This window comes from Sporosarcina sp. G11-34 (assembly GCF_026931025.1).
In genome coordinates this window covers 1-45690 of the sequence record NZ_JAHNZW010000020.1, presented here as the reverse complement: position 1 = coordinate 45690, position 45690 = coordinate 1, and the positions used below count along the sequence as shown (strand labels likewise).

At 35.9% G+C, this 45690-nt stretch carries 62 protein-coding genes and 3 pseudogenes; 52 read left to right on the top strand and 13 right to left on the bottom strand.

The annotated features are described in order from the left end of the window. The 17 genes from KSU66_RS19605 to KSU66_RS19525 all read left to right on the top strand — a co-directional run. Positions 1-296 (top strand): M23 family metallopeptidase (locus tag KSU66_RS19605; protein WP_269053149.1); only part of this gene is annotated, 296 nt, incomplete at its 5' end. Positions 297-571: 275 nt separating this feature from the next. Further along, positions 572-1282, top strand: coding sequence for a hypothetical protein (locus KSU66_RS19600; RefSeq protein WP_269053148.1), 711 nt, complete (start codon positions 572-574; stop codon positions 1280-1282). 269 nt (positions 1283-1551) lie between these two features. Further along, positions 1552-2607 carry a replication-relaxation family protein gene (locus KSU66_RS19595; RefSeq protein WP_269053147.1) on the top strand — a complete coding sequence of 352 codons (1056 nt, stop codon included), beginning with the start codon at positions 1552-1554 and terminating at the stop codon, positions 2605-2607. 73 nt (positions 2608-2680) lie between these two features. Next, entirely contained in the window at positions 2681-2887 is a 207-nt protein-coding gene (locus KSU66_RS19590; RefSeq protein WP_269053146.1) for a hypothetical protein, read from the top strand. A 5-nt stretch (positions 2888-2892) separates the two neighbouring features. Further along, the gene (locus KSU66_RS19585; RefSeq protein WP_269053145.1) at positions 2893-3387 is read left to right on the top strand and encodes a hypothetical protein; all 495 of its coding nucleotides are present in this window, start codon (positions 2893-2895) and stop codon (positions 3385-3387) included. A gap of 334 nt (positions 3388-3721) precedes the next feature. Further along, positions 3722-6790 (top strand): hypothetical protein, encoded by a 3069-nt coding sequence (locus tag KSU66_RS19580; protein WP_269053144.1) that lies wholly within the window; start codon positions 3722-3724, stop codon positions 6788-6790. Positions 6791-6989: 199 nt separating this feature from the next. Further along, the gene (locus KSU66_RS19575; RefSeq protein WP_269053143.1) at positions 6990-7862 is read left to right on the top strand and encodes a GIY-YIG nuclease family protein; all 873 of its coding nucleotides are present in this window, start codon (positions 6990-6992) and stop codon (positions 7860-7862) included. A 182-nt stretch (positions 7863-8044) separates the two neighbouring features. After that, the gene (locus KSU66_RS19570) at positions 8045-8311 is read left to right on the top strand and encodes a hypothetical protein (protein ID WP_269053142.1); all 267 of its coding nucleotides are present in this window, start codon (positions 8045-8047) and stop codon (positions 8309-8311) included. Positions 8312-8483: 172 nt separating this feature from the next. Continuing rightward, the gene (locus KSU66_RS19565) at positions 8484-10211 is read left to right on the top strand and encodes a type IV secretory system conjugative DNA transfer family protein (protein ID WP_269053141.1); all 1728 of its coding nucleotides are present in this window, start codon (positions 8484-8486) and stop codon (positions 10209-10211) included. Between the two features lie 107 nt (positions 10212-10318). After that, positions 10319-11140 carry a S1 RNA-binding domain-containing protein gene (locus tag KSU66_RS19560; RefSeq protein WP_269053140.1) on the top strand — a complete coding sequence of 274 codons (822 nt, stop codon included), beginning with the start codon at positions 10319-10321 and terminating at the stop codon, positions 11138-11140. A gap of 61 nt (positions 11141-11201) precedes the next feature. Beyond that, positions 11202-11939 carry a hypothetical protein gene (locus tag KSU66_RS19555; protein ID WP_269053139.1) on the top strand — a complete coding sequence of 246 codons (738 nt, stop codon included), beginning with the start codon at positions 11202-11204 and terminating at the stop codon, positions 11937-11939. A gap of 380 nt (positions 11940-12319) precedes the next feature. Further along, complete coding sequence (locus tag KSU66_RS19550) at positions 12320-12799, top strand: hypothetical protein (protein ID WP_269053138.1); 480 nt, start codon at positions 12320-12322, stop codon at positions 12797-12799. Beyond that, entirely contained in the window at positions 12796-13119 is a 324-nt protein-coding gene (locus KSU66_RS19545) for a type II toxin-antitoxin system RelE/ParE family toxin (RefSeq protein ID WP_269053137.1), read from the top strand. The genes KSU66_RS19550 and KSU66_RS19545 overlap by 4 nt, the downstream gene beginning before the upstream one ends. Before the next feature lie 507 nt (positions 13120-13626). Continuing rightward, a complete protein-coding gene (locus tag KSU66_RS19540) occupies positions 13627-14907 on the top strand; it encodes a RecT family recombinase (RefSeq protein ID WP_269053136.1) in 1281 nt (426 codons plus the stop codon). Between the two features lie 2 nt (positions 14908-14909). After that, positions 14910-15695, top strand: a complete 786-nt coding sequence (locus KSU66_RS19535; RefSeq protein WP_269053135.1) for a hypothetical protein — start codon at positions 14910-14912, stop codon at positions 15693-15695. Between the two features lie 69 nt (positions 15696-15764). Then, positions 15765-16241, top strand: a complete 477-nt coding sequence (gene ssb / locus KSU66_RS19530; protein WP_269053151.1) for a single-stranded DNA-binding protein — start codon at positions 15765-15767, stop codon at positions 16239-16241. An 84-nt stretch (positions 16242-16325) separates the two neighbouring features. Then, positions 16326-17030 carry a PD-(D/E)XK nuclease family protein gene (locus KSU66_RS19525; RefSeq protein WP_269053134.1) on the top strand — a complete coding sequence of 235 codons (705 nt, stop codon included), beginning with the start codon at positions 16326-16328 and terminating at the stop codon, positions 17028-17030. Between the two features lie 298 nt (positions 17031-17328). On the opposite strand, the gene KSU66_RS19520 is transcribed toward KSU66_RS19525, so the two are convergent. Next, a complete protein-coding gene (locus tag KSU66_RS19520; protein WP_269053133.1) occupies positions 17329-19179 on the bottom strand; it encodes a DUF262 domain-containing protein in 1851 nt (616 codons plus the stop codon). A gap of 512 nt (positions 19180-19691) precedes the next feature. Here KSU66_RS19520 and KSU66_RS19515 point away from each other — a divergent pair. From KSU66_RS19515 to KSU66_RS19495, 5 genes are all read left to right on the top strand, one after another. Beyond that, the gene (locus KSU66_RS19515) at positions 19692-19907 is read left to right on the top strand and encodes a hypothetical protein (RefSeq protein ID WP_269053132.1); all 216 of its coding nucleotides are present in this window, start codon (positions 19692-19694) and stop codon (positions 19905-19907) included. A gap of 15 nt (positions 19908-19922) precedes the next feature. Further along, on the top strand, positions 19923-20285 hold the full coding sequence (locus KSU66_RS19510) for a hypothetical protein (RefSeq protein ID WP_269053131.1): 363 nt from the start codon (positions 19923-19925) through the stop codon (positions 20283-20285). 120 nt (positions 20286-20405) lie between these two features. Beyond that, positions 20406-21068: a RadC family protein gene (radC, locus tag KSU66_RS19505; RefSeq protein WP_269053130.1), complete on the top strand. Its 663-nt coding sequence runs from the start codon at positions 20406-20408 to the stop codon at positions 21066-21068. A gap of 680 nt (positions 21069-21748) precedes the next feature. Next, the gene (locus tag KSU66_RS19500; RefSeq protein ID WP_269053129.1) at positions 21749-22015 is read left to right on the top strand and encodes a hypothetical protein; all 267 of its coding nucleotides are present in this window, start codon (positions 21749-21751) and stop codon (positions 22013-22015) included. 145 nt (positions 22016-22160) lie between these two features. After that, on the top strand, positions 22161-22679 hold the full coding sequence (locus tag KSU66_RS19495) for a hypothetical protein (RefSeq protein ID WP_269053128.1): 519 nt from the start codon (positions 22161-22163) through the stop codon (positions 22677-22679). 146 nt (positions 22680-22825) lie between these two features. On the opposite strand, the gene KSU66_RS19490 is transcribed toward KSU66_RS19495, so the two are convergent. From KSU66_RS19490 to KSU66_RS19470, 5 genes are all read right to left on the bottom strand, one after another. Then, positions 22826-23596 carry a DUF1829 domain-containing protein gene (locus tag KSU66_RS19490; protein ID WP_269053127.1) on the bottom strand — a complete coding sequence of 257 codons (771 nt, stop codon included), beginning with the start codon at positions 23594-23596 and terminating at the stop codon, positions 22826-22828. A gap of 20 nt (positions 23597-23616) precedes the next feature. Beyond that, positions 23617-24099, bottom strand: coding sequence for a DUF6978 family protein (locus KSU66_RS19485; protein ID WP_269053126.1), 483 nt, complete (start codon positions 24097-24099; stop codon positions 23617-23619). 454 nt (positions 24100-24553) lie between these two features. Beyond that, positions 24554-24799 (bottom strand): hypothetical protein, encoded by a 246-nt coding sequence (locus KSU66_RS19480; RefSeq protein ID WP_269053125.1) that lies wholly within the window; start codon positions 24797-24799, stop codon positions 24554-24556. A 77-nt stretch (positions 24800-24876) separates the two neighbouring features. Further along, positions 24877-25539, bottom strand: coding sequence for a hypothetical protein (locus KSU66_RS19475; protein WP_269053124.1), 663 nt, complete (start codon positions 25537-25539; stop codon positions 24877-24879). 220 nt (positions 25540-25759) lie between these two features. Then, entirely contained in the window at positions 25760-25936 is a 177-nt protein-coding gene (locus KSU66_RS19470) for a hypothetical protein (RefSeq protein WP_269053123.1), read from the bottom strand. Between the two features lie 89 nt (positions 25937-26025). On the opposite strand from KSU66_RS19470, the gene KSU66_RS19465 reads away from it, so the two are divergent. The 19 genes from KSU66_RS19465 to KSU66_RS19375 all read left to right on the top strand — a co-directional run bounded on the left by KSU66_RS19465 (position 26026) and on the right by KSU66_RS19375 (position 33593). Continuing rightward, positions 26026-26172 (top strand): Rha family transcriptional regulator, encoded by a 147-nt coding sequence (locus KSU66_RS19465; protein WP_269053122.1) that lies wholly within the window; start codon positions 26026-26028, stop codon positions 26170-26172. Positions 26173-26405: 233 nt separating this feature from the next. Continuing rightward, positions 26406-26561, top strand: a complete 156-nt coding sequence (locus KSU66_RS19460; RefSeq protein WP_269053121.1) for a hypothetical protein — start codon at positions 26406-26408, stop codon at positions 26559-26561. 82 nt (positions 26562-26643) lie between these two features. Beyond that, positions 26644-26841: an XtrA/YqaO family protein gene (locus tag KSU66_RS19455; protein WP_329958864.1), complete on the top strand. Its 198-nt coding sequence runs from the start codon at positions 26644-26646 to the stop codon at positions 26839-26841. Beyond that, on the top strand, positions 26838-27149 hold the full coding sequence (locus KSU66_RS19450; protein ID WP_269053120.1) for a hypothetical protein: 312 nt from the start codon (positions 26838-26840) through the stop codon (positions 27147-27149). Before KSU66_RS19455 ends, KSU66_RS19450 begins: the two co-directional genes overlap by 4 nt. A 119-nt stretch (positions 27150-27268) precedes the next feature. After that, positions 27269-27478 (top strand): hypothetical protein, encoded by a 210-nt coding sequence (locus tag KSU66_RS19445; protein WP_269053119.1) that lies wholly within the window; start codon positions 27269-27271, stop codon positions 27476-27478. After that, positions 27459-27689, top strand: a complete 231-nt coding sequence (locus tag KSU66_RS19440) for a hypothetical protein (protein WP_269053118.1) — start codon at positions 27459-27461, stop codon at positions 27687-27689. Before KSU66_RS19445 ends, KSU66_RS19440 begins: the two co-directional genes overlap by 20 nt. Positions 27690-28000: 311 nt before the next feature. Continuing rightward, positions 28001-28510 (top strand): hypothetical protein, encoded by a 510-nt coding sequence (locus KSU66_RS19435; RefSeq protein WP_269053117.1) that lies wholly within the window; start codon positions 28001-28003, stop codon positions 28508-28510. A gap of 279 nt (positions 28511-28789) precedes the next feature. Further along, the gene (locus KSU66_RS19430; RefSeq protein WP_269053116.1) at positions 28790-29098 is read left to right on the top strand and encodes a hypothetical protein; all 309 of its coding nucleotides are present in this window, start codon (positions 28790-28792) and stop codon (positions 29096-29098) included. A gap of 61 nt (positions 29099-29159) precedes the next feature. Next, complete coding sequence (locus KSU66_RS21365) at positions 29160-29387, top strand: hypothetical protein (protein ID WP_329958863.1); 228 nt, start codon at positions 29160-29162, stop codon at positions 29385-29387. A 361-nt stretch (positions 29388-29748) separates the two neighbouring features. Further along, the gene (locus KSU66_RS19420) at positions 29749-30309 is read left to right on the top strand and encodes a DUF5067 domain-containing protein (RefSeq protein ID WP_269053115.1); all 561 of its coding nucleotides are present in this window, start codon (positions 29749-29751) and stop codon (positions 30307-30309) included. Positions 30310-30411: 102 nt separating this feature from the next. Beyond that, positions 30412-30633, top strand: coding sequence for a hypothetical protein (locus KSU66_RS19415; protein ID WP_269053114.1), 222 nt, complete (start codon positions 30412-30414; stop codon positions 30631-30633). Between the two features lie 579 nt (positions 30634-31212). Further along, a complete protein-coding gene (locus tag KSU66_RS19410) occupies positions 31213-31413 on the top strand; it encodes a hypothetical protein (RefSeq protein ID WP_269053113.1) in 201 nt (66 codons plus the stop codon). A gap of 239 nt (positions 31414-31652) precedes the next feature. Beyond that, positions 31653-31823, top strand: a complete 171-nt coding sequence (locus KSU66_RS19405; RefSeq protein WP_269053112.1) for a hypothetical protein — start codon at positions 31653-31655, stop codon at positions 31821-31823. Beyond that, a complete protein-coding gene (locus tag KSU66_RS19400) occupies positions 31807-32013 on the top strand; it encodes a hypothetical protein (RefSeq protein ID WP_269053111.1) in 207 nt (68 codons plus the stop codon). The genes KSU66_RS19405 and KSU66_RS19400 overlap by 17 nt, the downstream gene beginning before the upstream one ends. 57 nt (positions 32014-32070) lie before the next feature. Then, positions 32071-32370 (top strand): hypothetical protein, encoded by a 300-nt coding sequence (locus tag KSU66_RS19395; RefSeq protein WP_269053110.1) that lies wholly within the window; start codon positions 32071-32073, stop codon positions 32368-32370. Positions 32371-32435: 65 nt separating this feature from the next. After that, entirely contained in the window at positions 32436-32885 is a 450-nt protein-coding gene (locus KSU66_RS19390) for a hypothetical protein (protein ID WP_269053109.1), read from the top strand. 15 nt (positions 32886-32900) lie between these two features. Next, the gene (locus tag KSU66_RS19385) at positions 32901-33161 is read left to right on the top strand and encodes a phage holin (protein ID WP_269053108.1); all 261 of its coding nucleotides are present in this window, start codon (positions 32901-32903) and stop codon (positions 33159-33161) included. Between the two features lie 63 nt (positions 33162-33224). Further along, positions 33225-33434 carry a hypothetical protein gene (locus KSU66_RS19380; RefSeq protein ID WP_269053107.1) on the top strand — a complete coding sequence of 70 codons (210 nt, stop codon included), beginning with the start codon at positions 33225-33227 and terminating at the stop codon, positions 33432-33434. Further along, positions 33435-33593 (top strand): hypothetical protein, encoded by a 159-nt coding sequence (locus KSU66_RS19375; protein WP_443029011.1) that lies wholly within the window; start codon positions 33435-33437, stop codon positions 33591-33593. A 133-nt stretch (positions 33594-33726) separates the two neighbouring features. On the opposite strand, the gene KSU66_RS19370 is transcribed toward KSU66_RS19375, so the two are convergent. Continuing rightward, positions 33727-33891, bottom strand: coding sequence for a hypothetical protein (locus tag KSU66_RS19370; protein WP_269053106.1), 165 nt, complete (start codon positions 33889-33891; stop codon positions 33727-33729). An 85-nt stretch (positions 33892-33976) separates the two neighbouring features. Continuing rightward, entirely contained in the window at positions 33977-34156 is a 180-nt protein-coding gene (locus KSU66_RS19365) for a hypothetical protein (RefSeq protein ID WP_269053105.1), read from the bottom strand. A gap of 510 nt (positions 34157-34666) precedes the next feature. On the opposite strand from KSU66_RS19365, the gene KSU66_RS21490 reads away from it, so the two are divergent. The 9 genes and pseudogenes from KSU66_RS21490 (at position 34667) to KSU66_RS19325 (ending at position 39841) form a co-directional block, all read left to right on the top strand. After that, complete coding sequence (locus tag KSU66_RS21490) at positions 34667-34966, top strand: hypothetical protein (RefSeq protein WP_443029010.1); 300 nt, start codon at positions 34667-34669, stop codon at positions 34964-34966. A 1-nt stretch (position 34967) separates the two neighbouring features. Beyond that, positions 34968-35348, top strand: a pseudogene (gene radC / locus KSU66_RS21485) (RadC family protein); the annotation flags it as partial. A gap of 260 nt (positions 35349-35608) precedes the next feature. Continuing rightward, positions 35609-35767, top strand: coding sequence for a hypothetical protein (locus tag KSU66_RS19355; protein ID WP_269053104.1), 159 nt, complete (start codon positions 35609-35611; stop codon positions 35765-35767). A gap of 360 nt (positions 35768-36127) precedes the next feature. Continuing rightward, positions 36128-37204 carry a dCTP deaminase domain-containing protein gene (locus KSU66_RS19350; protein ID WP_269053103.1) on the top strand — a complete coding sequence of 359 codons (1077 nt, stop codon included), beginning with the start codon at positions 36128-36130 and terminating at the stop codon, positions 37202-37204. Continuing rightward, positions 37201-37638 (top strand): dUTP diphosphatase, encoded by a 438-nt coding sequence (gene dut, locus KSU66_RS19345; RefSeq protein ID WP_269053102.1) that lies wholly within the window; start codon positions 37201-37203, stop codon positions 37636-37638. Before KSU66_RS19350 ends, dut begins: the two co-directional genes overlap by 4 nt. 104 nt (positions 37639-37742) lie before the next feature. Then, on the top strand, positions 37743-38177 hold the full coding sequence (locus tag KSU66_RS19340) for a type I restriction endonuclease subunit R, EcoR124 family (protein ID WP_269053101.1): 435 nt from the start codon (positions 37743-37745) through the stop codon (positions 38175-38177). 147 nt (positions 38178-38324) lie between these two features. After that, positions 38325-38474 (top strand): hypothetical protein, encoded by a 150-nt coding sequence (locus tag KSU66_RS19335; RefSeq protein ID WP_269053100.1) that lies wholly within the window; start codon positions 38325-38327, stop codon positions 38472-38474. Positions 38475-38492: 18 nt separating this feature from the next. Continuing rightward, on the top strand, positions 38493-38714 hold the full coding sequence (locus tag KSU66_RS19330; protein ID WP_269053099.1) for a hypothetical protein: 222 nt from the start codon (positions 38493-38495) through the stop codon (positions 38712-38714). 272 nt (positions 38715-38986) lie between these two features. After that, the gene (locus KSU66_RS19325; RefSeq protein WP_269053098.1) at positions 38987-39841 is read left to right on the top strand and encodes a tyrosine-type recombinase/integrase; all 855 of its coding nucleotides are present in this window, start codon (positions 38987-38989) and stop codon (positions 39839-39841) included. A 258-nt stretch (positions 39842-40099) separates the two neighbouring features. Here the strand turns inward: KSU66_RS19325 and KSU66_RS19320 are convergent, their stop codons facing one another. From KSU66_RS19320 to KSU66_RS19310, 3 genes are all read right to left on the bottom strand, one after another. After that, a complete protein-coding gene (locus KSU66_RS19320; protein ID WP_269053097.1) occupies positions 40100-40852 on the bottom strand; it encodes a Cthe_2314 family HEPN domain-containing protein in 753 nt (250 codons plus the stop codon). Positions 40853-41109: 257 nt separating this feature from the next. Next, a complete protein-coding gene (locus tag KSU66_RS19315; RefSeq protein ID WP_269053096.1) occupies positions 41110-41745 on the bottom strand; it encodes a DUF2971 domain-containing protein in 636 nt (211 codons plus the stop codon). Between the two features lie 70 nt (positions 41746-41815). Next, positions 41816-42217 (bottom strand): hypothetical protein, encoded by a 402-nt coding sequence (locus KSU66_RS19310; RefSeq protein WP_269053095.1) that lies wholly within the window; start codon positions 42215-42217, stop codon positions 41816-41818. A gap of 445 nt (positions 42218-42662) precedes the next feature. Between KSU66_RS19310 and KSU66_RS21480 the strand changes: the two are divergent. After that, positions 42663-42746, top strand: a pseudogene (locus KSU66_RS21480) (IS6 family transposase); the annotation flags it as partial. A gap of 378 nt (positions 42747-43124) precedes the next feature. Here the strand turns inward: KSU66_RS21480 and KSU66_RS19305 are convergent. Next, positions 43125-43484, bottom strand: a complete 360-nt coding sequence (locus tag KSU66_RS19305) for a hypothetical protein (protein ID WP_269053094.1) — start codon at positions 43482-43484, stop codon at positions 43125-43127. A gap of 461 nt (positions 43485-43945) precedes the next feature. Here KSU66_RS19305 and KSU66_RS19300 point away from each other — a divergent pair, with 461 nt between their 5' ends. After that, positions 43946-44644: a hypothetical protein gene (locus tag KSU66_RS19300; protein ID WP_269053093.1), complete on the top strand. Its 699-nt coding sequence runs from the start codon at positions 43946-43948 to the stop codon at positions 44642-44644. A gap of 813 nt (positions 44645-45457) precedes the next feature. On the opposite strand, the pseudogene KSU66_RS19295 reads toward KSU66_RS19300, so the two are convergent. Next, positions 45458-45690 (bottom strand): annotated as a pseudogene (locus KSU66_RS19295) (sodium:calcium antiporter); the annotation flags it as partial.

Below are 45690 nucleotides of genomic sequence, written 5' to 3'. Positions count from 1 at the left end.
ATAATGACCCTATCCTTTCAGCCCAAAGCGGTAATGTTATTTTTGCCTCTGGAACAGGTTGGTCAAACGGATACGGGCTACATGTAATCGTCAATCACGGTGAAGTCACTACTTTGTATGCCCATCTAAATTCTACGCAAGTAAAAATTAATGATGTGGTTTCTCAAGGGGACGTACTCGGCACATGCGGTTCAACGGGAACATCAACCGGAAATCATCTACATTTTGAAATAATTCGTGCCGGTGGTAAAGAAGATCCGATGCCGTATTTAACGGAATATACGGCCGTTGATTAGCAGTAAATATACGGTGTTGATTTGTCCGACGTTAATCGGTGGTGTAAACATTGATAGAACAGCGTTTCGGATAAGCAACGTCGGACGTTGAAGAAGATGAACGTCCGACGTGAAAGTGCTCTACAAACGTTGCTGTTATAAGGTTCTGAAATCCTAACGTCAGACGTTGGGTTATTCGTGTTGAAATAACTTTATAAACGTCCGACGTTGAGTTACAAGAATGCTTCTGTATTAAGCGTTTAAGATGTGAATTTACGTCCCCAAACAAGAAAGGAATGGATTTAGTGGAAGCTGAAAAGAAGCTGCTGTTTGAGCAGTTGAAAAACATTGAAGAAATGAAGGTTTACCTAATGTTACAAATAAATAAGTTAGGCGGAAATGATACTGCTATTAAAAGAACGTCGGTATATCCAATGGCGAAGGTAAAACCAATGGTTATCAATGGTTATCCAATATTTCAATTTTCTTATGAAGGTGCTCTTCCGCTCTATAAAGAAGCTGATAGGGACTACCTGGCAATGGTTAGGCATTATTATTTTCGTGCAACCCAAGATTCATATGACTTTACGAAGATTAATTATCGGTTTGATGATTCTGTAATTATCATCGCTCAATATTATGAAAATAAGATAATTCGTGATTTGGACAATCGAAACCGAAAGCTTATTCAAGATGCAATACGGCATACAGGACTAATCGGGGACGATTGCTGGTGGCGGGTATGGAACGTTGATATAGGGTTACTGGATCCAAGGGGAAATCATGTGCAAGTCTTTGTAGTTTCGCAGGACAATTTCGAGGAATTTATGAGCTATTTGAAAGAAGAGTATTTTCATTTGGCACACATACCCGAATCAACATTGCAGGAAGAAATATTTGAAGAATATAGAACCGAAGTGGAGAGGGAAAAGAGAACAAAAGAAAGAAAGGAGAAAGAACGGTTGAAGCGTTCATCAAATACTAAACCAGGAGATTTCTGGGGTTAACCATTCGTTAAAGTTTGACTATTGTACCCCAGTTAAAGTCCCGAATTTTAGGTGCAATATAAAGGTTTTTTTAGAACCCCTATATTGTACCCAACAGGGACGAAATATTGTACCCGGTATAAATGGTTAAACGCAAGTGGTTATTGGCTTTAGTGAATTCTACCCGAATTGGACAAAACGGAGAGGTTTAGTTGAATCAATTCGTAGCGCAGTGTAGAAGTGACCGAAAATAAACAGCCGGGGCGAACAATCAAAAAGGAGGGAAACGCATGTCGAAGACGCGCAATAAACAGGTGGTGAAGGTTCTGCAAGCTCGTGATATTGAGATACTAACTGGCCTCTACGAACATCGTGTGTTGAGTACGGAGCAGATCATGCGACGCTACGAAATGTCACGGTGGTATACGTATAAGAAATTACGAATCTTGCGTAATTCAAGATTTATCAGCACCCACCCGATAAGTGGGTACCTTGCGAATCAAAATAGACAAGGCTCTTATCATCGAATTAGTGAAATAGGCATCTCCTGCTTAAGAGAGCAGGGGGTGCCAGTTGAACGAAGGGCCGATGAATTACGAGTGAATATCCGGCGTCTACCGTTTCTACTATCCACCAATGATGTGATGATTGATTTAGAAAGATACGGTTGGAAGATGAAGGACAGCAGGGGTGTAAAGGAGAAATTCGAATTAAACCGTGGTGCAAACGTACAAGGCATGTTAACAAGTCCTGGCGGCACAGAGTACTTGTTCTACATGTTTCTACACGGCGTGGGAATGAAGAATTTGATGAAGATAACAAAGGAAATACGAGATTTCGGGCATCCAAACTATATCCTATTTGCTAAAAGTGCAACCAGCTACAGCACAATTGTTCAGCATCTATCAACAAATAATTCTATCATCGTTAAGTGTCAAAGCCTGAAAATCTTCCCATATACATTCGCGAAATACTATTTACGCTTATTTGAAGATGAAAATAATGTCATGAAGTTTCTCGAAGACTATGACATCTATGACCTGTCTTTTAAAACATCTTCTGTTAGCAATAGCAATAAACAATACGATGGTTTGGAGCGAATAGTTAGACACAGTGGGGAGGAAAAGTATCTTGTGAATCTGCTAGATACGGACTTGGTCAAAGTTTATAACATTAAACAATACCGAAAAGAATTATTTAAATTAGACGGACGGAAAGTGCTAGTAATAACTACTCCAAATACACGAGATATGCATGAGCAGTTATTAGAAGAGATTCATCACGTAGATTACCTTGAAATTGATTCCGGGGATCTCGTCGACTATCTCTCAGCAATCCAATTGTAGAGCTCCATAAACACTGTTCTTTAAAATACGTTTAGAATGCACGTTATTAAAAAATACGAAAGGGGAAAATAATATGCAAAATACAAATCAAGTTATACCTGAACTACTGGAGATGACAAAACTGACCGCACACGAAAAGGGGCTAAACAACGAAATAGCGGTCCATCTAGGTGAACAAGAGCAAAGAAGAATGTACCGAACTATGCGCGAGCTACTAGCTGATGAACTTGTATTTGTGTTGAATCTGGAAGTGTCGAGTGCCCGAAGTAGAGAGGGGTGATCTAGTTGCAAGTAATTATAGTGGTGATTAGCTTTCTATCGGCAGCGTTGGGTGTCACAATCATGTACAACGCTGTCTATATCCCTTCGGCAAAATTGATCTTGATTTATGGACTGATAGCTCTGGTCACCTACTTCATCATCAAACAGGTACAGCAGTCGAAACATAAGAAGTTGGATAAACTCATGTCAATCAGTATGACGTTGTTCGGATCCATGTTCCTTGCTAGTCTCGTCTATTCAATCTGGGACATGGAAAAGTTTCTATCTCGATTAACAATGATGAAATTAACATTAGTGTTGATTGGCATAACCGGAGTCTATCTGAATATCGTCTTCATACGTGCCGAAATCTCCTACAAGAAAAAGCGAGGGAATCAGCGAATTGAGGAACAGCCGAACAAAAGTTATTTTGAAAAACGTAAAGAAGAAAAAGAAAGAATTGAACGTGGAGATGTAAGAATAATGCTAGGAGAATCTACTGATAATAACGATAATTGACAATCACTTATTAATGAGTGACAATTCATTTAATAACGTATGAATTTAATTATTACTTTTTTCTAATTCAATAATGAGGGCCAAGCTAATTGTGAAATCCTAATGCGAAGTTTTTCAGGGATAAAGAGGTTGATTGACAATGAGATTAGGATGATTTATTGGAATTAATAGAGATTCCTTTTAGTCATGAAGACCCTGAGGACAGAAGTTAATAATTCGGTACTACTGTGGGATAAGTAATAAACTTATCTTTTTTTATGAAGCCATTTCAAAATCAATTATTATCCATGTGATTGCTATACGAGTAAAGGCACTTAAAATAGGGGGGAGAAAATTGAAGTGGTATGAATATATAATCTCTCGTACATTTTTAAAGATAACAGATGAAAAAGAAAGAAGAGAACAAGATTCCTATACTAGTGATATGAAAGAAAAAGAGCGATTTTCAGATAAGGGATCTTTACGCTATAATAAGACGATGGGTTTTTTTGACTTTATCGAGCCTAAGAAAAATGTCCATTTTGTTACCACAGAAATTAGTATTACTGAAGAAAAATGTAGGATGATTATTAGTAAAACTGCTAAATCTATTAGATCGGAACCATTCGATTACCCTTGGGATGCAGAGTCTGATTGTTCATTTACGTTAGATTATTATAGGGATTTAGGTTTCACAACTGAAGTGAAAAGGGAAGTACCGATACTTATAGCTGATTCAGATATTTGTTGTCCATTTTGTTTAAATTCAAGTTCAATTAAAACTTGGGCTATTAACAGCTATAAACAGGAAATGATTGACTTACCAAATATAATTATGATAGCAAAAGATCTAGATGGATATAAGACTGATTTAACCATTAAAGATATTGAAACAAATAAATACTGGTGTCCAATTTGTAATAACGGGATAGATAATGCCAATTTATTAATACTGAAAAATTTTGAATGGAAAGCTAAGTTTCTGAAAGAAGAAAACTTGGCCCACCATACTTCTCCACACATTGAAGCAATATCCCAAAAGGAAGAACGGAAACCAATGAAAAAGAAGGCTGTATCATTCACAGACCCTAGAGAAATCATTCAAAAACCACTAACAAAAATTTTAAAAGACCAGTATCAAGGATTAGTTGCAAAAGGGACTCAAACAGTTCGAACAAAAAGTGGATTAATTGAAGTTTCGAAATGGGTTTCATTGAAAAATGAGTTACCCATGAACTTCAAACTTAATTCGGAGCCATTTACAACATATAAAGTAAATGAAAATCACTATATAAGAAATAAAAGAGACAAAAATGAGTACCCTATCATTTATGTACCTATAGATGAATTATTAGTAAACTCTTATGACGAGCGAGATGAAGAAAAAGTAAGTGAAGTTAAAAAGATGTTCCATAAAGGAGAATTGCTAGAACCAATTCCATTAACTGTGGATAAAAGAGTTATAAGATTTGTACATTTGGCTATCTTTTCATTTGAAATGGGTCTAACACATGTGCCTGTAATTATAAGTGGAGAATTTACAGCAAAACGAATACTTGAAAAAACGTACAAAGAACAAGTCAAAACTATTCAAGCCGGGGAGGCGCCGATGATTAAACAAGTTGCCGATCAACAACCGCATGCTTATGGAACATTTGTAAAAAAGAAAAACAAACTATACAGAACAGAGGCATATATTGAATGGGGAAATAGTGAGGAAATTTTAGGTACTGTAATTATGCTTAACCCGGGCAGTGCCTCATTAAAAATTAATACATTTAATGATGAAGTACCGGTCCACAATGAGTTGAAAATAGACCCAACAATGAAATCACTTATTCAGATGTTGGAAGCATTTCATAATGAAACAGGAAGAATTAAAGGAAGGTTATATATTTATAATTTATTTCCTTTACAGAATCCTAAAATGAGTAAAGCCATGAACGAACTTGAAGAATTATGGTTAGAAAATGAGCCACTCGTAAAATTCTTACCTAAATCAAAAGATCAATTAGTCAAACAAGTAGACCAGTCTCCCTGGGTGTTATTAGGATGGGGTTGTGGGCCCAAAACACCTAATTTAACTGCTTTAATAGACCAGTGGTTGGACATTATCAACCAAACCAAAACACCAGTCCTGGGGAAAAAGGGGAAATCACCTTTGGATTACCACCACCCAAGACCTCAACTTCAAACGAAACAAATTGAATATCAACTTGAACTCAAGCGGCAATTCGACCAATTAACTAAGGATAAAAGAAAACAAAACTATATAGGAATTCAAGATGTATCTTGGAAGCGTCATTTAGAAAATTTTCAACCGGCTGAAGATTTTTATATCGGCCCGTATAGATTATTATTATTTAACATTGATATTAATGAAAAAGGATATTATTTACAATACAATTATCGGTTGATTTGCTTTGTTGAAGGGCTAAATGTACCTATACTAGCATTAAATCATGAATCATCACATTCAAAAACAAGTTATTTTGGTGCTTCGTTTGATAAGAAACTTCTAAATCTAGGTCCGGCATCCAAATCGATGACACTTATTGAATTTAGAAAATGGGCTTTGCAAAACATTTCATATTTCATTGAAGATATAGATACTAAAGAGGTTTATGAAAAAATGAATCAAAATTTACCTCCAACGAATTTATTTAAAAAGCCATACGATGAACTTATGGAAAAGCGAATTGAGCAATTTGCAAAGCAAATCATAGAATTCCAAGACCGTTATGAATATTGTTTTATCCCGTCCTATGCGGAAAAGTATGGTGATTTTAATATTCATGGTGTACCAATAGATGGTGTGAATACAATTATTGTGGAATTAAAGGATGAACTAAAACTGTTATCGGTTGAATTTGATAAAGAACATTTCACGATTGAACAAATCATTATCTGGCTACAACAGATGGGTGTATATATTGGAAACAAATACAAAGCTAACCACTTTATAGAAGACGGCTATCGTATTATTAATGCTTTCAAATTCACAGGTCATATAATGGCACTTTATATCAAAGGTAAGGAAATTCTTGAATTAGATACTGAAGAACTGGAAGAAATAACTGAGGATTACGGGTTGAAATATGTGAAAGTTGATCCAAAAAAGTCGAAAGGATTAAATTTAGAGCTGACGATACTATTAAATTATGAACGAGTTCTAGAGATACCTAGACTTGAATTTGACCGTGAAAATGACAGGGTTATTTCGAATGGAAATTTACTAAGAATAGATTATATTGATGCATACAATAATGGTATTGGTTTTTATCGATATGATGACCTGGAACCAATTGTTGTAATTTTGGACCAGAAAACGACTGTCGAAATTAATATATTTAAAACAGAGAATAACCATAAAATTTGTAATATTGAGCACCATTATATTATTGATCTTGATGTAATTGAGTAAAGTATTTGTAACGTGTTAATATTGATGGATTTATATTGCTTTATTAAGCGTTTTGACAAGAACTAATATTATGTTTATCCATTTATAAATCGGTTTATACAGCTAGGGAATTAAATCTGAATGCGGTAAAAATATTTGGTGGTTTATTTCTGATTAATTTTAATGAGGTAAAGTAGCAATATAATTTGGAGGGGATAGCTTGTCGGGAAGTTTAATAAGACTATTTCTAGTAGATGGTAATCCAAATGGACTTAGAACAGTAGAAATATCGAATATGACAATATATACAACAGTATTTCCAAGGACAAAATTAAAGGATTTCTTAACAAGGAACGAATCCAAAAAGCCTGGTTGTTATATATTACTAGGTAACGATATCGAAAATCTAGATAAAAAAATTGCTTATGTTGGTGAAGGTGAATCTGTTGAGACAAGATTGAAAAGCCATTCGCATGGAATAAATCAGAAAGATTTTTGGGATGAAGCTATTGTATTCACTTCAAAAGATGATTATATAACTAAAACTCAAATTCAATATCTTGAATCTAAAATTCATAATTTAATTGATCAGGCAAAGACGGCAGAACTTGAAAATAGTCAAAAACCTTCTAGTCCTAATCTCTCTGAAGTGGATACAGCAGAAATGGAACATTTCTTAGGTGCTATTAGAAAAATATTATCATCTGTAGGGATCAATATACTAGAACCGAAGAGAATTGAATCAAGTGTAAAAGTAGCAAAGGAAGTAAATATTTATGAATTTAGTGTAAATAATGCAAAAGCTAAAATGAAAATTGAAGAAGATAAGTATATAGTTCTTCAAGGATCAACGGCTGTTATCGAAAATAGGCCTTCTGCACAACTTGCAATTAAAAAGATGAGAGCCTCTTTGATTAGTAGTGGAGTGTTAGAAGAAGATAATGACAAGAATTACTATGTATTTACGGATGATTATATATTTAATAGCCCAAGTTATGCAGCAGCAGCTGTAGCTGGCGGATCAGTAAATGGCAGGAGAAATTGGAAGTATAAAGGAAGAAGTTTGAATGATATTGAGTTGGAAGAGTTGTGAAAAATTACTATATAGATGGAGTTTGTAACTAATAATTTATAAGCTGCTGAGTGATTTATTTCAGCAACAATCTAGAATTAGTAAACTAAGTATAAAGTTCTTATACAAAACACGTTTCGTTCAGCAATTTGAATGAAGCGTGTTATTTTTATTGCCAATTTTACCAAAGGGGGAGTCGTAAAGTGTTTTTCAAACCTAAAATCTGTAGAAAGAAGCTGTATATCTTCCCTGAGGTAGAAGACCATATAGCCGAGCAAAGCCTAACCGAATTAATCGAGTTGGGTTTTCTTGTACTTGAAACATCGCTCATCTTATTAAGGAAAATGAATACCGGCAACTACAAAAAGGATATGCAGTTTTGGAGGAAGCGTATTTCGCACAATGTTCATGCGCTACCTGAATTATTATGGGGTGACGGTCAACATACGAGTCAGTCAGCTGATAATTAAAAAACAAAGTGAATCAGACTTAGAATTCCTCAGGTTCAAGATCTCGAAAATAATTCAAACATTGTTCAGCTTTGAAGAAAATAACCATGTTCTATTCATAATGGAACAGATTCATATGTACTTCGGGAAGTGGGATCGGATAAAAAGCTGATAATGGAAGGAGTTGTGGCAGATGGGAATGCCGATTGTATGGCAAGGAAGCGACTGTTTCACACATATGCTTGCTGTTGGTCCAACAAGGTGCGGTAAGACAGCGACAATATTGAAACCAATAATTTATCAACTGTTACTTCAGAAGAAACGAGGTGTCCCTTTGGGTATATCCGTTGTAGAACCAAAAGGTGATGTAGCAGCGATGGTTGCCGAAATGTGCGAGGAAATGGATATCCCGTGTACGCATGTTGATCCTGAAAAAACGAATTCAGCTAGATTTAATCCAATGGAAGGTGACACGGACACAGTGGCGGAGGCAACAGTCGTTGTACTAAAAGGATTGTTCGGAAAGCAGGATGCATTTTTCGCTACTGTCCAAGAACTTTCCGCACGTAACGTTACGAAATTATTGAAAGAATTACACGGCAACAACATGGACATTATTGATGTGATGAATACGCTACGTGATCAAAACGTCTTACAGCAGAAAGTATCTGAACTGAAACATCGTGATGGTATGACAGATTTGGTTCACTTCTTTGAATCAGAATTACTAGGGAGTATGCGTGAGAAATATCAGCAATTTGTCATTGGATTAAGAGCACAACTCGAAAACATTGTTAGTAACGAATCACTAAGAACAATCATGACAGGCAAGAGTGACGTGAACATTGACAAGCATTTAGCAACGGGTGGTGTCCTAGCGGTCAATACCGCACTTGGCAAACTAAGGAAAGCAGGTGATGCATTCGGACAATTTATGATCATGCATTTACAAAATGGCACATTTAGGAGGCCGGGAACAGAAGATACACGTATTCCACATTTTTTGATTGTCGATGAATACAGTCGCTATATTAATCCAGACGTAGAAATCTTCTTATCGCTCGCTGCCGAATATCGGGTAGCGGGTATTTTTGCGACACAATCTCTTGGCCAACTTGAAATTGAATCGGGAAGTCTTGGTCCAAAGGCAATGAAACAAGCAATTCTTACGTCATGTCGAAACAAAATCTGTTTTGGCGGTATATCTGCACAGGATGCGCAAGATTTTGCAGATGAATTTGGTAAAGATAAAGTGATTATGCGACAAAGCACATACAAGAATAGAATATTGCTACCCCGATTGTTTCCTGATTCTTATCGGGATACGGAAGACGAAGAATATCGTTTTGATCCGACAGACTTAATGGATGGAATACCTAAATTCAACTTCGTTCATAAACTCTTAGAAGACGGTACCCCACAGAAGCCGGCACTAGCGAAAGGCAACTTTGTCCCACGAAATTGGAAGGAGTTGAGGGAGTGGGAAGACAAAACAACTTTTAAAAAGGCGAAAAGTAAAATGACTAAGAAAATCACGAAGGAGAGTCTATTTAATCGTTTTCGCACACTAAAGAATAAGAGAAAGGTGAAAGAGGCTGAGAAATTACACGAGGTACTATTAACAGGTATTAAAACGAGTCCTATCAAGGAGCCGGAGCTTGAAGCATCTATTTCGGAAAGTCTGGATAATAGAACAAAAGCAGGCAGAGAATCAGTAGAGGAAAAGGATTTACTATCAGCTATAACTATTAATAATAGAGAGGGGGCTGGCCATGATTTTATACAAACACAAGAACAAAGAGAACCTTTATCAGTATCCAACACTGTTAGTGAAGAAAGTGGCGATGTTCAAGTGAAGACAAGTACTAAAAAGAAGGAATCTAGTAATGTAGTGAAGTCGAACGATGGATTTTGGGATTAGGAATAGCTAATTAAATTTAAAACACCTTTCGTTAATCGACTCAAATCGGTTAAGGAGCGGTGTTATTTTATTACAAAAGAATAAACAATTGAAATGGAGAGAATAAAATGACAGAAAACAACATGCAGGTTCTAATTGAAGGTTTTGACCCATCGAAAGTACAAACGGAAGATGAATTTAGTAATGATTGGAAAAAGGTTTACGGTGCTTACCAAAATAATTCAATCTTACAGGCTCCGATCACTGGAATTGAAACGTTGCTTGATAAGCCTTGTGCTGTTGTAACCCTTAGTAACATCCGTGGTTTCATCCCACTGGAGTTTACGGGCGCAGCTAACTTGCGACAGCTTCGAGCGATGACAGGACAGTCGGTAGCATTTAAAGTGCTGAATTATGATCGTGAAGCGGAAGTGTTCACTGGATCACGTATCGCAGCATTGGATCAGATGGCTTCAATCACATTAAAGAAGATTGATATAGATGATGAAATCATTGCCGTTGTCCGTAGTGTCAGCCCATCACTTGTTCGGGCAGATATCGGTGGAATCGAAGTGAAAATCCCGCTGGAGGAAATCAAATATGGTTGGATTGACGATTTAACGGAAGAGGTTAAGCAGGGCGATCACCTGAAAGTTAAAGTCTTGGAGATTAATAAAGAAGAGAAGAAAGTCGTGGTCAGTGCGAAGGCGACGCAAGAGAACCCATGGTTGCGTTCAATTGGTCGATACTCGTCTGGTAATGAATACGTGGGCGAAGTTTCCGGTGTACGTGAATACGGTGTGTTCGTCAATTTGGAAGCCGGTGTGGATTCATTGGCCCGTCACTTGAAGTTCCAAAATGTTAAAAGGGGTGATCGGGTACTGGTCCGTGTGTTAGAAACCGATGCAAAGAAAGAACAGATTCGTACACGTATTACGCGTGTACTGTAAAAATGTTGGGGGTATGTCAAAGTGCATCCCCCTTCCATATTAAAGCTAGAGGAGGATACCAATGCCAATTAGCCCTTATTCATTATCGCATGAATGGAACTTGCACTGGACACGGATACCGTCTAATGTACGACAATCAAATTATATCAATGGTGAATCACCGAAAGAACGTAAAGCATTAGAGGCACTTGCAGCAGTTGGAATAATCGAGGGAGCACAGCTCATTCGGTTATTTTCTTTGGATAAGAAACGACTAAAACGAATGGTTACGGAAAAGAAAATAGTAAGGCATGAATTGAAAAGAAATATACAGGCCATACCGATTTTTACACTTGGGATAAATGGGGCAGTCATTGCGGGGCTGAGTGAGTGCTTTGAGATTAATTACTGGGTTGAATATAAAACTGAGGATGTTTTGAAACGACTTCTATTCTTTCAGTTGTTTCAACATCTTCCTAACGCAAGGATTTTGCCGGCACAAGAACCGTTCAGTGGGTTGATTCAGTTTCAAGGTAAGCCGATTTATGTGTATGTTGTACGAGGAGATGTAAATGATTTGCTTATGTATTTGAAGTGGAATGGCAAACACTTTAACGAGCGTCTTATCCTTATTACTGAATCAATTCAACATTTAGAATGGCCGAAGGTAAGTGCTGAGAAGCTTAAATTAAGGGTAGCTCTAGATATGGATTTACGGGATGACACTAAAGACCTTCCAAAGGTCTTTTATTTTTTGGATGAATCCGGTAAGTTTATTAGGGAGATAGAAAGGGTGGAAGAATTTGGGGCAACCTTGTGATATAATATTCTAAATGCCTGTAAAAAATTAAGAATTATCTTGAGCCAAATCAGTGAGAAATATAAGTAAATGGTAGCAAGTAAAAAACAACTCAGCTCTTAATTATGAAAAATCTATAACAGTTCCAGAAATTCTAGACGAAACAAAGTTAGTAATAGGATAAAGTGTATTTGTAATCTATTCATCCCAGGTGGGTTCATGCTTTATTCATCAAATATCGCTTGGGGTGTTGTTTATGGAATGGTAAATGATTAATCACGGTCATGCTAAGTCAAAAAAAAAGCAGTAGCTTCGACGAGTCTTATGCAATAGCGCCTTCAAGTTTCTGTCGTATAAAGCTTAGTATTAAAAGCTGTCTGAATTGTATAAAGGGGAAAATGGTGAAAAATAAAATGAAACTGAAAAATAAACTGGAACTGAAAAATAAACTGGAACTGAAAAATAAACTGAAAGATATAATTTCAAAATCTCCTTTAATCGAAACCTTAATATTTGTGGGCTTCGTTATAGTATCGGGAATACTTTGTGGCTCTTTTGTCAATGAATTGACCGTTGCAAATAAGATTGTATGGAAAGACTCCTTTAAGATATTACCGACATATTTGATATTCATCTATACTTTTTTTATTTATCAATACAATAAGTTTTTATACAACGAGCGTATGGACATCACCAAGTTCTCAGATGAAATTTACGTGGCTGCTTATGTTAAAAAATCACTATATCCTGAGCTAGTAGAAAGTTTTAAGAAAGATATAAGGGACGGAAATACAGATAACTTTAATAAGTTTGATGATCTAATAGATATCAAAGCACTTATGAATAGGGATAACAAAGATAAAGGAAATGATAAGTTATGAAAGATGTATTGGTAACTAAAAAAATTACGGAAAAAATAAAAGGCATTGCTCATTCAGGCGATAAAGCATTATTGAGAAAATTGATTTCTATTGTAGATAATCTTGGAAGTATAGATTATAGGGGACAGGCGAAAAAGGTTTTTAGTACAGACAATATATATGTTCTTAGAATTAATAAACGCTATAGATTGTTTTACGCAATTGAAAAAGATGAAAATAATCAAGAGATTATTCTTTTATTGGATATTGTAATGAGAAAGAATAATGAAAATGAATACATTGACATTCAAAACATTCTTAATGATTATAAAAGTGAATGAAATTAAATGTACTTTTACTAAACGTCAAGATTATAAATCAAACTTATAGATTTGCTATTAACTGACTTCCATTCGATTTGCTATCTATTTTTGAATTGGATATAGTATATACATATTTAAACAGTTTTCAAGTCACCATTTTCCATAGGTGAAAGTCGTTAAGCCTTTGTATCAATACTAAAGGAGATTCGACACAAATGTTTAGCCTTTGTATTTTCATTCTCTTTGAGAAAAGTTAGGCAGACGTCTTACGTCACAAAATTGCTTTCTGCACACTAGATACTTACGCATTATTTGCGTGATATATATTTAAAAGCCGATTGATCCCATTTTGGGTGATGTCGGCTTTTTTTGTTTCAAAAATCAGATAGGAGTGCTGCAATGAAATGACAGGAGAACAAAACAACTTTCGTTTTCAGTTGCAGTAGGTTACATAAAAGTCGATTGATCCCTAATGGGTGAAGTCGGCTTTTTTATTTATAAAAAATACAAAAGGAGATGGTTTAAGTGGAAAAAGTATTGACGTTTACAAATGAACAGAAGTCGTTGATTTGGAATCGATTTGTTCAGCCAGCAAAAGGAACGCAAGAAGAGGCGAACCATTTTATTGAAGTGTGTGAAACGTTTGGCTTGAATCCTTTGCTAGGTGACATCGTTTTTCAACGTTATGAAACAAAGAATGGACCGAATACATCTTTCATTACTACTCGTGATGGGTTGCTTCGTGTAGCGACTACGCAAGAAGGCTATGTAGGCCCCCCCAACGCTAACGTAGTACGAGAAGGAGATACATTCGAGTTCATCCCTTCAGAAGGAAGTGTGCGGCATGAGTTCGGTCAGAAACGTGGTCCTATACTTGGTGCTTATGCAGTCATGCATCATAAACGTTTTAGGCCTGTTGCCGTATTCGTAGATTTTCAGGAATACTTTCAAGCGAATTCAGGCGAACTTAATTCGAGGTATAACAATAAAAACGTTTGGGACAAAATGCCCTCGGCTATGATCCAGAAAATAGCTGAAGTCTTTGTGCTTCGTCGTCAGTTCCCTCTGGGTGGTTTGTACACGCGTGAAGAAATGTCGCTCGAAGAAAACGATAACGGTAATAGTGGAAATGCAGACATTCCGAACCAGTCTAATCCAGCCCCAGAAAAACAAACCGAAGTGGCTGAGCAGCAACAAACTCCAGTAGCACCTGTTCAACAGCCAAAGGAAACCGCTGTCGAAGGGGTATTCATCCTACAAAGTTTTGAAAAAGGTGTAAGTCCACAAAATGTTCCGTTTGCAAAATTGAATGTAATGAACAAAGCAAGCAGTGAGGTAAGCCTTGTTTTGGTAAAAGAGAAAGAAGATACAATTGAGTCCCTAAGTCATGTTGAAACGGGGCAAGAGTTGTCTTTGGTCATTAAAAATGAAAGTGGTTTTAACTTCCTTGAAGCGTTCACGCTGATTCAATCGAAGGAGAAAAATGTTCAAGAGGAATCAGTACCCGAACAAACAGAAACTGTTCAAAAGGAAAATCAATTAGCCTCTGATTCTGCTGATCCAATAGAAACATTCATCATGGAAAAGTATGAACCAGGTACAACACCAGGTGGCATAAACTTCGCGAAAATGTATGTAAAGAACATTACAGACAACAAGCAATCAATGGTTTTTGCACAAGGTGAAGAAGCAGTTGAAAAAACGAGGCACCTTTCACAAGGTAGCGAGTTTGCAATGCAGACGCGTATTGAAAACGGATTTACATTTTTTGTGAAATTAAGAGATGCAGATAAAAGGAGTGCTTGATTATGCTCCCAGAGATTCTGACAGTTGCAGAGGAATATGGGATTACATTCAATCCCCGGTATCTAGGTAAAAAGGAGACGCTTTGTAAATGTACATTTTGCGAAGAGGATTCAAAGCCAGGAAAGGGTAGCAAGTATTACCTTTCTTTAAATACACAGGATCAAGTATATAAATGTTGGTACTGCGGTGTTTCAGGTGGTGTTTTGGACTTTGAAGCAAAGTTATCGGGTATCTCCTACAACAAGGTACGCGAAAAATACTTTGGCAAAAGGAAGAAACCTGTACATCCTGCTGAAAGCTTGAATACACATCAGCTTCGGTTAATCGGGTGGGCTGAATACAAACGAAATGATCGTTATGAATTCAAAATGAACCGGGAATCGGTTTTAAGAGATTGGAAGAGTTATGAGCACGGTGAGCTGGTAAAACACTTTGCCTTGTTTATGGTAGTCGCTCACATTGAGAACCAAGCAGAACGCCAAAATGAACTTCTTCAATATGTCATTCAGTCATGTCATAAAACACAGATTTATTTGTTGTTCAATCGACTGTTGGCTGAATATATGAAAGATGAAGAGGAACGTACTAGCTGGGCTAAAGAAGGTACTGAAATAGGGCGAGCAGCCTGGAAAGTATCGTTGTCAACTTATGATTTCCGAATGGAAAAAGTCGTGTGCAATGTTGTATTTCTATATCACTTGCTGGTAATGGATCAAATGAAAACACCCATAAAAGCAGGGTGTAAAAAGGAAATAGTTGTGAATGACAAAATGTCTTTCGCAAATTAAAATATCCGTCACCCTTTACGGAGGAGAAATAGGGACGTGGCTGTAAATCAGTTATGAGAATAGGAGAACATTATGAATAACGTGAGTCTAGTAGGTCGTTTAACGAAAGAACCAGAATTGAAGTATACACAAAACGGTGTGGCAGTTTGCAACTTCACACTTGCGATCAATCGTCCGTTTAAAAATGCGAAGGGTGAAAATGAAGCAGACTTTATCATGATCCAAGTTTGGAGAAAGTCAGCTGAAAATGCAGCGAACTTCCTTAAAAAAGGGAGTCAGGCAGCTGTGAATGGTCGTATTAATACTCGACACTATGAGAATGACAAGGGAGACCGTGTATACGTTACAGAGGTAGTTGCTGACTTTGTACAGTTCCTGGATCCTAAACCACAAGGTCAGGGCAATCAACCACAGCAAGGACAGGGAAGCTACCAGAAACAGCCTAATCCCTATGTTGGTAACAGTAACGCCCAAAATCATAATAGTAATCAATTCGAAACAGGTGGAGGTCCTATTGCGGTAAGCGATGATGACCTGCCGTTTTAGCCCTAAGAGTATTTAGTAGTAGGAGATTGGGTATCCAGTCTCCTTTTGTTTATTGAAAACTGAAAGAAGAAAGGAGAGATCTTATTGATTTACTCTTTTTCGCGTTTAAATCTTTACACAAGCTGTCCTTACCGATTCTTTAAGAAGTACATTGAAGGATATGAAGAACCGACCACCTATCCATTAGCTTTGGGTAAAGGTGTTCATAAAGCAGTGGAGGATAAAATTAATGGGGTGCCTCATTTAGAAGCCGTTTTAAACGGGATGATTGAAGCTGAGTTTCATTCAGAAGTAACTATGGATGAATTATCGCTGCTGGTGAGTCATGCGCCATTAACAAAGGATATGGGGAAGACAGAGATCCATTTTCAACTACTTTTATCCGATGAAGATTCAGCCCCGATGTTACAAGGGTATATTGATCTTGTTTCATCAGATGGAAGTAAAATAGTCGATTGGAAAACGAATCGTGTGAGATACAATGTTCGGGACAATCATCAATTGGGACTGTATGCATGGGCGATAGGACAATTAAAGAATAGACATACGGTTGAAGGCAACTTGTATTTTCTCCGGTTTAGGAGAGCGAGTAAACACGTTTTTAATCGGTCTGACATGGAAGATTCACGACAATGGGCTTTGCGTGTAGCAAACGAAATCAATTCCAAACGTGAGATTTTAGACTTACTACCAGATGAAGCGGAAGAGTTATTCCAATCAACACCTTCTAGTAATTGTAGGAATTGTCCGTTTGCGATTGAATGCTATCGCAAGTTCAGTAGTTATTAAAAGTAGAATAAAGAACAGGATTAACACCGATGTGGATTTATATCCTTCGGTGTTTTTCTTTGTTCAATTTATTGAGGGAGATATTTACATGACTATAATTACAATAACGGAAGCAGTCGCAATTATATGTGTAGGTGGCGGCGTTGCTATCCTGTCGTATTTGTTTGGATTAAATCAAGGGAAGAAAACAAATACACTCTGAGTCGTAAAACTACAATTAAAACAGAAAACAGACAACCGATTACAATACCGGTTGTCCGTTTTCCTTTGATTTATAAGGTAGTGAGAAGAGTTAGCATTAGTTTTCAAAGTATTCAACAGACCATAGCTTTTCACAAATGCGCTGAACAAGTTGCTGTCTATCTTCAATATCATTACTTTTAAAATCATTATGAGCTTTAAAATTTAAATCCTTGATAATTTCCGATTTTAAAAAGTTAGGGTTCTTAGCATAATACGCTGAATTTAATGTCTGTGCATATGTGTTTTCTTTGATATAATGCTTCACTTTATCATCGTATTTATCACTACTAAAGGATTGATTTGTTCCAGAAGGTAAAAGAATAAGTGCACCTAATAAATTTCTCCACCTTTGGAAGTCATTTTCTTGATCAAACTCATCAGAATGCTCTTGAAACTTATTCGCCCAAATGTGTTCTATCTCAAATTGTTTACCGGTAGGATGATGGTATGACACATAAGTAGTATCTTTGCCTACTATATTATCTATATAGCTAGATATACGTGAAAGTAAGTGTTTTACAAACTTCCTGTTTTGTCCATGTAATCCAAACTCCAGAACGCCTTGCCAATCTTCCTGAATTTTATTAACTTCATTAGTTAAATTTTGTCCTAATAAATCGAGATTGTTGCTCCTAATCAACTTAATGATATTAAACATTGTATATTTTATAGATGTCTGGCTGAACTTGCGATAGTTAATGGCTCGCCTTACTGTAAACGTTTCTATATATCTAGAGACGAAATCAATTTTCTTCATAATTGTAGCATCTGTATCCCCGATATTAATAGATGCTAATAACAAGGGATCTTGTAATGATTCTGCGATTCCCCAGTTATTAATATAGGTTGCATGTGGTATTGCAGGGGTATATTCTGTTTGTGCGTCCCATATCTTTAGGTACCATTTAACCATAAAGGGAAATTCATTTTTGAAGTAAGTGTAAAACTCATCAGATGTGTTTAAATCTAGTAATGTTCTATGGTTGTCCTTAAACCAGTTATGAAAACGTGACCCAATTAGCTCGAAATCTTGATCAATAGATCCTACTTTCCCTGGTCTTATTGATACAGCGTACTTTCCTCTAAACCAAGCTTGGAAAAAGCTTTGATCTGCATTGTCATTATATTGATGGAGCTTTTGTATTTCTCTTTTCCATAAATCATTAATTTCTGTTCGTTGTTCTTTATTTTCAATATTAGATAAAACGTATCCTTTAAGCATTTCTGTCGCAGTTAAGTTTAGGCCCCGGTCATTCATCGTTTCAAAAATAGTGTACGCATTCTCATTTGAGTAGGCTATTATTTCAACAATAACTACATTTTCTATTAACCAGTCAATGAAAAATGGTAATATTTCACGGGTTAATTCATCTGGAAATGTTTGTACAATATCCTCATATCGATACAACATATTTTGAACAGTCTCATCATCATTTTCACTTAATGTATATTCTCCTGTTTCAAACAATGATTTTAAGCATGGCTCTCTCATTTCATCAGTCATATTAAAAGACTTCTCTCCAAACTTTTCTGAAAAGATAAGTTCGCTTATAGAAACTTTATGGTCACTGTTTTTTTGCAGGTGGTTTAAATAAATCAACAACAGCGTAATAGATGTAATGCGTTGCTGTCCATCTACAATTGATTTTTTACCACTATCCGGACTAATACTGAAAACTACTGGACCTAAATAATAACTTTGATAATTAACAACGTCTTTTCTTTTATCTTCTGTACTATAGGATTTTAAAAATGTGGATGTTAAGTCTTCTATTAAAAGTTTAATATGTTTTGATTGCCAACGATATTCACGTTGAAAATAGTCAATCGTAAACTTTTGATCTTTCAATAAACTATTTATCGTTGTGTCGGATGCTTCAATTTTATTTTTTAGTTTTTGGCTCATTTTTTATACCCCTTTACATTAGGATTGCTTTTGAGAGTATTATCAGTTCATTGTGATTCGCTCGCTTACCACAACTATTCAAATACTTATTCTAAAGTTAGTATATCAGAATTACCATGAAACTCCATTTCTGAAAAATCGGACTGGTTATATACACGTTTCCCAAAATGTTGCGACGCCTACTTTTATTTGTTAAACTTAAACTATATTCTATTAGTTTCCAAGTCATCGTATTTTGATGAAAGTCGTTATACCTTTTCATTATACAAAAGGAGATACGACACAAATGTTGTAGCCTTTGCATTCTCGTTTCGAGAAAAGATGGGTAGATGTAATTGTACGTCACAAAATTGCTTTCGAGCATATTCATATGGGTATTTACGCATTATTGCGTGATATATATTAAAAGTCGATCGAATCCTTCGGGATATGATCGGCTTTTTTGTTTTCAAAAATAAAAGTGGATGGAGTGATTTAAATGGTTGGAAAACAATTAGAAAGTTTAATTTCCGATGTTAAAAAGGGGGGGGATAAAGAAATCATTCATCTGTTATGTGGATGAAAAGAAAGAAAGGAAATTCCTTGTCTTTAAGTTTGGTGGTATCTACCAACTTGATTGCAAAGGAGAAGTTAAAAAGCTGAACCAACTTACAGACATCCAAGAGATCTTCTTGTCCATTGAAAACGGTGATGTAAAAGTTATTGGTAGTGGAAATATTGGAATCTAAAGGAGGAGTTTAATCATGGTACTAGCAAAGACAGAAGAAATTAAAAGCATGGATCATGCAATAGGTTTAGGCAAAGAAATTGAACGTGTCGAGGCAGCATTAAAAGCAATGAAAGCAGAACTAAAAGCGTTCGTTGATGTAAATGGTCCTGTTGATACCGGTGACGTGATTTGGGATTACAGCATATCCGCATCATGGAGTTTCAATGAAGACGGGCTTAAAGAATTAGCACAGAACATGGTTCTTGAAGGTGTTAATCCTTGGAAAGTGTTAAACATTACAGCTTCTAACCTAAAGAAATTGGGTTGGGATGATACCGTTGTAGCAAAAATGGGCGAAAAAAAGGAGACGCGAAGGTTCGCATCTCGTAAAAAGTAAATATTTAAAAACTGTAGATATATCATAACATAAAAAAAAGCCTTCCACCAGGCAAGGAATGAGTGGCACATGAACGCTAGTGCCACTCGGCGCTAGCTTTGTGTGGAGAGGACTATAAAAATGATCACAACAAAATATATTACATCTGCTCGTGAAGCAGTCGCAACATACGATGCAATCGGTTCTGAAGCGGTCATAGAGCTACAGGACATTCTCGCTGTCTTAATCGGGCCATCTTCGACACCTGAAATTACAGGCTGTTTAGCGGGTCGTGGGATAAGGAATTTAGTAGAAATGACCGTTTCTGAATTGGAAGAGGTAGGCATGACACATAATGAAGCTTTGAAGGTTCATTCGGGAATGCTATTAGCTAAAAAAGTACGTAATGTTGGAAAGAATGAAAAGCGTTACACAATAAGGTCTCCAGAAGATGCAGCATCTTATCTAATGGGGGAAATGACATCACTAACGCAAGAACATTTCGTAGTCTTATATCTAAATGTAAAGAATGAAGTGCTTCATAAAAAGACCATTTTTATTGGCTCATTAAATTCATCAATAGTTCATCCTAGGGAAGTGTACAAGGAAGCTGTGAAACATAGTGCGGCATCTATAATTTGTGCACATAATCATCCTAGCGGTCAGCCCAATCCTTCACAGGAAGATATTGAAGTGACGAAAAGATTGGTTGAGGCAGGTAGTATGATGGGCGTAGAGTTGTTGGACCATGTAATTATTGGGGATCATCAGTTTATATCACTTAAGGAAAAAGGCTATATGTAAAGGAATTTGTCGAAGAGCGTATTAATTTACGCTCTTTTTTTGTTTGCTAAAACATAAAGAATCTCTTGCAGCTAGTCGTGGTATGAAATGTAGTTAGCCCCTTAATGAGAAGGAATTGGTGCTAGGCGGATTAAGTGAAGGCTAAAAAATATATTAAAACTATGGGAACAAAAAATATATAAGTGGATATAAAGGAAGTGAGCTATAAAAAATAGCGCCTATAAATAAGTTAAATAAACCGTAAGTCTGTAATTTAACCTGTGCTCAACCAAGATCAGACGCAATAGAGAACACAGTACATCTACGAATATCGGTTGAAACATGGCGCATGTATATACTTAAGATACAGCCTGTTAAAGGTAACAGTGATTGGTCACTTACTCCGAGTGCTTTCGATGGATTAACGTACGAAATAATAAATAGACCTTACAAAACGTCGTGACTGCCAACATGAGTCGTGGTAAACGCAATATCTTTGTTGGACCTGGTACCGGGGCAGTAATTAAATAAGGGGTGACATAATTATCTGTTAATGTTATCCTTAATAGGATGATTCGAATATTATTGTACAAGAAGAGGCGACTACCCATAAATTTGGGCGGTTGCCTGTTTTTATTTGTTCAATTATAAAAGGGTATTGAGTCCTCTTGTCGAATCTTGTTGGCGGGAGGGGATAAATATTGAATTGTCTAAAGTGTGGAATACCATTCTGCGAAGATGAAGTATTCATGATTAAAGAGGAAGAAGTAGAACCAATCTGTGACGGCTGTGACTTATCAGGCGAAATATATTTAATTACATATAACAAAGAAGAGTTTGCGGTCCAAGCACAAAATCAAGAAGCGGCAGTGGAGAAATGGAAAAACTATGTACAGTGGATGGAACTTGCTGTGCCGAATGAAATGCCAATCGTCAATAAAGTTAAGTATTTCTTGCCAGCTGAATAATAAAAAAACACTCAGAATAAACAAATGGCGCTACTCGTGAGTAATCTCATTTAGTGGCGCCTTTTATTTTTATTTGCAAAGTTTTAATTCCGCCTTTATGATGTTGTGTCAAGACGATTCTTAGAAAGAAAGGAGTGACTAAACCATGAGTTGGTCGACATCGTCGCGCAATACTTACCCTTGCAGTTGTGGTGAAGGCACATATACAGTTCATGTTGAAGTGGATGATTGGAATAGACAAAGGGATAATCGAGTAATACATTGCCCGGAATGTGCTAAAAAAGAAAAGGAACATGAGATGGAAATAGTAAATGAAAGAAAACGTTTGCGGGAACTAGACGAGGAAGTAAGGATATATTTTGCCGAGCATTACATGGAACAATGGGTTAAATACTTTGCTCCAACTAAAAATAAGAAAGAAAAATGGACGCTAGCGAATGATATGGGTATTGAAGGAGGTAGTATATCCACTTTTTATAATCGGTGGAAATCTAGGGGAATGGATGAATACATTAGAAGTCTTGCGAATTATAACAATATGCATAAGATTATCCAAGTATTACATATTGAAGATAGCCGTTTGAGCTCCAAGACCCAGCAAGCTTTGGAGTTGGAAAAGAGAGAGCATTCAAGGGCGGTTAGTAACTGGCATAGAAACCGATAAATAAATCTTGATAATTACTGATATGCATTAACAAGAAAAGTTGACTGCTCTTAATTCTTTTTCATTTCTTTTATCCGTTAGATTGATAATTTTGTTCTTTTTCGATTGAAAGAAAAGCCCTCTAAAAGGGCTTTTAACTATCCAGTTCAGATAACCCTGAGCTTGTCAACCCAATCAAAACGTTTAGACCAAGCCAAAACCTCAACATCATAATTATTTAAAGAACTTAAAAACTTATCGGCTATAGGGATATTACCATCATTCGCTAAAACAAAGAAATCCGAGTCGGGTCTTGCATCCCTTACATCAATGAAAGAAAATAATGGGGGAGTATAATTATCAGCAGACGGTGTATTGATGGCCCTAATTAATTTTTCGTTTTTCTTTTTTGTACGTGGTAGAGCAAAATCAAAATTTTGTTGATTACCAGATTTTCCAATAAACCCCGGGTCAGGAGTATAAAACACATTATTATCTTCGAAAAATGTAGCAACGTCCTCTGTGAAGATACTGGCCACTGTATTTCTTGCCGTTAGCAACATGTCAGATACTCTGAGAATGCATTGAAGTAAGTTGTTTTGTTTTTTCGGATAGTCATCCAATGAATCGAAAGATACACAAAGCTCATTTGTTTCACTATTGAATGCAACTCCAAAAATTTTAAGAGTAGTATTAAAAAACTCTTTTCTCTTTTTAGCATTATTGACATTAACGCCAAGCATTTCGAGTTCATTTACAATGTGCCCATCATCTGAGATCATGTATGTACCGTTTTTTTGGTGAGTGAAAAATAGCTGGATATAATCGTGATGCATATCAACGAAAGGCGTAGTGATTTCGATGAAGTCACTAAAGTCTTCAAGTATTAGTTTTTTGTTATTCCATTGGTCATATAACAATTTCAAATCCTGTATCATCAAAACAACCTCCTTTCATCTCAAATAAGTTCTGTTTGATACTTATATTCAATATCTTCAATGTTGCCAACATTGCAACGTTTTAAAAACCCTTTCATAATAAGAACCAAATCGTCGAGCTGAACATCGTTCAAATACATTTTAGCATATTCTTCGTTTAAAGGATATGCGATTGAGTCACCATATTCAGGATGCGCAATATGAATATGAGGGCAAGAAATAACTTCGCCAGAGTAAGGAAATGGACCTTCGGGATTAGGGTGATCGGGACCTAGTATATCTAATCTTAATAATGGTTTATCCTTATTTCTTTGATCACGGAGTTGTAATGTAAATTTAGGTTTTTTTCTCCCCCTACGATTTATATCTACAATGAAGGAAAAGTTGCTACTCTTTAAGTCCAAATTATCATATAATCCTTTTTCGGGAAGATGAAAATCGGAACCTTCGTACACTAACATTTTAAAGCAATTAATTAACTCATTAATCGTGTTTAGATTCATTCAGTAGGTCTCCTTCTTATGCACTCAATATATCTGTGTCTCGTTTCCGTTTAAAAGAAAAGCCCTGGGAAGGGAGGAATAAAATTTATTCAACAGCTATTAATTTAACTGTTGACCGGGTATCTACCGGGTATCTATTGTAGCTCCGTCTTCGACAGAGAATATATATTCCATTTCTCTCTTTGGTCCTAATATCGTATTCACTTGCGATCTTCCGTTTGAGTCTTTCACGAAAAAGTTGCTTCCTCTACCGACTGGTGCTGCCTTGTAACGACCTGACGGAACATCATCGCCTACGTAATACATCCCGGCACTAAGTGAGATTGGTTCTTCTTCTTTTTCCTTAATGCGTTTAGCAATAGATTCAAGTTCTGTGTTTTTTAATGAAATGTCTACTTCAAGTGTATCTAAATCAGATTTCTTGGATGCTATTTCCTTATCATGTTTACTAATGTCATCTAATAAACTTTCTTTTTTTTGATGCTTTCAATGCTTCATCAAAATCTTCTTGATGTTTGCTAATTTCGCTTAATATCGCCTCTTTATCTTTGTCTAACGAATTTATTTCAGAAGCTTTCTTTTTGACTTCCAAGACGAGTTCATCGTATGTAACTTTTTCGTTCTTCAACGGAATTTTAGCGCCTGTATATCCTATGCCGTAACCGATACCCAAAACGAAAAGTATTCCTACTGCAAACAAGATCCATTATGATTTAAGAATTTTCATAAAAAGTTTTGGTTCGGCTTCACTTTTACTTTTCATAGCAATTCCCCCAATTATTCTTTTGATAATTCTTCGATTTTATTTTCCAAAGCCATTATTTCCACGGCTTGTATATCATCATCTATGTCATCTTTCATTAGAAAGAATAAGACGTCTTGATACCTATCAATCGCTTTCTTTTTATTGCCTTTAAATTCTTCTTTTTCTGCCTTAATTAACAGGTCTTCATATTCTGTTTGGTGTATGTATTTAATGATACTTACGCTTAATTCTTTGCTGGTATATTCGTATTCGTCTTGAAATTGTTTAAGCGTCAATAAGGCCTTATTTGCATTATTAATTTTCGTGGTAGCGGTCTTTGCAAGATGTGCTTTATCCATTGACTTCTGAGTTTGCAGCAATGCTTCTTCTTCAATAGCTTCAACCCGTTTAGCTCTTACTTCATGCAAAATTTCTTGAGGTGGTGTAGATAGAACTTTTATACCCTTTGAATAATAATCCTTATCTAATGTTTGAAGATGTGTCTCGATTATATCTAATCTACCAATTTTAGTTTTAAAGTTCTTTGTACTTTCCACAAGATCATTAGATTCTTTAATGATACGAACCAATTGATTAACAACCATCGAAACAGAAGGTGCGCAGATTTTACAAAGACCATCATTTGAAACCGTTAAAAAGAACCCCTTATTATTACAATAACTACATTGAGCCATTCGATTCCTCTCCTCGCATTTAATTCTTATACTTTCATATCAACAAATATTCCGCAAATTATTGAGGTGCGAAACCCCATTTAGCGTCATATTTGCATCTTCTAGTTCATAAATAGCATTGTCCAGTAGCAGCACAAAACATTGTTTTAAAAGAATTGGAAGGAGCAATCAATAGTAGAAATCCTGCCACAGTTGCAGCTATGGCAGAAATCCTCAAAATTTAAAAGTCTGCTTTGACCAGTTCGGTGTATATAATTCTTAGGTCATTTGCAACTTGTTCGGCTGTTAAAGTTTCAGGACCAATATCTGTACGACCTACAGATGTGCGCACTTTTGAATTGTGATCGTACATTGCATTTAAAGCTTCGACAGCTAGTTCAGCAAATTTAGAATTCAATATCTTCACCCCCTCAAGGTCACTATTCGACACAGAGAGACAGAATACCTACTAAAAGGAGGAAAACAATAATTGACCAACTAGTGATCATGCAAGACAGACAAGCGGTAACTAGTTCAGTAAACATCGCCACTACTTTTGACAAGCAGCATGGACATGTATTATGGGACATTCGGAACTTGCAAAAAGATGTATCCAATTTTGGAAAGATGTTTTCAGAATCAATGACTCTTTGAACAAGCTGAAGAGGGGAAGGGGCAGGAGTAGGAAAACGCATTCTTGAGTAGAGTTGGAGATTTGAAAATCAATAGATTATAGGACCAACTCGAAAAATCAAAATACTCGTAAAATTGGACAAGGTAGCACACGCGGTCAAGTTTGATTTGCAAATGATGTTTAAGGGGGATGAAAAGTAATACACACCGTACTCAATCTGGTTGATATTAATTGGGCATGGAGTGACCAAGATTTGTGGTCGTGCAGGGCAAATTGGAATGAAGGGGCAAGTGTTGAAGCGATAGCCACTAAATTGAAAAAGCCGTCGTTGGATGTCGCTTTGCTTGTGGTAGATCAGGCGGAGGTAGGGGAGGTTAAACAGCGGTTGGATGGATTGTACGGGGCTTGATGAAAATTGTTTTTGAATAAGAAAATAGACGGGATTCCTCCCGTCCTTCGGCAAGGATAGTATAAGACGAGGAGGGTGCCTGGTGAATAAGGACATTACAATAAATCAAGATGCATTAATGCTAGAAATAGGTATAATAGACTTACCTGCAAACTGTGTGGTAGTTATTTCGGACGGCATAGCGAAAGTTAGAGAGCTTCCGGAGCACGGTGAGTATCGGATTGTGACGCATCAAGAGAAAATTAAGCGGATGCGGAGGGAAGAGGGGGAAGAGTTTTGATAGCAGAAAGCAAAACGATACCAATGAGTGATGTATTAGATATTTGGGTGTTGTTGTTTATATTTATTACATTCGTGTTTGTCTCAGCGGTTCTACTAAAAAACAAACACGTAGCAGGTTTGCAAAATATATTTAAAATTGTATTTTCTGTCATAGCAATATTTTTGCTTGTGTTTCTAGATTACAATACTGTGGAGCAGAGGTTTTATATCGGAATACCTTCACACATAACATTGATACAAACGGTTTTAGTACCACTTTTATTTCTAGATATAGTTTCATCATTGCAAGATATGTTTATAGATTAATTAATAAATAAAATACAAATAGTTCTACCAGCCAACTGGAGGACAATGATTGATTACAGCATTGCGCTGTGTCATTTGTTGACCTCTTTTTGTATTTCAAAATAAAAGGAGGAAAAACAATGGTTAATGCATTTAGAGTTATTTTATTGGTTATTATCTCCATTTCGTTTATCGGTATCGTTGGAGAAAAGATAAAACTTTACAAAAAAATGCTGGTGACTTTTCTAGGTGGTCTTGCTGCATTCATCGTGAGTGTGTTGCGTTCTAATCAATCACTAGGGTTGTTAGATGAAAATTGGAGGGGATTTCATGTTGAATTGGGCAGATAGATTAATACATGAATATACGGACGGGCGACAGGAATTAAGGAAGCGTGCGGATCAATTAGACAGGGATAACTCAATTGATATGAACGACTTGAAACAGGTTAACGGCATGATAGAGAGCACAACGCTTAGCCTTGAATGGATGATCACAGGGAAGCAACGAGGAACGTTCCGAAGGGGGAGAAAAGGCGGTTTATCAGTGTCGTTCGTATGAAAATATTGACTTGATTCCGGATATACTTGCTTCTTTTTTGTTGTGAAATAGGAAATGAGTTAGAGTAAGTAAGAGTATGGTTCAACAATCCATACGTAGAGCCAAAAAGAAGATTAAAGAGCTGATGGGAAATAAACCTATGTTATACGCATGATATACGATGACTATATAGATAAGGGGAACCATTAAAGGAAAGGTGTGCACGAGTATACACCACCTCCAACAGCCCCGATACATAACGAGTGATGAATAACGATACATAGAGGGTTTTCACCTTTCATGGCGAATGATGTCGTTAGGGGTGAGTGCAGATGAATGAAATATGGGCCGCAATACTAACAAGTACCGTAGTCACAGCAATAATTAATATTGGTTGGAAGTTTTATGAAAATAAAACTTCATTCAATAACGCCAAGTATATGCAAATTAGTAACTATTACCGCGAGTCAAGCGGTAAGGAAATGCACAGTATACTAGAATCTTGGTCAGAGATGTTGCTATTGATGGATGAACCTGGAGTGAAAGAAAGGATGGAAGATGAAGCATATCTGAAAAATTTGATAAACAATACATTCTTATATTCTTCGCCAGAAACATGCAAACGATTAGCGGTTTTTCAACAATACAATTATACAGAACTAACTAGAGGGGATAATAACCCCATTCAAATATTAGTTTTAACCGCTGGAATAATTGTCTCATTGAAACACGATTTTACTGGTGAATGGGTCAGTATTGAAGAAGTGTTAAAGATAAAAATAAATGATTTTAATGTACATGAAGATAATGTATTAAAACAAATCAAAGGTTATAAGTACTGATAATAAGAGATGCTCCTGGCCTAAAGTAGATGCTTTTTCTATGCCCGATTTACCGAAGTGTAGAGGGTTTTCACCTTTCTTGGCGAAATGTGTCAGAGGGAGGTGTGTGAAATCGATACTAAGGATATTATAACTGTATTAATTGCGATTACCGCATTATTTTTATCTGTCTTTAATTTTTTTAAAGATAAGAGAAAGTCGAAGAACAATTTTTTAAGATTAGTTGTTATTGTTAAATCTTTAAAAAGAGAATTTTCATCACTACACTTTAACCACGGGATGTTGAATTTTATCCCTGGTTCGGAAACAGAGAAGGTGTACCAAACTGCTTTCACTGAAAAGAGTACGATAATCGATAAAAAACTTTCAATCATTTATGAACTTCTGATGGAGAATCACATTATTTCTGAAAAAGATATTACCGAGGTTTTAGAAAACCTAAACATTATAGAGGAGGAACTCTTCGAATTAATGAATTATGAAATTAAGGATCGAAATGATATGGAGATAGCGAAAGGCTTTATTAATCCTACCTATCATTGTATTGAAGCAGTCGAAAGAATAATAACGGAATATGAAGGGAAGTAAAGCGTCTCTTCGGAGGTGCTTTTTCTATGCCTAAATATAATGGAGGTGGTGGTGATGCGATGTGCCGAATTGGAATAAGATTCGTGAAGAATGGGAAACAACGAAGATAACATTTAAAACATTAGCTGAAAAACATGATGTAAAAGAAGGTACTTTAAAGAGTCGAAGAAGTCGTGGAGTTAGCATGATCATGGAGCAACAATCCATATGTAGAGCCAAAAAGAAGATTGACAACAGGCTGAAAAAGTCTCCTTTATATACGGATGATATAAGAAGTCTGCATTTATGAAGTGGAGAATTAAAAGAGGGGATGCGTTCGAACGTCAATGCCCCTTCAACAGCAGCATACATACGAGTAATGCTTTAGTTATTAGACCTCTTACGAGGTTAAGTACTTAAGAGAATAAAGCAACTGGTGGAGCCGTTAGACGCTCTATTGGGCGCTTTTTATTCGTTGAAAACTATACGTCATACAGTCATAAAATAATCGAGGGCTAGTAGGTAGCAGCTACTTTAATGATTTATCGAGTGTAGCAGGCAGACGTTAGCTAACAGTAGGGCTTGATATGGCGTGGAGTTTTGAGTGTGTAAAGCATTATAAAGAGGGTTTTCACCTTTCATGGCGAATGATGTCAATGGAGGGGATAAAATTGAAAAAACTATTATCAGTATTTTTATTCTCATTTGTTCTTGTGCTATCAGCTTGTGGTAGTGATAAGCCGGAAGCGAAGAGAGAGCCAAAACAGGATGAAATAAAGAAAGATGAGCCTGTCAAGAAAGCGAAAGAGAAAGAGAGCGATATTTATTTCGACGGTAAAGTAGCACAAATTGAAATGTTAAAAGTTGAAATCAAAGAAACTAAGGTAATACCAGTCGGTGAAGAGGGTAACGAATACGGTGACAAACCGGTATTCGCGATTTGGTATGATGCAACAAATTTAAGTGGCGAAGACATTGATCCAATAACAGCTTGGCTTGCTATTTTTACGGCAATACAAGACAATGACCCTAATATGGTTAACGAGTTGGGAGTTGGATCGTCACCGGACGAAGCGCATCTAGATACGCAATCGAATACTATAAAAAAAGATGGTACAGTGGAAAATTCTATAGCTTATGAATTAGATGATTTAGAAACTCCAGTAACACTTGTTGCGACGCAAGGGATGCTTGGAGATAAAATCGGTGAAGAAAACTACGAAATAAAATAAGATTACAAGCATCCTTTGAGGTGCTTTTTCTATATCCAAAATTACCAAAGTATAGAGGGTTTTCATTTTTTTGGCGAATGGCGTCATATGGAGGTGAGGAATTTGGAACTAACTTTATTAGATGAAAGGACAACGAACAGTGAAGGTTATGGCGCAGGTAGCGGAGAAATATTTCGCGAAGAATATGCGTGTCCTTGCGGAAAAAGTATTGTTGTATATGAGAAAGACGCTATACCTGGTTTTAGAGATAAGAGCACTAGTTGCGAGTGTGAAGAATGCAACAAAAAATATGATTTTAGTAGAGGTGCGGCGATAGAAAAGTAATTTTATAAAATTAACATCTAGCACTCATTGAGGTGCTTTTTGTATGTCATAAAATGCAACTAGCAATAAGGAGAGGATGCGTGCGAGCGAAAGAACCCCTTTAACAGCCCCAAACATACGAGTGATAAATAACGCAATGCAAAACTTAATCAGTTATAAAGAGGTGACCCACACATCTATGAACTATCGTTTGAATAGTGAGTCAACTCCTGCATCATAGTATAAAAGATATAGGGGGGAATATAACGGTGTTTAACTTAGTTTTTATTGTAACGATTATGTTAGGAATTGCATCATTATTCTTATTGGTAAAGAAAAAAATACGGACGCAAACCATTGATTATAACTTCTGTATCATTTGTCGTAGCGTTGGCAATCATTATTCCTTTAGGTAATTTACCAGCTAACTATTTTGATCCAGACAAAATGACAGAAGACTAAGTTGATGAATGGTATGAGGAAAACATTTCGGCTCAAGAGGAAACAGTAACTAATGATTATGTTGAAAAGGATATACCTGAAGAAACATTAGCTGAACCAATTGTAACTAAATCAGAAACAAATCAAATTAACGAGGGTATGACATATGATGAGGTCATTGCAATCATCGGAGAAGAAGGAACATTAAACGGCGAAACAAGAACAAAGTACAGCGTTCTCACTTCTCACATGTGGAAGAATGATACAGGCGGTTATGCACTCATTCATTTTAATGATGAGAACACTGGAACACCTATAGTATATAGCTTTATGTTTGTTGATATACCTGATGAAGAATAGAAGTCACTCGATATGAGGAGATGGTTGTATGAAAGAATATAGAACAAGTTCCGACTATTTAAGAGAAGGAAAGCCACAACAGAAGCCAGGTTATTATTCAAGTAATAATGTTGTAGCAACGATTCAATGTCCACATTGTAATAGATATTCAAACTCAAAGACACTTACTTAATTGAATAACAAACTAAAGTCTGCACCCAATTGGGTGTAGGATTTTTGTTATGTAAAAACAAAAATCTATGGCTGCGGATATAAAAAAATCAAGCGGAAACACACCAATCATCATGAATGTAACGATTGAAACGTATGGCATTACAAATGTTAATGCTGCTAAAAAAGTTGGGATATTCGACGACTGGCATGTCGTCGAAGTCAAAAGGGAGGAAAATAAAGATGGCAATATCAATTAAAGTAACAACGCATAGTGGAGATGAAGATATCCTAACTGTGGATGAATTCAATCCAGTGGAAATAAATGATCAGTTAAATGACAATGAGCCCCAATCAATTTTAATCGCTGATCAAATATATTCACGCATCAATGTTAAAAATATAAAACCTGTTGTGGAGCCGTCTGACATGGAACCGAAAGTGGAGTAAAGAAGGTCTTTTTCTTTTCATGTAGAATATCATTAACAATGAAAAGGGGAGATGCTATTGGCATTAGAAGTAGATTTCAAAAAAACGAACGAACGTTTACTTGAAATCGCAATAAATGAAAAGGTAGAAGTTGGGGCGTTTGAAGTCACGGACGAAATAGAACGAGCGCAGGTAATGTTGCTTTTCGAATTAGTAGTAACACCTTACTTCTCCAACAACGAAAACAAAAAATCAATCAAAGAGTTTTCTGAAAAAGCGAAAAGGGTATTCACATCAAATTATGGGATGTTTAGCTTGTCTAGTGCGTACTCTAGTTTGGTTGAAGACTTCGAAGAGTTATTAAAAGAAATAAAATGAAAAATTGTTAATCAAGAACGTCCACTGGGCGTTCTTTTTGTTTTCAAAAAATAAGGAGGCGCACAATGGTTCCGTTTGAAGAACGTGTAGAATCGCATGAAGAACGACTAAACAAGCAAGAGGAAAGGCTCAATCAGCACGGCAAGCGCCTTGAACGACACGCTGAACAACTCAAAGAAGATAATGAGGATATTCAAACCTTAAAAGAACGTGATAAATATAAACATGTGCGCTTTTTTGATGTCGAAAAAAAATTATGCAAGAATATAAAACACAGAATAAAAAGAAAGCAAAGAAACGCGTGCCACGATGAGGGAGCAGACAAAAAGCTATTCAACATTGTCGAGCAAGCAATGGGCTACCAAGAGTCACGAACTACCCAATCATATGAACTACGAATGGCCAAACTTAATACTTGGTCTACGGTATTCCTGAAAGTTAGCGCGGGGCTTGTCGGATTATTAAGTTCGGGTGGCTCTATTTATTACATTATTGTCGAGCATGTTATTAAATAAAAGGAAGAAATTTAAATGACGAATAGACAAACTCAAAACGCACCAATTGATAGATGGATGATTGCACGCGCAGTCGTCCTTTTTATTGCGCTTTTTAATCAAATGTTGGTGATGTCAGGACTGTCATCTTTGCCTTTTGATGATGGGGCAATCGAGAGTGCGGTAACTATCACCTTAACGGTATCAGCGGCATTGTGGGCTTGGTGGAAAGACAATGATGTGACTTATAAAGCGCGTCGTAGGAATAAATTTAATAAAGACAAGGGCTTGAAGTAACGAGAGTGACGAGTAAATCGTTGCTCTTTTTTAATATAAAAAAATAGAGGGAGATTGATAGATATGAAAATCAATGACGAGGTAAAAATTAAAGATAATAATAAAGTGAAGAATGATCCACACCTGGAAGACCGCGCTTTAATAATCATTGCTGAAAACAACTATAAAGGTGTCATTACAAAAATTGTCGATGGCATTCATTTTGTTGGATTTAAAAATGACTTGGTTTGGGTTACGCAAGGATTTAAAACAAATGAAATTGAGGTGGTATAAATGGTTAAAGTCACGATTAAAAACCTTCCGTCAAATAACAACTTGACTTCTTTTCACGTTGCGGCAGGAAGTACGGGGTTGTTATGGGATTACCTCTTAATCGTAACGGTTGGCACGCAGGCGATGGCGGCAACGGATACGGCAACCGCAATACTATAGGCGTCTAAATTTGTTATTCAAAATTTGGTGGCCCCTTGTATCTTGCCATCTGACTAATAAAAAAACACCCAGCATAAACAAAAGACGCCACTCGTGAGAATTTAATCACATTGGGTGGCGCCTTTTTTATTTGCTACTCTCCCAAGTATTTCCGCTTTACGTAAATCCAAGCGATATTTGTCCTGTCGATAAGTGTTGATACGGTATCTATTTCGTCTGCTTTTTGATTAATATCGTTCATGATTTTCCTAAAACTACTTTCTGCTTCTGCTTTATTATCAAATGCACCTAACGCCATTATTACACCCATAATAAAAAGTATTTCAGTTTGTTGATTATAGTTGGAGCGAATCATATCAACCATGTTTACTAAACTACCAGTATTATTTTTTAATGTCCTCTAAAAATTCTAACTGTTTTTCTTCTTGGTCAATTTGAGCTACTTCCATCTTCCGTAATAAAGTTGCTTCATGCTTAACCTTTAAAACTTCTGCAATATCCACTAAATCATTCTGACTAAAATTGTCACGCTTCATTTTCTTCCAAAGATCTGGTTGTGACATGTTTAATAGATTAACTTGCCATTTCTATACTGTTAAATACGAAGGAAGGTTATGTGGGCTCAACCATTCGAACATTTAGACGAACTTATCAAAAATACGAGAGGATAGACGAATTATATTCTAATCGGTTAGCAGCGGGTTTAAAACGAGTGCTGGACGTGTTGCACCGCTAGTCGATTGTATATCTAAGTGTATATTGCATGTTTCTTATCGAAAAATAGTGCTGAAATAGCATCGGGTCCAGGGAAAGAGGAAAACTGAATATCAACTTTGATATTGATTTGGATGGCAAATCTAACATATGGATTGTTATTAATGGATACTGTCGGCTCAAGTAATGTAATCAGGAGGGGGTCTGTGTATGTGAGTATTGATGTAAGACGTAAAGCAATCAAACTCACGCTAACCTGTGTAAACTGGGATCGACTGCTTTATTTCCAAGCTGTTCATTGGAATACATGAATACTCATAATATCAAATGAAGTTAGCCCTCCACCGGGTGTTAGCTTTGTGTGGGGGGGCTATAAAAATGATAACAAAAAATATATTACATCTGCTTGTGAAGCAGTCGCAACATACGATGCAATCGGTTCTGAAGCGGTCATAGAGCTACAAGACATTCTTGCTTTCTTAATCGGGCCATCTTCAACACCTGAATTTACAGGTCGTTTAGCAGGCCATGGGTTAAGGACTTTGGTAGAAATGACTGTTTCTGAATTGGAAGAGGAAGGCATGACACATAATGAAGCTTTGAAAGTTCATTCGGGCATGCTCCTTGCTAAGAAGGTACGGAACGTTGGAAAAGAATGAAACGCGTTATACAATCAGATCCCCAGAGGATGCAGCGTCGTATATGATGGCAGAAATGACATCACTAACGCAGGAGCATTTCGTGGTCTTGTACCTAAATGTGAAGAATGAAGTGCTTCATAAAAAGACCATTTTCATTGGTTCGCTAAATTTCTCGATAGTACATCCGAGGGAGGTGTACAAAGAAGCTGTGAAACATAGTGCTGCTTCTATAATTTGTCTTCACAACCACCCCAGCGGCACAGTTGATGCTTCACCTGAGGATATAAATCTTACGAAGAGATTGGCTGAGGCAGGTAGTGTGATGGGGGTGGAGCTGATTGATCATGTGATTATCGGGGATCATCACTTTATTAGCTTAATAGAAAAAGGTTATATCTGAAACCCAAGACAGTGGGTTCATGTATTTATACTAACTGTCTTTTTTTGATTAGAAATTTCAATGGGTGATTTGAATTAAGTATCGATATGAAAAGTGCTATGTCCTGTTTCGATTGGATGTTAGCCCTAGGGTTCCATTATCGTAATTCTGGATAAGGTAAGGCACTGAATCGTTGGTTACGGGCAAGAATTAACTGTTCTGGAATAATACTGTTTTGACATGAAAGCATGGAATGGACCGGTTGTGGGGGGAAGAGAAGTATGAAGAAAGCATTTAGACCATTAATAACAAGAGGGATTAGAGGTTTGATCGATGAGGATAAAAATACTTCAAAAGCATTGACTTCAATGTTCCGCATTGCAAGCGAGGTTTACGATCAAAGCTATTTTATCGCGTTCAACAAGGAATGGAAAAGGTAGTCATAACTGATGGTAATGAAAGCATCTTTGGTGAATTGGAATTAATGGAACTAAGCATAACTGGAAATGTTTGATTAGTAACCGATGACTATGGGGATTACTTACATAAGTTAGCACAGAAAATGTTGAAGAAAAATACGCGAAGTGCTTATCGCCGTGGTTGGTTATAAAGCATAGTGGGGTTTGCCAAGTTGATTGGCCACATCACTGAACAAGTCAAAATTTTGATCCGTTTAACATTTTGTTAGGTGGGTCTTTTTTCATGTAAAGATATGGGTAACATATTATCATGCAATATGCTAATATTGGAATCAGTGACAATAAAAAATGGTAATCCATTTATGAAAGGTAGAATCCAATATGAGTGAAGCTGTTGTAAAAGAAGAGTTAACATCAGGATTACTATCTGATACCGCAATAAAGGAATGCATTAAAAAAGAAGAAATTGTTATCTATCCCTTTGAAGATAATAATTTAACTCCCATTGGATATAATTTGACAGCTTCTGATTTTATCTTATCTGTTAACAATCAGCTACTAGTCAATATTCATATAGAGGATTCAGAAAAATTTTGTTATGTAGAACCAAATGACACAGTATTAATAATTACTAAAGAAGCGGTCAGGGTATCTGAAACTATTGCAGGTACCTTCCTTTCAAGAGTTAGCGTAGTATCTAGAGGGTTTGGTCATGTATCGACTATCCTATACCCTTCTTGGCAAGGACCATTACTTATTTCTTTAAACAATCCAACAAATAGGAAGATTAAATTAACATTGGGAAATTCAATCGAAGTAAAAGACAAGGAAAAGGCTAATACAAATATAAGTGAGTCGAAGCAAATCGATGAATCTTCGGTTGTTAAAGAAGTTATAGACAAAGATAAAGTATATGTAGATCGCGCATTTGTTACTTTGGTGTTTAATCGAATAGTTGATAAACCTAGCCATATTCATGTCAAACCTTCAGGAAGGTTTGACATTTTACAGGAATTAGTGAGTAGTCCACCCAAAAGGAAAAGCTGGTTCTCGTTGCATCATAGAAAAACCCAATATGAAAAACTGGAAGAAATGATTAGCCAAATTGGTTCACTCAGTTTTATTAAATCAGATTCAAACGATTTATTATCAAAAAAGGAATTTGAAGATAATTATATCATTTTTTCGAATACGCTAAAGTTTTATACAGAAGGTGCTCGTAAAGTAACAAAAAATATCATTAGCAAAAAAAGAAATTGGAATAATTTGAAGAAAGTATATTGGGGATTATCGTTGTTAGTGCTGTTTGCAGTAATATCTTTCGCTATTTGGAAAATAACGAAAGGTGCAAGCGATGAGAGTGCCGGTTTGTTAGCATTTTTCACCTTGCTCGTAGCCATAATACAAATACCTAATGCATTAAAAGGTTTAATAACGGAAAGGAAAGTTTTGAAATGAAAGAAATATTAAAGATGAAAAAATTGATTGATGATGCCAAGATCCCACAATATGCTCATGATGGAGATGCTGGAATGGATTTATACTCTATTGAGGAAAAAACAATAAATCCTGGAGAGACTGTTCTGATTAAGACTGGTATTCAGATAGAGCTTCCAAAAAATACAGAAGCACAAATAAGACCGAGAAGCGGTTTGGCATTAAAGCATTCAATTACTGTATTAAATACTCCAGGTACTATTGATGAAGGATATCGAGGGGAAGTTGGAGTGATTCTCATTAATCATGGTAAGCAATCATTTTCTGTTGAAAAGTACATGAGAATTGCTCAAATGGTAATTAAACCAGTCCTAAGAGTTGATGTAATTGAGGTTGAAGAATTATCATTTACCGTAAGATCGCAAGGTGGATTTGGGTCAACAGGTACCAAGTAACATTCCTCTAAAAAAAGTGGCAGTCTTTTGGTAGGATTGTGGCAGATTGATTGTTAACTGGATACGATTCAAAGCTACTCAATACGCTTTATGTTGATCGTTATTTGAAATTACAATGTTTGATTCAAGCGTATTATAGAACGAATCGTGTCTATGGATCAAATAAAGAACTTGGAACGATTATTAATTTCCAATATCCAATAATTACTGAAGAAATGGTAAATATCGCGCTAAAACTCTATGGCAGCGGTGGAACGAGTAGCAAAGCGATTGTAGAGCCTTACGCCACTTCAGTAGAAAAGTTTAAGCTTTCACTTATAGATATGATAAACACTTTACCTGATCCAACAAATTGGCAATCTATTGAACCGTTTGAAGAGGAAAAGAAAGTGTTCATCCAAGCGTATAAAGCAGCTGCAGAAAAATTTAACTTAGTTGAACAGTATTATGAGTATGTGTGGGATGACACGGCATTTGGAATGGATGAACGTATATGGTTTCATTACATTGGTGCTTACCGTAACCTTGTCTTTGAATAAGGGGACGATACACCTGTACCAACAACACCAACGTTATTAGGAAAAACGAAACTTTCTGGTACGCAAGTCATTGATGCAAATCATATCCTGAACTTAATCGACTCTAAAACGACTTCAAATAACGGTAAACAAACCGTTGATACAGAAATGCTTCGTATCATCTATCAACAAATTGAAGAATTAAGTAACCTTGGTGAATATGAACAAGCCAAATTACTAAAAGAATTTGTGGTGGAAGAATTAGAGGCAGGCCATATTTCGGGTAATATTCATTTTGACCAAGTGTTTGAAAATTGAAAAAGCAATAAGAAGCAAGTGCTGATTTACGAAGTTGCCAACGAGTGGGGAATACATGGTAAGGTACTTGAAAAGTCTGTTGATGTTAATTCAATCACTTCACCAGAAGACATTCCGTTCATTGATGACTTGACTAGTAGTCTAGATTTCTCATCTGCAACAAAAAAGCAAGGGGTTAATAAATTCATGCATGACTTCACATTAACACCATATTTCACGAAAAACTGTTCCGCAGATTAAAGCGAAGTTTTAAATTATGAAAAGAAGTATAAATAAATGTCATTTGTCTTAATTCAAAGAGTTCCATTTTGTCATATACATCATTTCACCTTGGATACTGCTTTAATCTATCTAAACGCTCACTAAAAAAACTGTGAGCGTTTTATTTCGCAACATAATATAAATTATGTTGTAATTTTGCGTTTTATTATATATGATTAAGTCTATAATGCAACATAGTTTATAATTTGTTATTGAAAACAAATACAACATAATTTACAGGGGGCAATATTATGATAAAAGCTTTCCAGGTATATTTAAATTCAAGTGACCTAAGTGAAAATACCATCAAAGGATACACTCAAACCGTTAAGGGATATATAAAATGGTTCGATGAATCAAAAGGTGTTTCATTCACAAAGTTGCACCGGGAGAATATGCGAGAATATATATCCTATCTCAAAGTAATTCAAACAGTCGGAGCTAAAACGATTAACACGAAATTGAGTGGCTTGGTAAAATTTAATGAGTATTTAATTCACGATAACAAACAGTCTAATCTAGTTATTGAAAAAAGTGATTTTGTTAAAGTTCAGCAACAATATGCATCCCTTGCAAAAGTTGAATTCCAGGATGCGGAAAAATTTCGTCAGTTAGTGTTGGATAGCGGGAAAGCAAGAAATTATGCAATCGTAACAGTATTAGCCTATGGTGGATTACGAATTTCAGAAACACTCAATCTAAAAGTGACTGATATTAACTTAGTATCCCGTGAAATACTTATTGTAGATGGGAAAGGTGATAAATCTAGAACCGTTTTTATGGGAGAGAAAGTGAAGATTGCCTTACAGTCTTGGCTGCGTGAGAGAAAAGAGAAGGGGATTGAATGCGAAATTCTTTTTCCGAGCAATAGGAATAGGAGGTTAGATCGTACTGTTGTGAATAGGATGTTTAATACTTATTCAACTAGGATTGGGAAAGATATTACTCCACATGATCTTCGTCATTTCTTTTGTTCAAATGCAATTGAGAAAGGCATGAGTATTCATGAAGTGGCAAATCAAGCTGGACATTCAAATATTCATACGACGATGTTATATACGAACCCTACAAAAAAAGAAATGCTGGAGAAAATGAATCTCCTTTAATAATGAATCTATAATTGGAGAGGTTTATGCGACAACTAGTGTAACACAGGGGGGTATGTTATTAATAAACCCTTAGATGAAGATGTCATTGTAGAATTAGGTGATATTAAAGATACCGCAAAAGATTTACGTTTGGTAGGAGTTGATAAACAACTACAATTTGAAATAATATTCAAAGAAGCAGAAAAAGTAGCTGAAAATTCGAGAGAATTATTATATACAAAAATGGCAGCCACTTAATTGTGACTACCGTTTTTATTATTTTATTTTATTCCGAATTTCATCTGTAATTTCTACAAGTAGATCAATACTTTCGTGAATTACATTTAAAAATTCTGTAGAAGTTGTATAATTCCCCACCGAAAGAGTTCTAACTGCTGTGCCGTCAGGTTGTTTTTCTTTTATCTCGATACCCGAATCAACTTGGTTTGGTCGGAAGTTATGAACAATGTTATTTCTATGCTCATTCATTTTTTTGAATTTTACATTTTGAGGTAAAGCTTTCAGATAGTCGAATAAGTTTTTGTCGACGGTTTCAAGTTTATTTAAAACATTTCTTCTAAAACTTAGTTTTGGTTCTACTGTCAAATCGAATTTTACATTTATTAAATGGTATACAGCGTCAATTAAACTTTCGGCTCTAGTATAAAAACTTTCCATATAAAATCCAAACCAGTATAAATTAGCTCTATGCTCTTCTTTAAAATGGGGAAAGTATTGTATGGTTACTCCGTTTTGCTCTGATGATTTGTACCATTCAACATCGGGTATTCCAGCGTCATAATATGATTTTAATAGAGTATAATTGGTTGTTAAATCAAAAGCTTTATTGTTGAATTCTCTTATCCAATAATTAAGTTCCATACCATTGTTCAAACCGAAAAGATCTAACAAGGTATTTTGAGTATTTGGTATTTCTAGACCTATTTTTTCAAACGCACTTGCTTTTTCTTTGCAAATTTCTATCCAATCTTCTTTAGAAGGGTATTTAGCGTAATCGTATATATCCATGCTAATCATTCCTTTACTTTATGGTATATTACCTATTCGACATATAGTAACATTATCCTGCAAGGTAATAGTAAACTGTGTAAATATTTACTAACGAATGCTGACGTGTTCAGTGGTGTTTGCTTATGTCTATAATATAATGTCAACGTTAATTTTAACCTGCACAAAATTGCGTCGGCCTTTCGACTAAAAGGTTGCAACCTAAATTATCCGAGAAAGAAAAGCCTCGGCCGATAAAACGCTGAAGATTGGTGTTGTTAAAATACCAATGGGCTAATTTGAATTAAAACCATTACTGCTTTCAAATCATCTTCTGAAAGCTTATCAATTAAAAGTCTGTAGGTTGCTTCATTGGGTAGCAAAATAGTTGCTTTTGACAATTCAAAGTGAAATTCATCGGCTGGTAATCTCCATTCACGTTCGTGAGTCCAATCAACAATATTGTCTTTGTCTAACAAGCTAAAATCAACAATCCTCCAATGTTCCTTAAGTGGCAAAATATTTTTTGCATTTGCTTTTTCTTCATAGAAAACGGGTCTGCCACCTTGTTGAAAAATATATGGTTTTGGGAACGCAAGTCCGAAATATGTATAACGGATTTTACCACCAAGATCTTCTTTGTAAGTATTTTCATGGAGAACGTTCTGAACAATACCTGAAATAGGAGCATCTTGAAAACAAACAGTTTTTCTATCACCAGTAATAAAACCTGATTTAGTAGAACTACCGATTAATTTTCGTTCCGTTATAATTTTTACCAATCTGTCTAATGCACTTAAGTTTTCTTTGCCATCATTATTAGTTTCGGCCTTAGTTAAATGATAAACGTATCCGCTTAAATCCGTGCGATATTGTATTCTTTTTCTCCAGTTTTCATAACTATATCCCAACATTCTCACCTCTCCATATTTGTTAGTGAACAGGACAAACAAATTAATAAAAAAGCATCCCGAAGGACGCTATTCAGACAACATATAGTTCGATTTTATCTATGAGTTTTCCTAGGCGTTCCCTGTATTCCAACCTAGTAAATATAAGTTTTTTAGTGAGATAGCTTTCGTCTTGCATTATCTCCTGGATTAATGCCCAAGCTTTGTCTTCCGACTCGATTTCAGTCGATAATTTAAGGATCTTAGCTTTATAAAAGTTGAACAGGTCATTCAGCACTTCCGCATCATCGGAATTTACTCGGATGGAATCATTCAACATCCTCATGCTCAACCTTTTAATCTCACTAAGTTTTGTGTTTTCGATAGTTTTTTTGGTTTCTGTATTTTTAATATTACCATTGTTTATTGGTTTCTCATTTCTTATTGCGGCCTTTGCTTTTTCATTCAGATCGCCGTGTTTATAATGATTATACATCGACTTCGCCTCCTCTATTTACTACTTCGATAAAATAGAACAATTCTCCTGCAAATGAATGAACAAGCTGAGTTTTACGGAAATATCCGTTAAATTACTTTCGACTGAACGAAGCGTTCACCCGACCAAGGGTGAGCAAATAAAAAAAGTATCCCGAAGGACACTTAAATCTAGAAAACTATTTGTTATAGTTTATCGTTGCAATGTTCGCATCTTCCAGTCGACACATCTGTATCTTTTTTACAATGTGGGCAAGGTTCAATATAACTTTTAGTAGCCTTTTTCAACTTTAACACCTCCTTATATACTTATTCGTCGAATAGCAACATTTTCCCTCCTTAAGTAATATAAAATAGAGCACGTTAATTTCAACGGATTCTGGTGCAAAACCTATAGGACATTGTAATCAACCTCTAAAACTTGGACATACAGATACTATTACTCTAAAAAGGGGCAAGCTCATCAAGAGATGAAGTCTGCACAAATTGAAGTTGAATTCATACATAAGTTGTTTAGAATTACTTCCTAATCTATAACTGAATAGGCCATTTAAGTTCCGTGCTTACATCCAATAGTTTTTGCACCAAAACCTGTGAACTTAACCTGAAGTATCCAAATTTTCGAGACTCCAAAATAAAACACCCCTTTAAGAATGTTTGTTTATGTGTATATTTTCGTTCGGTAAGTAGTAAAGAAATGGGTGAACGTTCGATAAGTGACTATATGCTTTTACGAACTGTTTTCAGCTATGTTTTTGTTACTTGGAAGAGCGTGCGTAAAAGTGTACTTTTACGCACGCTTTCAAAAAACAGTTAAAGAGAGTTTTTTTAAATTATTAATGAAAGACTTATTAATTAGTATTTGGTGCTTTTTGAAGTAGTACAATTGTCTTCGTTAAGTGATTGTCCTAATTTGTCCGACGGCTTAATTCCTCCTGAATCATTTCAAGCATGGCGTATCGGAGCTTGCGTTCGTATGGATCAGTTTCGGATTCAGGCTTGGCGAGATAGTCCCTGTTATACTTGATTTCAAGATAGAGGATGTGGGTTGTCTCCATAACGGCATGACGTTTGGACTTCTCTACTTCTGCCTCGATTTTTCCCAACTCATAATCAGCTGGGTCTCGCTGGGCGATTTCATAAAGGATCGCCTTTATTGATTTCGAGTCGGGTGCCGCTTCATTGTTCAGCAGTGTAAACCGCTCATACAACTTCTTATTGGTGAATTTTTTGACCTTGGCTTCACTGTATCTACAAAATAACTTCATAATTTGTCTCCTTTAAGTAAAAGTTAACTTTTTTCGCCATTAAATTAGTTATTATTAAACCAAATAGTATTTGTATCTTGCAAAATAAAGCAGGTACAACATCGTTTGTGAATTAGAAGGGAACTCCCATTTGTAAATCTGTTAATAGATTCACCTTATCATAAGTTACTCGTATACAATAGTGGTCATGATGCCATCGTTTGCCAATTAGAATGTTCCAGTCGTTTCACTTCCACTGATATATGTTTGCCGTTAAAAAAATAGTTAAAACAGAAAGAATTAGAGGGGACGGAATGTTCAGGCGTTGTAAAAAGTTATATATAGAACTTCATTTCCTTTTTATTCATAGTCGTGCACGTTTTAGAACAAAAATATTCACCTTATTTTCTACCTTCAGCTATTTTTATTGATACACTAAATTTTTAATACCTATTAAGAAGTGATACTAAGTAACAGGTGAAATGGGGACTGACGATATGATTGGGAAATATTTAAAGAAACTGTTTTTTAGAGATTATGGACCGTTTGCAACAGATTTTGCAACATCGTTGGGCTATAAAACATGGAAGGAAACTCAAGAAAATACCTATGCCATTTTTTATACTGAAACGGATGCCTTTTGGTTTGTAACGGAACTTACTGACGGCCAATGGGCGGTGTGGAAGGAAGAAGGACATATGCCTCATCCTTTTACTGTGTTTTATACTTGGAATGAGGCAATTAATCATCTTCGAGACTTGTTTGATAAAAGTGCGTTACCAAAAGGTTACTGGATCAAGGAAGCGCCCAAAAAAGAGTTGAGAGATTTAGTTGATAAAGGAACTCAAATTCAAATCCTACTTTATGGGAATGCTTTGGCCTTTGCTTGTGAAACTTTGGGTGTAAAAGATATGAGAACTCGTAAATACTCTGAAGTGTTTACAGTAAGTAATGAGGAGGTATATGAATATATTTCTATTCATGGTCTACCCAAGAGTGAGTCAACGAGAAAAGAAGCGTTGGTTGAAGGCTTCCATTATTACAAGGAAGAAGGCAAATGGCATACCTTTTTTACGGAGAGAGGCCGAACCTTTCACGAAAAGAATTTTGATGACGAGGAGTTAGGCAAAAGATATATCGTTACAACCTTGCTGCAATTAAGTGGTACTGGACTGTATTAGTATTTATTACCGCTGAGCGTAAATGAATGTTGCATTAGTAAGCTTTGTAGATTAAATTTTATCCGAAGTTACTTAAATACGCCTTAAATACGAATGGAGAAAAGAGGCTAATAAAAGCGCATATTTTCTCGATTTAGCCTGAAAAAGCGTACTTTTATGAAGGATTTCTTTTTTATCAACGGGAACTTGCTACAGGCGATAGATCTTGATCACGGCTATTCTTATAACAATCTTATGGGGGGATGTTGGTAACTTGAGGAGTCGGATACTTATGTCGTCTACTTGTGTAAAAGGTGTAGATAGTAGAGATCGAGATATCATTCAAATTATTCAGTGACAAGTTAAGGGAGGAAGATTCTAGTTAATAATTAGAAAAGGATGATTCTTTTGTTCAAGAATCTAAAAAGAATAATATTCATTTTGAAACTTTGGAGATTCCTCCCCTTTTAAAAGAGTTTTTCGTATCAATGGATGTGCAGCTTCATTAAGAAGTACTGGGAGTCTTACTGATACATTTCACTAAATGCGATTTGCTCAAGATGTTGCGGACGAAACCGATTGGTATGTTTACACAACCAAAAGTAGAACGTACTAAGCCATTTTTGAATTTACTTCAATAATCGGAAAGCACTTCCCTTGACACCCAATAGGAGTGGGGAGGGAAGTGCTTTTTCTAATTATTAACTTATTCTTAAAATTAAAGAGTAGTTCTTTAACAAGTGAACTTGTGATGGAAAGCCATAACAAATGATGGTGGCGTTAAACCATTCTGAACAAATTATGGATAAACGCGGATAAATGAATATGTGAATTTTAGTTACGAAGTATGATGTAAACCATGTACACGATATATGAGATAGCAAGGAATATACCTTCTCGCTTGCCAATTGTCATACGCGTCAGGGCAAAAATCAGTACGACAATCGTATAGACAATAAGGATGGTGATGTCTGTAAATAATGAACTGTTGACACTGATTGGTGATATGGTTGCGGATGCCCCAAGCACAAATAAAATATTGAAAATGTTACTACCAATAATATTAC

What these genes read in the sequence shown, in the direction of transcription:
- KSU66_RS19600 (WP_269053148.1), top strand. Translation starts at nt 572, where the DNA reads ATGGATTTAGTGGAAGCTGAAAAGAAGCTGCTGTTTGAGCAGTTGAAA.
- KSU66_RS19595 (WP_269053147.1), top strand. Translation starts at nt 1,552, where the DNA reads ATGTCGAAGACGCGCAATAAACAGGTGGTGAAGGTTCTGCAAGCTCGT.
- KSU66_RS19590 (WP_269053146.1), top strand. Translation starts at nt 2,681, where the DNA reads ATGCAAAATACAAATCAAGTTATACCTGAACTACTGGAGATGACAAAA.
- KSU66_RS19565 (WP_269053141.1), top strand. Translation starts at nt 8,484, where the DNA reads ATGGGAATGCCGATTGTATGGCAAGGAAGCGACTGTTTCACACATATG.
- KSU66_RS19560 (WP_269053140.1), top strand. Translation starts at nt 10,319, where the DNA reads ATGACAGAAAACAACATGCAGGTTCTAATTGAAGGTTTTGACCCATCG.
- KSU66_RS19555 (WP_269053139.1), top strand. Translation starts at nt 11,202, where the DNA reads ATGCCAATTAGCCCTTATTCATTATCGCATGAATGGAACTTGCACTGG.
- KSU66_RS19545 (WP_269053137.1), top strand. Translation starts at nt 12,796, where the DNA reads ATGAAAGATGTATTGGTAACTAAAAAAATTACGGAAAAAATAAAAGGC.
- KSU66_RS19535 (WP_269053135.1), top strand. Translation starts at nt 14,910, where the DNA reads ATGCTCCCAGAGATTCTGACAGTTGCAGAGGAATATGGGATTACATTC.
- KSU66_RS19520 (WP_269053133.1), bottom strand. Translation starts at nt 19,179, where the DNA reads ATGAGCCAAAAACTAAAAAATAAAATTGAAGCATCCGACACAACGATA.
- KSU66_RS19515 (WP_269053132.1), top strand. Translation starts at nt 19,692, where the DNA reads ATGTTAAAAAGGGGGGGGATAAAGAAATCATTCATCTGTTATGTGGAT.
- KSU66_RS19510 (WP_269053131.1), top strand. Translation starts at nt 19,923, where the DNA reads ATGGTACTAGCAAAGACAGAAGAAATTAAAAGCATGGATCATGCAATA.
- radC (WP_269053130.1), top strand. Translation starts at nt 20,406, where the DNA reads ATGATCACAACAAAATATATTACATCTGCTCGTGAAGCAGTCGCAACA.
- KSU66_RS19495 (WP_269053128.1), top strand. Translation starts at nt 22,161, where the DNA reads ATGAGTTGGTCGACATCGTCGCGCAATACTTACCCTTGCAGTTGTGGT.
- KSU66_RS19490 (WP_269053127.1), bottom strand. Translation starts at nt 23,596, where the DNA reads ATGATACAGGATTTGAAATTGTTATATGACCAATGGAATAACAAAAAA.
- KSU66_RS19485 (WP_269053126.1), bottom strand. Translation starts at nt 24,099, where the DNA reads ATGAATCTAAACACGATTAATGAGTTAATTAATTGCTTTAAAATGTTA.
- KSU66_RS19475 (WP_269053124.1), bottom strand. Translation starts at nt 25,539, where the DNA reads ATGGCTCAATGTAGTTATTGTAATAATAAGGGGTTCTTTTTAACGGTT.
- KSU66_RS19465 (WP_269053122.1), top strand. Translation starts at nt 26,026, where the DNA reads ATGCAAGACAGACAAGCGGTAACTAGTTCAGTAAACATCGCCACTACT.
- KSU66_RS19445 (WP_269053119.1), top strand. Translation starts at nt 27,269, where the DNA reads ATGGTTAATGCATTTAGAGTTATTTTATTGGTTATTATCTCCATTTCG.
- KSU66_RS19440 (WP_269053118.1), top strand. Translation starts at nt 27,459, where the DNA reads ATGTTGAATTGGGCAGATAGATTAATACATGAATATACGGACGGGCGA.
- KSU66_RS19435 (WP_269053117.1), top strand. Translation starts at nt 28,001, where the DNA reads ATGAATGAAATATGGGCCGCAATACTAACAAGTACCGTAGTCACAGCA.
- KSU66_RS19430 (WP_269053116.1), top strand. Translation starts at nt 28,790, where the DNA reads ATGTTGAATTTTATCCCTGGTTCGGAAACAGAGAAGGTGTACCAAACT.
- KSU66_RS19410 (WP_269053113.1), top strand. Translation starts at nt 31,213, where the DNA reads ATGACATATGATGAGGTCATTGCAATCATCGGAGAAGAAGGAACATTA.
- KSU66_RS19405 (WP_269053112.1), top strand. Translation starts at nt 31,653, where the DNA reads ATGGCTGCGGATATAAAAAAATCAAGCGGAAACACACCAATCATCATG.
- KSU66_RS19400 (WP_269053111.1), top strand. Translation starts at nt 31,807, where the DNA reads ATGGCAATATCAATTAAAGTAACAACGCATAGTGGAGATGAAGATATC.
- KSU66_RS19390 (WP_269053109.1), top strand. Translation starts at nt 32,436, where the DNA reads ATGGTTCCGTTTGAAGAACGTGTAGAATCGCATGAAGAACGACTAAAC.
- KSU66_RS19385 (WP_269053108.1), top strand. Translation starts at nt 32,901, where the DNA reads ATGACGAATAGACAAACTCAAAACGCACCAATTGATAGATGGATGATT.
- KSU66_RS19380 (WP_269053107.1), top strand. Translation starts at nt 33,225, where the DNA reads ATGAAAATCAATGACGAGGTAAAAATTAAAGATAATAATAAAGTGAAG.
- KSU66_RS19375 (WP_443029011.1), top strand. Translation starts at nt 33,435, where the DNA reads ATGGTTAAAGTCACGATTAAAAACCTTCCGTCAAATAACAACTTGACT.
- KSU66_RS19370 (WP_269053106.1), bottom strand. Translation starts at nt 33,891, where the DNA reads ATGGCGTTAGGTGCATTTGATAATAAAGCAGAAGCAGAAAGTAGTTTT.
- KSU66_RS19365 (WP_269053105.1), bottom strand. Translation starts at nt 34,156, where the DNA reads ATGTCACAACCAGATCTTTGGAAGAAAATGAAGCGTGACAATTTTAGT.
- KSU66_RS19355 (WP_269053104.1), top strand. Translation starts at nt 35,609, where the DNA reads ATGAAGAAAGCATTTAGACCATTAATAACAAGAGGGATTAGAGGTTTG.
- KSU66_RS19350 (WP_269053103.1), top strand. Translation starts at nt 36,128, where the DNA reads ATGAGTGAAGCTGTTGTAAAAGAAGAGTTAACATCAGGATTACTATCT.
- dut (WP_269053102.1), top strand. Translation starts at nt 37,201, where the DNA reads ATGAAAGAAATATTAAAGATGAAAAAATTGATTGATGATGCCAAGATC.
- KSU66_RS19335 (WP_269053100.1), top strand. Translation starts at nt 38,325, where the DNA reads ATGCTTCGTATCATCTATCAACAAATTGAAGAATTAAGTAACCTTGGT.
- KSU66_RS19325 (WP_269053098.1), top strand. Translation starts at nt 38,987, where the DNA reads ATGATAAAAGCTTTCCAGGTATATTTAAATTCAAGTGACCTAAGTGAA.
- KSU66_RS19320 (WP_269053097.1), bottom strand. Translation starts at nt 40,852, where the DNA reads ATGGATATATACGATTACGCTAAATACCCTTCTAAAGAAGATTGGATA.
- KSU66_RS19315 (WP_269053096.1), bottom strand. Translation starts at nt 41,745, where the DNA reads ATGTTGGGATATAGTTATGAAAACTGGAGAAAAAGAATACAATATCGC.
- KSU66_RS19310 (WP_269053095.1), bottom strand. Translation starts at nt 42,217, where the DNA reads ATGTATAATCATTATAAACACGGCGATCTGAATGAAAAAGCAAAGGCC.
- KSU66_RS19305 (WP_269053094.1), bottom strand. Translation starts at nt 43,484, where the DNA reads ATGAAGTTATTTTGTAGATACAGTGAAGCCAAGGTCAAAAAATTCACC.
- KSU66_RS19300 (WP_269053093.1), top strand. Translation starts at nt 43,946, where the DNA reads ATGGGGACTGACGATATGATTGGGAAATATTTAAAGAAACTGTTTTTT.